At 64.3% G+C, this 57,671-nt stretch carries 52 protein-coding genes (2 of these 52 only partly in view); 26 read left to right on the top strand and 26 right to left on the bottom strand.

The genetic code is table 11. From position 1 onward, the window contains the following. On the bottom strand, positions 1–290 hold the 5' end (the start) of the coding sequence (locus LB566_RS07460; protein ID WP_224623913.1) for a DUF1217 domain-containing protein. It extends 832 nt beyond the left edge of the window; only the first 290 of its 1,122 coding nucleotides appear in the window; it begins with the start codon at positions 288–290; its stop codon lies off the left edge, out of view. A 157-nt stretch (positions 291–447) separates the two neighbouring features. On the opposite strand from LB566_RS07460, the gene motA reads away from it, so the two are divergent. The 6 genes from motA to LB566_RS07430 are packed head-to-tail and all read left to right on the top strand — an operon-like array spanning position 448 to position 5,287. Beyond that, positions 448–1,323 carry a flagellar motor stator protein MotA gene (motA, locus tag LB566_RS07455; RefSeq protein ID WP_140496207.1) on the top strand — a complete coding sequence of 292 codons (876 nt, stop codon included), beginning with the start codon at positions 448–450 and terminating at the stop codon, positions 1,321–1,323. A gap of 32 nt (positions 1,324–1,355) precedes the next feature. Then, positions 1,356–2,303: a FliM/FliN family flagellar motor switch protein gene (locus tag LB566_RS07450; RefSeq protein ID WP_224623912.1), complete on the top strand. Its 948-nt coding sequence runs from the start codon at positions 1,356–1,358 to the stop codon at positions 2,301–2,303. Positions 2,304–2,320: 17 nt separating this feature from the next. Then, positions 2,321–2,707 (top strand): flagellar motor switch protein FliN, encoded by a 387-nt coding sequence (gene fliN / locus LB566_RS07445; RefSeq protein WP_140496205.1) that lies wholly within the window; start codon positions 2,321–2,323, stop codon positions 2,705–2,707. A gap of 43 nt (positions 2,708–2,750) precedes the next feature. Beyond that, positions 2,751–3,764, top strand: coding sequence for a flagellar motor switch protein FliG (locus LB566_RS07440; protein WP_263495789.1), 1,014 nt, complete (start codon positions 2,751–2,753; stop codon positions 3,762–3,764). 9 nt (positions 3,765–3,773) lie between these two features. Continuing rightward, positions 3,774–4,856 (top strand): flagellar biosynthesis protein FlhB, encoded by a 1,083-nt coding sequence (gene flhB / locus LB566_RS07435; RefSeq protein WP_140549680.1) that lies wholly within the window; start codon positions 3,774–3,776, stop codon positions 4,854–4,856. Further along, the gene (locus LB566_RS07430; RefSeq protein WP_140496202.1) at positions 4,853–5,287 is read left to right on the top strand and encodes a hypothetical protein; all 435 of its coding nucleotides are present in this window, start codon (positions 4,853–4,855) and stop codon (positions 5,285–5,287) included. The genes flhB and LB566_RS07430 overlap by 4 nt, the downstream gene beginning before the upstream one ends. On the opposite strand, the gene LB566_RS07425 is transcribed toward LB566_RS07430, so the two are convergent. The 4 genes from LB566_RS07425 to LB566_RS07410 form a co-directional block, all read right to left on the bottom strand. After that, a complete protein-coding gene (locus LB566_RS07425; RefSeq protein ID WP_224623910.1) occupies positions 5,288–6,058 on the bottom strand; it encodes a helix-turn-helix transcriptional regulator in 771 nt (256 codons plus the stop codon). After that, on the bottom strand, positions 6,055–6,765 hold the full coding sequence (locus LB566_RS07420; protein ID WP_224623909.1) for a helix-turn-helix transcriptional regulator: 711 nt from the start codon (positions 6,763–6,765) through the stop codon (positions 6,055–6,057). The genes LB566_RS07425 and LB566_RS07420 overlap by 4 nt, the downstream gene beginning before the upstream one ends. 488 nt (positions 6,766–7,253) lie before the next feature. Continuing rightward, positions 7,254–8,285, bottom strand: coding sequence for a histone deacetylase family protein (locus tag LB566_RS07415; RefSeq protein ID WP_224623908.1), 1,032 nt, complete (start codon positions 8,283–8,285; stop codon positions 7,254–7,256). Between the two features lie 22 nt (positions 8,286–8,307). After that, entirely contained in the window at positions 8,308–8,961 is a 654-nt protein-coding gene (locus LB566_RS07410; protein WP_140549684.1) for a TetR/AcrR family transcriptional regulator, read from the bottom strand. Positions 8,962–9,209: 248 nt separating this feature from the next. Between LB566_RS07410 and LB566_RS07405 the strand changes: the two genes are divergently transcribed. From LB566_RS07405 to LB566_RS07370, 8 genes are all read left to right on the top strand, one after another. After that, complete coding sequence (locus LB566_RS07405) at positions 9,210–10,889, top strand: amidohydrolase (protein WP_224623907.1); 1,680 nt, start codon at positions 9,210–9,212, stop codon at positions 10,887–10,889. Between the two features lie 179 nt (positions 10,890–11,068). Beyond that, a complete protein-coding gene (locus LB566_RS07400) occupies positions 11,069–12,163 on the top strand; it encodes an ABC transporter ATP-binding protein (RefSeq protein ID WP_224623906.1) in 1,095 nt (364 codons plus the stop codon). Then, positions 12,163–13,083: an ABC transporter permease gene (locus LB566_RS07395; RefSeq protein ID WP_224623905.1), complete on the top strand. Its 921-nt coding sequence runs from the start codon at positions 12,163–12,165 to the stop codon at positions 13,081–13,083. Before LB566_RS07400 ends, LB566_RS07395 begins: the two co-directional genes overlap by 1 nt. Continuing rightward, entirely contained in the window at positions 13,076–13,876 is an 801-nt protein-coding gene (locus LB566_RS07390; RefSeq protein WP_140549688.1) for an ABC transporter permease, read from the top strand. The genes LB566_RS07395 and LB566_RS07390 overlap by 8 nt, the downstream gene beginning before the upstream one ends. Positions 13,877–13,899: 23 nt before the next feature. Beyond that, entirely contained in the window at positions 13,900–14,934 is a 1,035-nt protein-coding gene (locus LB566_RS07385; protein WP_224623904.1) for an extracellular solute-binding protein, read from the top strand. A 64-nt stretch (positions 14,935–14,998) separates the two neighbouring features. Continuing rightward, complete coding sequence (locus tag LB566_RS07380; RefSeq protein ID WP_224623903.1) at positions 14,999–16,195, top strand: serine hydrolase domain-containing protein; 1,197 nt, start codon at positions 14,999–15,001, stop codon at positions 16,193–16,195. Between the two features lie 34 nt (positions 16,196–16,229). Further along, a complete protein-coding gene (locus LB566_RS07375; RefSeq protein WP_224623902.1) occupies positions 16,230–17,408 on the top strand; it encodes a serine hydrolase domain-containing protein in 1,179 nt (392 codons plus the stop codon). Positions 17,409–17,529: 121 nt separating this feature from the next. Continuing rightward, a complete protein-coding gene (locus LB566_RS07370; protein WP_224624120.1) occupies positions 17,530–19,851 on the top strand; it encodes a Tex family protein in 2,322 nt (773 codons plus the stop codon). Positions 19,852–19,854: 3 nt separating this feature from the next. Here LB566_RS07370 and LB566_RS07365 read toward each other — a convergent pair whose 3' ends face one another. Further along, positions 19,855–20,763 carry a LysR family transcriptional regulator gene (locus tag LB566_RS07365; RefSeq protein WP_224623901.1) on the bottom strand — a complete coding sequence of 303 codons (909 nt, stop codon included), beginning with the start codon at positions 20,761–20,763 and terminating at the stop codon, positions 19,855–19,857. Positions 20,764–20,866: 103 nt separating this feature from the next. On the opposite strand from LB566_RS07365, the gene LB566_RS07360 reads away from it, so the two are divergent. From LB566_RS07360 to LB566_RS07325, 8 genes are all read left to right on the top strand, one after another. After that, the gene (locus LB566_RS07360) at positions 20,867–22,063 is read left to right on the top strand and encodes an acyl-CoA dehydrogenase (protein WP_140549693.1); all 1,197 of its coding nucleotides are present in this window, start codon (positions 20,867–20,869) and stop codon (positions 22,061–22,063) included. Between the two features lie 104 nt (positions 22,064–22,167). Next, on the top strand, positions 22,168–25,527 hold the full coding sequence (locus LB566_RS07355; protein WP_224623900.1) for a DUF2126 domain-containing protein: 3,360 nt from the start codon (positions 22,168–22,170) through the stop codon (positions 25,525–25,527). A gap of 6 nt (positions 25,528–25,533) precedes the next feature. Beyond that, the gene (locus LB566_RS07350) at positions 25,534–27,945 is read left to right on the top strand and encodes a circularly permuted type 2 ATP-grasp protein (RefSeq protein ID WP_224623899.1); all 2,412 of its coding nucleotides are present in this window, start codon (positions 25,534–25,536) and stop codon (positions 27,943–27,945) included. Positions 27,946–27,959: 14 nt separating this feature from the next. Further along, positions 27,960–28,844 carry a transglutaminase domain-containing protein gene (locus LB566_RS07345; protein ID WP_140549696.1) on the top strand — a complete coding sequence of 295 codons (885 nt, stop codon included), beginning with the start codon at positions 27,960–27,962 and terminating at the stop codon, positions 28,842–28,844. 132 nt (positions 28,845–28,976) lie between these two features. After that, positions 28,977–30,080, top strand: a complete 1,104-nt coding sequence (locus LB566_RS07340; protein ID WP_140549697.1) for a DNA topoisomerase IB — start codon at positions 28,977–28,979, stop codon at positions 30,078–30,080. A gap of 84 nt (positions 30,081–30,164) precedes the next feature. Next, positions 30,165–30,539 carry a YciI family protein gene (locus tag LB566_RS07335; protein WP_140496184.1) on the top strand — a complete coding sequence of 125 codons (375 nt, stop codon included), beginning with the start codon at positions 30,165–30,167 and terminating at the stop codon, positions 30,537–30,539. Beyond that, a complete protein-coding gene (locus LB566_RS07330) occupies positions 30,536–31,798 on the top strand; it encodes an RNA polymerase sigma factor (protein WP_224623898.1) in 1,263 nt (420 codons plus the stop codon). Before LB566_RS07335 ends, LB566_RS07330 begins: the two co-directional genes overlap by 4 nt. A gap of 170 nt (positions 31,799–31,968) precedes the next feature. After that, positions 31,969–33,483: an aldehyde dehydrogenase family protein gene (locus LB566_RS07325; protein ID WP_224623897.1), complete on the top strand. Its 1,515-nt coding sequence runs from the start codon at positions 31,969–31,971 to the stop codon at positions 33,481–33,483. 192 nt (positions 33,484–33,675) lie between these two features. Here LB566_RS07325 and LB566_RS07320 read toward each other — a convergent pair whose 3' ends face one another. The 17 genes from LB566_RS07320 to LB566_RS07240 form a co-directional block, all read right to left on the bottom strand. Continuing rightward, on the bottom strand, positions 33,676–34,530 hold the full coding sequence (locus LB566_RS07320) for a hypothetical protein (protein ID WP_224623896.1): 855 nt from the start codon (positions 34,528–34,530) through the stop codon (positions 33,676–33,678). A gap of 233 nt (positions 34,531–34,763) precedes the next feature. Beyond that, positions 34,764–37,511 (bottom strand): nitrate reductase, encoded by a 2,748-nt coding sequence (locus LB566_RS07315; RefSeq protein ID WP_224623895.1) that lies wholly within the window; start codon positions 37,509–37,511, stop codon positions 34,764–34,766. 3 nt (positions 37,512–37,514) lie between these two features. Next, positions 37,515–37,844 (bottom strand): nitrite reductase small subunit NirD, encoded by a 330-nt coding sequence (gene nirD / locus LB566_RS07310; protein ID WP_140549702.1) that lies wholly within the window; start codon positions 37,842–37,844, stop codon positions 37,515–37,517. 4 nt (positions 37,845–37,848) lie between these two features. Then, complete coding sequence (gene nirB, locus LB566_RS07305; RefSeq protein WP_224623894.1) at positions 37,849–40,299, bottom strand: nitrite reductase large subunit NirB; 2,451 nt, start codon at positions 40,297–40,299, stop codon at positions 37,849–37,851. 19 nt (positions 40,300–40,318) lie between these two features. Then, entirely contained in the window at positions 40,319–41,620 is a 1,302-nt protein-coding gene (locus LB566_RS07300) for an MFS transporter (protein WP_224623893.1), read from the bottom strand. 66 nt (positions 41,621–41,686) lie between these two features. Beyond that, complete coding sequence (locus tag LB566_RS07295; RefSeq protein WP_224623892.1) at positions 41,687–41,860, bottom strand: hypothetical protein; 174 nt, start codon at positions 41,858–41,860, stop codon at positions 41,687–41,689. Between the two features lie 359 nt (positions 41,861–42,219). Then, complete coding sequence (locus LB566_RS07290) at positions 42,220–43,446, bottom strand: CmpA/NrtA family ABC transporter substrate-binding protein (protein ID WP_224624119.1); 1,227 nt, start codon at positions 43,444–43,446, stop codon at positions 42,220–42,222. Between the two features lie 2 nt (positions 43,447–43,448). Then, positions 43,449–44,051 carry an ANTAR domain-containing response regulator gene (locus LB566_RS07285; RefSeq protein WP_224623891.1) on the bottom strand — a complete coding sequence of 201 codons (603 nt, stop codon included), beginning with the start codon at positions 44,049–44,051 and terminating at the stop codon, positions 43,449–43,451. A 127-nt stretch (positions 44,052–44,178) separates the two neighbouring features. Then, positions 44,179–44,505, bottom strand: a complete 327-nt coding sequence (locus tag LB566_RS07280) for a hypothetical protein (RefSeq protein WP_224623890.1) — start codon at positions 44,503–44,505, stop codon at positions 44,179–44,181. A gap of 112 nt (positions 44,506–44,617) precedes the next feature. After that, positions 44,618–45,418: an endonuclease/exonuclease/phosphatase family protein gene (locus LB566_RS07275; RefSeq protein WP_140549708.1), complete on the bottom strand. Its 801-nt coding sequence runs from the start codon at positions 45,416–45,418 to the stop codon at positions 44,618–44,620. Positions 45,419–45,525: 107 nt separating this feature from the next. After that, the gene (locus LB566_RS07270; RefSeq protein ID WP_224623889.1) at positions 45,526–46,989 is read right to left on the bottom strand and encodes a phospholipase D-like domain-containing protein; all 1,464 of its coding nucleotides are present in this window, start codon (positions 46,987–46,989) and stop codon (positions 45,526–45,528) included. Between the two features lie 95 nt (positions 46,990–47,084). Further along, positions 47,085–48,110 carry an ABC transporter ATP-binding protein gene (locus tag LB566_RS07265; protein ID WP_140549710.1) on the bottom strand — a complete coding sequence of 342 codons (1,026 nt, stop codon included), beginning with the start codon at positions 48,108–48,110 and terminating at the stop codon, positions 47,085–47,087. 8 nt (positions 48,111–48,118) lie between these two features. Next, positions 48,119–48,961, bottom strand: a complete 843-nt coding sequence (locus LB566_RS07260) for a carbohydrate ABC transporter permease (protein WP_224623888.1) — start codon at positions 48,959–48,961, stop codon at positions 48,119–48,121. Next, entirely contained in the window at positions 48,958–49,878 is a 921-nt protein-coding gene (locus LB566_RS07255) for a sugar ABC transporter permease (protein ID WP_318012831.1), read from the bottom strand. The genes LB566_RS07260 and LB566_RS07255 overlap by 4 nt, the downstream gene beginning before the upstream one ends. A gap of 23 nt (positions 49,879–49,901) precedes the next feature. Further along, entirely contained in the window at positions 49,902–51,146 is a 1,245-nt protein-coding gene (locus LB566_RS07250; protein ID WP_224623886.1) for an ABC transporter substrate-binding protein, read from the bottom strand. 72 nt (positions 51,147–51,218) lie between these two features. Then, a complete protein-coding gene (locus tag LB566_RS07245) occupies positions 51,219–52,007 on the bottom strand; it encodes an SDR family NAD(P)-dependent oxidoreductase (RefSeq protein WP_140549713.1) in 789 nt (262 codons plus the stop codon). Next, a complete protein-coding gene (locus LB566_RS07240) occupies positions 52,004–52,762 on the bottom strand; it encodes a FadR/GntR family transcriptional regulator (RefSeq protein WP_140549714.1) in 759 nt (252 codons plus the stop codon). The genes LB566_RS07245 and LB566_RS07240 overlap by 4 nt, the downstream gene beginning before the upstream one ends. Before the next feature lie 133 nt (positions 52,763–52,895). Between LB566_RS07240 and LB566_RS07235 the strand changes: the two genes are divergently transcribed. From LB566_RS07235 to LB566_RS07220, 4 genes are all read left to right on the top strand, one after another. Further along, on the top strand, positions 52,896–54,035 hold the full coding sequence (locus LB566_RS07235; RefSeq protein ID WP_224623885.1) for a mandelate racemase/muconate lactonizing enzyme family protein: 1,140 nt from the start codon (positions 52,896–52,898) through the stop codon (positions 54,033–54,035). A gap of 52 nt (positions 54,036–54,087) precedes the next feature. After that, positions 54,088–54,960 carry a DUF6772 family protein gene (locus tag LB566_RS07230; RefSeq protein ID WP_224624118.1) on the top strand — a complete coding sequence of 291 codons (873 nt, stop codon included), beginning with the start codon at positions 54,088–54,090 and terminating at the stop codon, positions 54,958–54,960. Further along, entirely contained in the window at positions 54,960–55,295 is a 336-nt protein-coding gene (locus tag LB566_RS07225) for a hypothetical protein (protein ID WP_224623884.1), read from the top strand. Before LB566_RS07230 ends, LB566_RS07225 begins: the two co-directional genes overlap by 1 nt. Positions 55,296–55,430: 135 nt before the next feature. Then, positions 55,431–56,138 (top strand): SDR family NAD(P)-dependent oxidoreductase, encoded by a 708-nt coding sequence (locus tag LB566_RS07220; protein WP_411910462.1) that lies wholly within the window; start codon positions 55,431–55,433, stop codon positions 56,136–56,138. 124 nt (positions 56,139–56,262) lie between these two features. Here LB566_RS07220 and LB566_RS07215 read toward each other — a convergent pair whose 3' ends face one another. The 3 genes from LB566_RS07215 to LB566_RS07205 form a co-directional block, all read right to left on the bottom strand. After that, positions 56,263–56,565 carry a DUF982 domain-containing protein gene (locus LB566_RS07215; RefSeq protein ID WP_224623882.1) on the bottom strand — a complete coding sequence of 101 codons (303 nt, stop codon included), beginning with the start codon at positions 56,563–56,565 and terminating at the stop codon, positions 56,263–56,265. A 152-nt stretch (positions 56,566–56,717) separates the two neighbouring features. Further along, positions 56,718–57,185 (bottom strand): hypothetical protein, encoded by a 468-nt coding sequence (locus LB566_RS07210; RefSeq protein ID WP_224623881.1) that lies wholly within the window; start codon positions 57,183–57,185, stop codon positions 56,718–56,720. Positions 57,186–57,251: 66 nt separating this feature from the next. Then, positions 57,252–57,671: the 3' portion of an Hsp20 family protein gene (locus tag LB566_RS07205; protein ID WP_140549720.1), read on the bottom strand. The gene runs 45 nt beyond the window's last position; 420 of the gene's 465 nt are visible here — the last part of the coding sequence; its start codon lies off the right edge, out of view — the gene reads right to left on this strand; its stop codon occupies positions 57,252–57,254.

The following is a 57,671-nucleotide window of genomic DNA, read 5'->3' as shown; positions in this document are numbered from 1 at the left end:
TAGCGCTTGTCGGTCAGCTTGTTGGCGAAACTGTTGGGGTCGGAAACGCCTTCCTTGAGCGCCTTGACCATGAACGCCTTGGCGTAAGCCATGTCCTCCAGGCCATAGGCCTTCATGGCATATTTGAACAAACGGTCATTGTTGACGAAATCGTCGATCGATTTCACCTTGGTGATGTTGTCCAGATAATATTTGGTGTCGCGATCGACCGTCGGCTGCTTTTCGATGCGGTCGATCGACTTGTCGATGTCCCTGGTGATCAACTGGTAGCTGGTATAGGTACTGAGCAAGGACGCGCCTCCGGCCGAAGCTATGCCAGCACAATAAACCCACTTCCTTGCGCGAAACTGAATCGCGCCGATCGGCTCGATACCGCTCCGATTCAAGCCTCACACAAGGCACGGGGACTATCCCTTGCAGCTGACTTAAAATGCGGAAGGACCTCTCGTGGGCATCCTGATTGGACTGGTGGTGACGCTCGGCTGCGTCCTTGGCGGCTTCATGGCCATGGGCGGGCATCTGCATGTGCTGATGCAGCCCTGGGAAGCGGTGGTCATCTGCGGCGCCGCACTCGGCACCTTCCTCGTCGCCAATCCGATGAAAACGGTCAAGGACACCGGCAGGGGCATCCTCGAAGCCTTCAAGCAGGCCGTGCCGAAGGAGCAGGATTATCTGGAAACGCTCGGCGTGCTGCACAGCCTGATGCGTGAACTGCGTTCGAAGTCGCGCAGCGAGGTCGAGGCGCATATCGACAATCCCGAAGAATCGGCGATCTTCCAGGCATTCCCCACCGTGCTGAAGAACCACGACCTGACGCATTTCATCTGCGACTATTGCCGCATCATCATCATCGGCAACGCCCGTTCGCACGAGATCGAGGCGCTGATGGATGAGGAAATCCAGACCATCAAGTCCGACAAGATGAAAGCCTACCACGCGCTGGTGGCGGTCGGCGACGGCCTGCCGGCGCTCGGCATCGTCGCCGCCGTGCTCGGCGTGGTCAAGGCGATGGGCGCGCTCGACCAGTCGCCGGAAATCCTTGGCGGCCTGATCGGCGCGGCGCTTGTCGGCACCTTCCTCGGCATCTTCCTGTCTTACGCGGTGGTCGGGCCCGTCGCCACCAAGATCAAGACGGTGCGCGAGAAGAAGAACCGCCTCTACATCATCGTCAAGCAGACGTTGCTCGCCTACATGAACGGCGCCCTGCCGCAGGTGGCGATCGAGTTCGGCCGCAAGACCATATCGTCCTATGAGCGGCCGACCATCGACGCCGTCGAGCAGAGCACGATGAACACCGGCTCTGCCGAGAAAAGGGCCGCCTGAGCGATGCGCGACAGATCGGTGCCGACATTGTCATGACCAGTCCCGGCAGTCCCTCACAAGCGCGCTCGCTGATCATCGAGCGCCTGGTCGGCGACAGCGGCGAGGCCGCCCAGGTCATCGGCACCGGCCGGGGCATGGCAGAGCGCGCTGCGCCGCTGCTGCAGAAGAGCCTGACCAGTGAGCTTGGAGTTCCGGTCACCGTCGATCTCAGGGGCGTCGAGGTCAGCCGCGTCGCGGAGGCCCGCTCCCGTGCCGGCGATACGTTTGCCATGACCATCGTTGCGTCAGCCACGTCCTCCGATGCCATGACCCTGGTGATCGATGCGCCGGCGATCGCGGTCACGCTTTGCACGCTGTTCGGCGGCGACCCGGAGATGCCGGCATCTCCGATAGAGCGTGATCTGTCGCAGATCGAGGTCGATGTTTCGACCATGGTGTTCCAGCAGGTCGCGCAGGCACTGAACGGATCGGGACGACGATCGCTCGACCTGCGCCTGCCAGTGCCGCGGGCGATGTCAGGCACCGAAGCCAAACGGCACGTGTTGCGCGATGGCGCTGCAATCCGCATCGTCTTCGGCATCTCGACGCCGGCCGACAGCGGCACCGTGACGGTGACGATGCCGCAGCGTGTCGTGCTGGCCAGCCGGGACAGCGCTGCCGCCGGCGGCGAGAACGATCAGGGCGCCAACTGGCGCGCGCGCTTTTCGGAAGAAGTGATGCGCTCCACGGTGGCGCTCGAGGCGACCATGCCGCTGGCCCGACTGACGCTCGGCGATCTTGCCGATTTCGAAATTGGCCAGATCATCGAATTCGAGGAAACGGCGCAGTCGCAAGCGCGTCTCGGCGCGCGCGGCCAGACGCTGTTCGTATGCGAGTTTGGCAAGCTGGGACAGAATTACACCGTCCGGATCAAGCATCCCTATGATGCCGGACAGGATTTTATCGACGGGCTCATGCCGGCTGGTGCCGGGCACGCCTGAGCTTTTGGAGACGATGCATGGCCAAGACCAAGGCAGAAGCCGAAATCGACCAGCCGGACGAGCAGCTCGACCGCGCCATCGAGGAATTGCGCGGGGTTCTGCATGAAGAGGAACAGCGCCCCGATATCGCGTTCAAAGCCGCGTCCGCGGCCAATTCAAGCGTCATCATGAACATCCCAGTCGACGTCCAGATCATTCTCGGCAGCACCGAGATGCCGGTGTCTGATCTAATGGCGCTGCAGAAGGGCTCCACGGTCGCACTCAATCGCCGCATCGGCGAACCGGTCGACGTGGTGGTCAACGGCCGCAGAATAGCGCGCGGCGAGATTACCGTGCTCGAAAGCGACCCGTCGCGCTTCGGCATCAGGCTGACCGAAATCATCGCCGGCACGAAGGGCGCGTGAAGATGCATCGCGGGTCTTGCGGGCGGCAGCGGGAGCGAAAGGCATGACAACGTCCCTTTCCCTGACGCGTCCGCAGAAGGCGGCCGCCATACTGGTGGCGATGGGCAAGCCGTCGGCCAGCCGCCTCTTGAAATTCTTCAAGCAGGAGGAATTGAAGGCGCTGATCGAGGGCGCCCGGCTGCTCAGGACCATTCCGCAAGGCGATCTCGAGCGCATCGTCGCCGAGTTCGAAGCGGAGTTCACCGAAGGCGCGGGACTGCTCGATTCCGCCGACAGGATGGACACCATCCTCAACGAATCGCTCTCGCCCGAGGAGATGAGCGCGATCATGGGCGACAAGAAATTCGAGGTTGCGCCGGAAGGTCCGCCGCCGATCTGGCCCGAGCTCGAGAAGCTCGAGCCGGTGCGGCTCGGTACTTTCCTGGCCGGTGAACATCCGCAGACTGCGGCCATGGTGCTGTCGAAGCTGGCGCCGCAGGCGGCGGCGAGCGTGCTGTTGACGTTGAGCAAGCCGACGCGCGGCGAGATCATCAAGCGCATGGTGACGATGGCCAATGTTCCCGACGCCGCCAGCAGGATCGTCGAAAACCGGCTGCGCACCAGCGTGCTGGCGGAAACCGCGACCAAGGATACATCGGCCGGACAGGCGCGCGTCGCCAGCGTTCTCAACGAATTGGACAAGCCGCTGCTCGAGGAGGTCATGCAGGATCTGGAGGCCGCCGGCACGCCCGATCTCGACGGCGTCCGGGCTCGGCTGTTCTCCTTCGACGATTTGCCGCTGCTTACCCAGAAAGCGCGCGTGCTTCTATTCGACGGCCTGTCGACCGAACTGGTCACGCTGGCGCTGCGCGGCACTTCGGCGATCCTTGCCGAAGCCGCGCTGTCGGCGATCGGCGCGCGCTCGCGGCGCATGATCGAAGCCGAACTCGGAGAAGGATCCGAAGGGGTTCCCCTCGCCGACATCATGGCGGCGCGCAAGACGATCGTGACGACGACAATCCGGCTGGCGCGCGAAGGCGCGTTCGAACTTCCCGCGACCCAGAACGCCGCCGCCTAAGGCCGGATCATGGCAGAGGCGGTCGACAAGGATTCCAAAACCGAAGAAGCGACGGAAAAGAAGATCCGCGACACCATCGAACAGGGCAAGCTGCCCCATTCGAGGGAGACCGCGCTCCTGGCCTCCTTCGTCGCCATACTGGTGTTCACCGTCTTCTACGCCAAGGATGCCATTGTCGATCTCGGCATGTTCCTGTCGATGTTCCTGGAGAAGCCGGAAGCATGGCCGATGGACACCGAGACCGACGTCATCGCGCTCTACAAGATCGTCATGCTGGAGGTGGGCCGTGCCATCCTCAGCCTGCTGGTGCTCCTGACCATCGCCGGCGTCGGCGCCTCGGTGTTCCAGAACATGCCGCAATTCGTCGGCGAACGCATCAGGCCGCAGCTGTCGCGCATCTCGATCGTCAAGGGCTGGAACAGGCTGTTCGGAGTGCAGGGCTGGGTCGAGTTCCTGAAGGCGCTCGGCAAGGTCGGCTTCGCCATCGTCGTGCTCGCCTTCACCCTGTCCGAGGATCACCGCAAGCTGCTCGCCGGCATGATCACCAATCCCGTCGCCTTCGGCCTCGTCATCCGCGGCATTGCGGTCGACATATTGGTGGCGATCGTCTTCGTCATGGGCCTGATCGCGGCGATCGACATTGTCTGGTCGCGCTTCCACTGGAAGCAGGACCTGCGCATGAGCAAGCAGGAGGTCAAGGACGAGTTCAAGCAGTCCGAGGGCGACCCGATCGTGAAGTCGCGGCTGCGCTCGCTGGCGCGCGACCGCGCTCGCAAGCGGATGATGACGGCGGTGCCGCGCGCGACGCTGATCATCGCCAACCCGACGCATTTCTCGATCGCGCTGAAATATGTGCGCGACGAGGATTCGGCACCGCTGGTGCTGGCCAAGGGGCAGGATCTGGTGGCGCTCAAGATCCGCGAAATCGCGCGCGAGCACAACATCCCGATCTTCGAGGACGTGGCGCTCGCCCGCTCCATGTACAAGCAAGTTTCGGTCGATAGTGTGATCCCGTCGCAATTCTACCAGGCCGTCGCCGAACTGGTGCGGATCGTCTACTCGAAAAAGGCTGGGCGCAGACAGATTTCATGAACCGCCAACCGCACGCCAACTCCCGCGAGATCATCGTCGCCAGCGCCATCGAGCAAGTCGTGGCGGAGCTCAGGCTGATCGATGTCGCCGATTATATCGCCTTCATCCGGCTGGAGCATTTCGCCTGCCTGTCGGATCTGGTCGATTCGGCGGCGGAGCTGTTCTTCAAGCCGGGCACGCTGAGGCTCGGCCATGGCGGCGAAGCGCATGTCGACTGGAGCGGCAGCCCGCGCATCGTGCTTGATCTCGAGCTTCGGCCGCCGGGTGTCACCGTCTATTTCCAGCTGACGCTGAGCGAAAAAGGCGCCTCGGTCGCGGTCAACTACGTGTCGTTCGAAAAGCCCGGCGAGGACCCCGAGCACAACACCGCCCTGCTCGAGGCGGTGGTCGAACAGGCGCGGATCCGCAAGGTCGAGCCGCTGGCGTTCTAACTATTCGATCAGGCCGAGCCGCAGCGCCTTGGCGACCGCCTGGTTGCGGTTGACGGCATTGAGCTTCTGGGTCGACTGGGTGAGATACTGGTTGGCGGTATGCACTGACAGTTTCAGGAGCCGCGCGATCTCCTCGCTGGTGTTGCCGTTGGCGGTCAGTTTCAGGCATTCGAGTTCGCGCTTGGAGATCGCGCGCGTCTTGCCGACATCGCCCGGACGCATGCGGGCGACGGCGGCGAACAGCGAAAAGCAACGGGCGTGGATTTCATAGAGCGCGTCCTGCGGCAGGGCGATCTCCGAGCCCAGGAAGACGACGAGGCCGCACTGGCCGCGGTCGGCGTGGACGGGAAAGGCGATGCCGCTGCTGCCGGGCGCCAGCGGCGCCATCTGCTCGGTCCAGGCAAGGCCGCCGAACATCTCGCTCATGGTCGCCACACCGTCATCCGTCCACCAGCGTGGTTCGGTCGAGATCCTGCTATGGCGCACGATCTCCTCGCCATTGGCGCCCGAGATGAACTTGGTCGCCACCGATATGCCGGGATAGTCGGAATCGAAGCACGGCACCAGCCGCGCCCGCTCGAGCGACGGGCTGACGAAGAACAGGCCGAAGGCGGAGGCATTGATGTCGACGGCGATCCAGCGGCAGCGCCGGACAGCATCGGGAATGGTCACGGCGTGATGCGTTTCGGAGCCGAGCGAGAAGGCGCCGAACGGACTGCGCTGGTCGTTGAAAAGGGCCTCGGCGGCCTGCTTGACGTCGGCCTGTTTCAAATGATGCCGCTCCTGATCGCCGTGGCGATGGCCATCGCGCGGTTGCTGGCCGCGAATTTCTGAATGGCGTGGGTGATGTAGCTGTTGACGGTGTTGGAGGACACGCCAAGGATGACGGCAACCTCGTCCGTGGTCTTGCCTTCCGAGACCCAGAACAGGCATTCGCGCTCGCGGTCCGACAGCGGATCCTGCATGGCGGCGGCGGCGATCAGTTGCGGAATATGCGAGAGCGCGTAGCAGCACTTCAACTGCGCCTTCATCAGTGCCTGCTGATCGATCCGGCCGGCGGCTGCCGCCGAGAACAGCGCGAACAGGCGTTGGCGGCCGACATTCAGCCTGAGCGAATAGATCTCGGCATGGCCGAGCACGTCGAGCAGACGTGCCTCTTCGCCGGAGACCAGCCCCTCGGCCTGTGGTGCCTGCGCCGACACCAGCGGCCTTGGACGCATGCCCGGCGCAACGGTGAGCGCGCCCTGGGCGAGGCCAGCGATCAGCCGCTTGCCGATCAGTTCGATGGCGTCGAAAATCCAGTTGGACGAGACGATGCGCGCGTCATTGCGGTCCTGATCGTGGACGATGGCGACCAGCATATAGCTGTCGGCACCGATCTCGGCGGTCAACTCCATGAAAAAGCTGGTGAGATCGCCGCGCGACGTCAGGCGCGAGCCCAATGTGTCGGATTGAAGAAGCGCGGCGGGACTGCTCATTTGCTGTTTTTGGCCGGAATCGATGCTGATGTCCGGATGCTGGAGAGCCAGCCGCCGAACCTGAAAACGCGTTACATTTACGAGACACACACAAGCGCGGGGTCGCGCCCGATCAGACGGAATCCATTCAGGGAACGCGAAGCCGTCCGCGTCTGGCGCCAGAAATTCCGGCACTTGAGACTTTGGGTGGTCGCCGCGCCCCCCGAGGACCGGCTGATTCGGGTCTAATCTACCCGTAGATGAATCTGACATCAAACGCGATTTGACAAAATCGAATCGAGTCGACTCAAGTCGCGACTCAGGCGCCGATTTTCGCGCGTTTCGGTGCGTGAAAATGTTCGAGCCGTGCAAGCCGGCCATCTCGGCCGGGGCTGTTTCGGTCGCGCCTGCCAAGGGCCGGAAGATGTCGCTGGAGGATGCCAAAGAGCGGCTGACGCCGCCCTTTTTCGTGGTTTTCCTGAGAGCTGCCGCGCTTCGGGCAGCCTGTTCTACCGGTCCTCGAAGCCGGTCAGCACGCCGACGGCGTTGATGCCGATTTCCTCGACGGCGTAGCCGCCTTCCATGACGAACAGCGTCGGCAGGCCGAGCCTGGCGATGCGGCGGCCGATCTTGGGATAGTCCGACGACTTCAGCTTGAACTGGCTGATCGGATCCTTCTCGAACGTGTCGACGCCGAGCGAGACGATGACGATGTCTGGCGCGTAGGCGGCGAGCCTGGTGCAGGCGTCTTCCAGCGAGGCGCTCCACGCGTCCCAGCCGGTGCCGAACGGCATCGGGTAATTGATGTTGAAACCTTCGCCCGCGCCCGCGCCGCGCTCGTCGGCATGGCCGAGGAAGAACGGATATTCGACCATCGGGTCGCCGTGCAGGTTGAGGACCTGCACGTCGGCACGGTCGTAGAAGATCTCCTGTGTGCCGTTGCCGTGATGATAGTCGACATCGAGGATCGAGACGCGGCTGGCTCCCTGGTCGCGGAACCATTGCGCGGCAACGGCCGCGTTGTTGATGTAGCAATAGCCGCCCATGAAGCCGGCCCCGGCATGGTGGCCCGGCGGACGGCAGAGCGCGAAGGCCGACCTTTCGCCGGCCTTGACCAGGCCGGCTGCCGTCAGCGCGACATCGTAGGACGATTTGATCGCGGCCCATGTGCCTTCGACGAAGGTGGCGCCGCCGTCGAAGGAATAATAGCCGAGCAGGGCATCGATGCGCTTGGGCGGCACGTCGCCGCGCAGGCCGCGCGTCGGCCAGGTGAAGGGCATGGCTGTGCCTGTGTGGCCCTCGGCGATCCATTGCGGCCAGACCGTCGGCAGGAAATCGACGTAGTCGGCCCTATGGATGCGCTTGGCGGCGGCAAGATCATGCTCGGCCGGCGCGATGATCGGCCCGAGATTCTCGCTCTCGACCCGCGCCTTGATGAATTCGGCTCGCGAGGGCTTTTCGAACCCCGGCACGATCGCCGATGTGACCAGTTCCATCTGGCCGGCATGGCCGGCATGAAGCGGCGAATAGACAGTCTTCATGAAATTCCTCTCGAATGGGAAATCAGTCAAGGTTGAGATAAGGGGTGACCAGAGCGAGCCACATGCTTTCGACATCGTCCTCGATGAGGTCGTATGTCCGGCGATCCTTTTTCAGGCCGACAAGACGGCAAGCGTGCCCGACCTCCATCATCAGCAGGCCGAGCCGGCTGGCGACCTTGTCTTCGAGAGCCGGGTTCACATGCCGCAGCCATGCCGCGTAGAGGGCGACGATCTGGTCGTCATACTCGTTCTGGATCGGTCTCAGGTCGGCGTTACCTGAAATCGCCTCGATCACAGGCATCAGGCTGGCATTGTCGAGATAAAGCCTGGAAGTGTCCGTGAAGAGCTTGCGGACCTCCCGCCGAAACTCCTCGCGGTTGGTGGGCGGGTCGACCCTGATGCGTCTCGCGATCACTTCGGGAAAGGATGACAACCAGCGCCGGGCGAGGTCCAGGAGAATGGCTTCCTTGTTGGGAAAGTATTGATAGACCGAACCGACCGACAAGCCCGCGCGCTGCGCTATGGCGAGCGTCGTCGGCGTCCTGGTTCCTTGTTCGCGTGTCAAGGTCAGCGCCGCGTCGAGGATCCGGTCCACCACCTTGCTCGACCGTTGTTGTCGCGGCTGCTTGCGCGGTTCGAGCGCTATCCTGGTTTTGCGATCAAGACTGCGCTTCACGGCTTGATGTCCTCGTTCCCGCCCGGTCCCAACATCGGGGCGGGGTTGTCCACAATACATTGCAAATTCCGCATGTTGACAAACGCGAATGATTAGTCGCATTCTTTTATCCACGCTGCCTTGGGGATAACAAGGGGAATTTCCAAGACAGCGCTGCGACATCATTTTTTTCCCAGTGCCGCTCCCGCGGAGCGGCGGTCGTGGGCACAGGGGTGTCGGTCTCAGCCAGTCAAAGGCGCGGAGTCGCGATGTCTGTAACGGGTGCGGGTCACAAGGCGGATCTGATCGTCATCAACGGTCGTGTGTTGACCATGGACGATGACAATCCGGCCACCGACGCCGTTGCCGTCAAGAACGGCGCCATCTTCGCCCTCGGCAGCTGTGCCTCCATCGAAGAGTTCAAGGGCCCGGCCACCAGGGTCATCGACGCCAGGGGCGGTTCGGTGCTCCCGGGTTTCATCGAAGCCCACATGCATCTGTTTTCAGGCGCGGCCGAGCTTGCCCATCTCCAATTGTCGGGCGTCCACGGTTTTGAGGCGCTGCAAAGGGCGATCCGCGACTACGCATCGACGCACCCCGATGCCAAGATGCTGGTGGGACAGGGCGTCGACTACACCGTGCTCGATGACGAGCGAGTGACGCGCCATCATCTCGATGCGATCCTGCCGGACCGGCCCTTCGTCATGGCCGCGCCCGATCACCATACGATGTGGGCCAACACCAGGGCGCTGGACATGGCAGGCATCCTGAGTGGGCGCACGCTTGGCCCGGGCAACGAGATCGTCATGGGTGACGACGGCCTGGCCAATGGCGAACTGCGCGAGGGCGAGGCTTTCGGCCCGGTGCTCGATCTTGCCGGGGAGGGCCGGGTGCGGCTCGGGCTGGCGACAGGCGGCGAGCCAGACCCGATGCCGTCAGCGGAAGAACGCGCCGCCGACCGCGACATCATGCGGCGCGGGCTCGCCTGGTGCGCGCGCCACGGCATCACCTCGATCCAGAACATGGACGGCAATCTTTACCAGCTCGAACTGCTGGCCGAGATCGAGACCGAGGAGGGGCTACCCTGCCGTGTGCAGATACCCTTCCACTACAAGAATTTCATGACGCTCGACATGCTCGACAAGGCGTCCGCGATGGCTGAACGCTACAACAGCGAATGGCTGTCGTCAGGCATGGTCAAGGTGTTCTACGACGGCGTGCTCGATTCCTGGACGGCTGTCATGATCGAGCCCTACGCCGATCGTCCCGACTGGGTGGGCGAACCCCTGTTCACGCCTCGGCAATTCATCGATCTCGCCGTCGCCGTCGACAGGCGTGGGCTGCAGATCGCGGTGCACTCGATCGGCGACGGCGCTGTGCGCGCCGTGCTCGACGGCTACGAGGCGGCGCAAAAGGCCAATGGCAAGCGCGATAGCCGGCATCGTGTCGAACATATCGAGGTCATCGCCGCATCTGATGTGCCGCGTTTCGCCGAACTCGGCGTCATCGCCTCCATGCAGCCGCCGCATCCGCCCGGCGCCATGGATTTTCCGCTGGAGCCGACCGTGTCGCGCATCGGACCGGCCCGGTGGCCGCTGAGCTACGCCTGGCGCACCTTGAAGAGCGCCGGCGCGCATGTCGTGTTCGCGTCGGACTGGCCGGTGTCGCCGATCGATCCGATCCTGGGCATCCAGGCGGCAGTGATGCGCAAACCATGGGCATCAAGCGATCCGGACCAGAGCTTCTCGCTGCGTGAATCGCTTGCCGCCTACACGGTCGAGGGCGCCTATGCCGAATTCGCCGAGCACCGCAAGGGCACGCTGAAGCCGGGCTATATGGCCGATCTGGTGGTTTTGTCGGCCGACATCGAAAAGACGGCGCCGACTGACCTGCACAAGGTGCGCCCGATAACAACGATCTGCGGCGGCAAAGTCACCTACCAAGCCTGACATGGCATGCGGCTTGCCTGCTGAAATGGCGGACTGAAATGACAGACTGAAATGACAGACTGAAATGACAGACTGAACTGTGATTCAATGCCGGACTTGCCAACCCACCGGCCGTGTGGTCACATCCAACAGGGGAAAAGCTCCGCCAGCAAGAGCGGGGTCAACAGTGAGGCGTAATCGTGCCGGACAAACCGGATCGGAATGCGATTGAAGTAGTAAACGTCAGCAAAATTTTCGGATCGGGTGAGGGCCAGGTCGCTGCTCTCGACACAGTCTCGGTATCCATCCGCGAGAACGAATTCTTCACACTGCTGGGACCATCCGGCTGCGGCAAGACCACCTTGCTGCGGCTGATCGCCGGCTTCGACTTCCCAACCGCCGGCGAAATCCTGCTTTACGGCCAGGACATCGCGCCATTGCCGCCCTTCAAGCGGCCGGTCAACACCGTCTTCCAGTCCTATGCGCTGTTCCCGCACATGACGGTGGCAGATAATATCGGCTTCGGCCTGGAGATGCTGGGCAAGCCCAAGGCGCAGATCAAGGCGCGCGTTGCGGAGATGCTGAAGCTGGTCAAGATGGAGGCGCTGGCGGGCCGGCGCACCGGCCAGATTTCCGGCGGCCAGCAGCAGCGCGTGGCGCTGGCCCGGGCGCTCGCGCCGCAGCCGAAGGTGCTGCTGCTCGACGAGCCGCTCTCGGCGCTCGACTACAAGCTGCGCAAGGAGATGCAGATCGAGTTGAAACGGCTGCAGCACGAGACCGGCATCACCTTCATCTTCGTCACTCATGACCAGGAAGAGGCGCTGACGATGTCGGACCGCATCGCGGTGATGTCGTTGGGCAAGATCCTGCAAGTCGGCTCGCCCTGGGACATCTACGACAAGCCTGCCGAACGCTTCGTCGCCGATTTCATCGGCGAGACCAACTTTCTCACCGCGGCCATATCGGGCACCGGCAACGGCAAGGCGCGCGCGACGCTCAAATCCGGCACGACCATCGAGGCGACCGTCGCCGAAGGCTTCCAACCGAAGGACAATGCCACCGTGGTGGTGAGGCCGGAGCATGCCAAGCTGACCAAGAGCAAGGGCGACCTGTCGGGCACGGTCGACAACATCGTCTATTTCGGCACCGACACGCATATCCATGTCCAGCTCGACAGCGGCGAAGCCTTCACCGTGCGCCAGCAGAACACGCGCAGCGCAGGCTGCGGTTTCGAGCGCGGAGACAAGGTCGGCATCCTGATCGGCAACGACGCCGCGCAAGTGCTGAGGGACTGATGGCCACCGCCGAAGAAGTCGCCAAGGCAGCGGAGCGGCGCGACGTCCGCGACCGCTGGCTGCTGTCAGCGCCGGCCTTGCTGGTCATTTTTCTCGCCGCGACCGGCCCGTTGCTGATCGTGCTCGTCTATTCGTTCCTGACGCCCGGCGCCTATGGCGACGTGAAGTGGCAATTTTCGCCGGAAGCCTGGGTGTCGGTGTTCATGGAACGCGATATTTTCGACGACACGCTGTCGCTCGCGGCCGCCCACGTCACCATCTTCCTGCGCTCGATCAAGCTCGCGGTGGTGACGACGCTGGCGACTTTGGCGCTCGGCTTCCCGACCGCCTATTTCATGGCGACGCGCAGCGAAAAGACCAGGGATCTCTGGCTGTTCCTGATCACCATTCCATTCTGGACCAACCTCCTGATCCGCACCTTCGCGGTGCTGCAGATCATCCGCAACGAAGGCATCGTCAACACCATCCTTCTGAAGCTCGGCATCATCTCGGCGCCAATCCAGATACTCTACACCGACACGGCGATCCTGATCGGCATGGCCTATGTCTACCTGCCGCTGATGGTGCTGCCGATCTATGCCAGCATGGAAAAACTCGATTTCCGGCTGGTCGAGGCCGGCTACGATCTCTACGCGACACGCTTCAAGGTGCTGCGCAAGATCATTTTTCCGCTGGTCAAACCCGGGGTCATCGCCGGTTCCATCCTGGTCTTCATTCCGGCCCTTGGCGCCTATGTGACGCCGAGCGTGCTTGGCGGCGGCAAGAACATGATGCTGTCCAACCTGATCGAATTGCAGTTCGGACAGGGCCGCAACTGGCCGCTTGGCTCGGCGCTGTCGATCACGGTGATGATCATCGTCATGGTGGCGCTGCTGGCCTATGTGCGCAACGCCGGCAAGTCGGGGGTGCGTCATGGCTAGCAACTTCTCCATCAAGCACCAGCCTGGCTTCACCGCGATCGCGGCAACCTGTTTCGTCGTGCTCTATTTGCCGATCATCGTGCTGGTCGTCTACGCCTTCAACGCCGCGAGCTCGACCTCGGAATGGGGCGGGTTTTCGCTCAAATGGTTCCAGTCGGCCTGGCAGAACACGCAGGTAATCGATGCGACGCTGCGTTCCTTCCAGATCGCCGCCATAGCGGCGGCCCTTGCCACCATCTTTGCCACGATGGCCGCGCTCGCCACCACGCGCACTCCGCCCTATCCCGGGCTGACATTCAAATACGCAGCCATCAACCAGCCGCTGATGGTGCCCGAAATCGTCACCGGCGTTGCGCTGCTGATCTTCTTCTCGCGCATCAAGATCTTCACCGGCTATTCCGGCCTTGGCTACCTGATCGCCGCGCATACGGCGTTCTGCATCCCGTTTGCCTACCTGCCGATCCGGGCGCGGCTGGAGAATATGGACCTGACGCTGGAACGCGCCGCCGCCGACCTCTATGCGACGCCGTGGAAGACCTTCCGCCGCATCACCCTGCCGCTTTTGTGGCCCGGCATCCTCGCCGGCCTGATGCTGGCTTTCGTCATCTCGCTCGATGACGTCGTCATCACCGAATTCGTCAAGTCGGGCGGCCAGGACACGCTGCCCACCTACATGCTCGGCCAGATCCGCCGCGGCATCACGCCCGAGATCAACGCGATATCGACCGCCTTCCTGCTGCTTTCGGTCGCGATCGTCACGTTGTTTTTCTTTGTCAGCAGGAAACGAGACTGAAACCGATAATGGGAGCTAAAACGATGAACAGGAAGACAACAGCGTCCGCCATGGGGTTGGCGTTGCTCGCTTCGACGGGCCTTGCCCGCGCCGACGGCGTGCTCAACATCTACAATTGGGGCAACTACACCAGCCCCGACGTGATCAAGAAGTTCGAAGCCAAATACAACGTCAAGGTGACCATCACCGACTACGATTCCAACGACACCGCGCTTGCCAAGGTGCGCCAGGGCGGAACCGGTTTCGACATTGCTGTGCCTTCGCAGACCTATGTACCGATCTGGATCAAGGAAGGCCTCGTCCAGGAAACCGATCCGGGCAAGATGGAGAATTTCAAGAACGTGGCGCCGGAATGGGCCAATCCCGACTTCGATCCGGGCCGCAAATACACGGTTCCGTGGGCCTGGGGCACGATCGGCGTCGTCGTCAACACCGACGCCTACAAGGGCCCGGCCAACACGTGGGGCATCATCTTCAACACCCCGGACGAGCTGAAGGGCAAGGTCAACGTCGTTCCGGAGATGGGCGACGTAATGTTCGCCGCGATCAAATATGTCGGGGGCCAGCAGTGCACCGACGACAAGGCGGTCCTGAAGAAGGTGCGCGACCTCCTGGTGGCGGCGAAGCCGAACTGGATCGCGATGGAATACAACACCATCGAGAAGATGGGCGCCGGCGACTTCAAGGCAACCAGCGACTGGAACGGCTCGGCTTTGCGCCAGCGGCTCGCCAACCCGGCCATTCACTACAATTATCCGAAGGAAGGCTTTGGCCTGTGGAGCGACAACGTCGTCGTCCTGAAAGAGGCCAAGAACGTCGAGAACGCCAAGCTGTTCCAGAACTTCATCATGGATCCGGAAAACGCGGCCGGCCTCTCGGCCTTCCACCGTTACGCCAATGCCATCGCCGGTTCGGACAAGTATATGCCTGCCGACATGAAGGACGCGCCGGAAGTCGTCATTCCGGCCGACGCCAAGCCGCTTGGCGAACTGCAGCAGATGTGCGCACCAGAGACGCAGGAACTTTACACCAAGATCTGGACCGAACTGCAGAAGTAGTCGCTGCATGACGGACCCGGCGGCACATGCTGCCGGGTCTTTTCCGTTTCCGGGAATGGCTTTCATGGACTCCTATCGCAACAGCGATCCGCGGCCGCCGATCATGCAGGGCTCGCCGCCCGCCATGGTGCCACCAAGGCTCGACTGGGACAGGCCGCCCTGGAACCGTTGGGCCTTCCAGCACATCAGGCAAATTCTGCCGACCGTCGAAGTCTGGCGCGGCAGCGGCCATCGTCGCCGCCTCGAACGCGCCGAGGTCGATCTCGACGGTCTGCCGGTCGAGGACAGCACGGGACGGAAGACGACGCTCGCGGGCCTGCTCGACGAGACCTATACGGATGGCTTCCTGGTGCTCAAGGACGGCAAGATCGCCTATGAGCGCTACTTCAACGGCATGGACGAGCGCACGCTGCATCTGTCGCAGTCGATGGCCAAGTCGGTCACCGGCTCGGTGTTCGGCATACTGGCCTGGCGCGGGCTGGTCGATCCGGCAAAGCCGGTTACCGACTACCTGCCGGAGCTGAAGGCAACCGCATGGGCCGGCGCCAACGTCCAGCACGTGCTCGACATGACGAGCGGGGTGCGTTTTTCCGAAGAGTACACCGATCGCTATTCCGATATCGGCCAGGTCGATGTCGCCACCGGCTGGAAGCCGGTGCCGCCAGGCAGCGATCCGGACTTTCGCTGGCCCGCGCACATGTTCGAGCTGATCCTGGGCTTGAAGGACATTGTCCGGCCACATGGGGCGGCATTCGAGTACCGCTCGGTCGAGACCGATGTGCTGGCCTTCATCATGGAGCGCGTCACCGGCAAGCGGCTGGCGCAGTTGGTTTCGGAAGAACTCTGGCAAAAGCTCGGCGCCGATGAAAGCGCCTGCTTCACCGTCGACAGCGCCGGCTACGCGCTGGCCGATGGCGGCTTCAACGCGACGCTGCGCGATTATGCCCGCTTCGGCCAGTTGATCCTCGACGATGGCGGCGGCGTGATACCGGCCGACTGGATCGAGGCGACGCGCAGCGGCAGCCACGGGCCGGGCTTCAGTCCGAGCCTGCCGGAGGGCAGCTATCGCAACCAGTTCTGGATCGAGAATCCGCATTCGCGGGCGCTGATGTGCCGGGGCGTGTTCGGGCAGATGATCCACATCGATTGGAATACTCGGATGGTCGTGGTCAAGCTTTCGAGCTGGCCGGATTTCAGCAATGTTGCCTATTCCATGGCGACGCTGAAGGCCGTGCATGCCATCGCCGCCGCGCTGAGCTGAATTCCCCACAAGGAATGACCCGGAAGGAAATGCCATGACCGGCAAGACCGCGTTCGAGACCCGTTACGGCTTCCGCCGCAACCAGGTGCTGCTCGCCAACTGGCGCGAGAACCCGTTCAACCGATGGTCGTTCCAGAATGTCGGCGAGCTGGTGCCTAGCGCGCGCGTCGCCGCCCTGCGGGTCAACGAGGCGCCGGCGGAGGATTTCGGCGGATTGCTCGACGAAAAGGTTGCGCTGGCGAGCACGCCGGAAACCGTCGCGGCTTTTCTCACCCGCTCGCACACGGACGCGATGACCGTCATGAAAGGCGGCAGGATCGTCGGCGACTGGTTTGCGCCGCAGATGGATTTCGGCGCCCGCCACATCATCTTTTCGATCAGCAAGTCGGTGACGGCGATCGTCGCCGGCATATTGGAAGGCGAGGGCGTGTTCGATCCGGAAGCGCCGGTGACGGCCTACATGCCGGAAGCCGGCGATTCGGCCTATGGCGAGGCTACCGTGCGGCATGTGCTCGATATGAGTGTCAGCCTCGATTTCGAAGAAGCCTATCTCGATCCCGAAAGCGCCTTTGCTCGTTACCGTCGGGCCACCTTGTGGAACCCCGGTGGCGGCACGGAAAGCCTGCGTGAATTCCTCCTGACCTTGCAACGCCTCGCCGAGCCGCACGGCCAGACCTTCCGATACCGGTCGCCCAATTCCGACCTGCTTGGCCTGCTGCTCGAACGGGCGTCCGGCCAGCGCTTCGCCGACCTGATGCGCGAGAAACTGTGGCTGCCGCTGAGTGCTGCCGGCGAAGCTTCGGTGGCGGTCGACATGGAGGGCACGGCGCGCACCGCCGGCGGCATCTCGGTGACGCCGCGCGATCTGGCGCGCGTCGGCGAGATGATGCGGCAAGGAGGCACTGCGAATGGCCGCCGCATCGTGCCCGAGGCTTGGGTGCGCGACACCACGGTAACCGGCGGCAGTGCTGAAGCCTGGCAGCGCGGCGCCATGCTGCCGCTGTTTCCCAAGGGCCGCTACCGCAACAAATGGTACCAGACAGGACATGAGAACGGCGCCTATTGCGGCATCGGGATCCATGGCCAGTGGCTCTATGTCGATCCTCGGACGGAAGTGGTGATCGCCAAGATGTCGTCGCAGCCCGAGCCGGTCGACGATCCGCTCGATCTCGAGATCGTCGCGTTCTTCGAGGCGCTGAGCCGGATGGTCTGAGCGGCCGCAACATTAGTGCGCGCTTTCCTGTGGACCTCTGTCGCCGGTGAAACCGTGAAGGTTGGCGGACCGGATATCTGCGCCTATGGTCGCCGCTCTTTTCGAGAAGAGCAGGAACGGCATGGCATCCGACATCAAGCGCATCGCAGCCATTATCGCGACCGAGATCACGGCGCGGCCCGAACAGGCCGCCGCTGCCATCGGGCTGCTCGATGAAGGCGCGACCGTGCCGTTCGTGGCGCGCTACCGCAAGGAGGTGACGGGCGGGCTCGACGACACGCAACTGCGCCTGCTGTCGGAGCGCCTTGCCTATCTGCGCGAGCTCGATGCGCGGCGTGACACCATCCTTGGCTCGATACGGGAGCAGGGCAAGCTGACCGCCGAGCTTGAATCCAAGCTCGCCGCCGCCGTCACCAAGGCCGAGCTCGAAGACATCTACCTGCCCTACAAGCCCAAGCGCCGCACCAAGGCGGAGATCGCCCGGGGGCGTGGGCTGGGACCGCTGGCGGAAGCCATCCTGGCCGACCGCTCGCTGGTGCCGGCGGAACTCGCACTGGCCTATCTGACCGAGGACGTGGCCGACGCCAAGGCGGCACTTGAGGGCGCGCGCGACATACTGTCGGAACAGTTCGCCGAGAATGCCGACCTGGTCGGCAAGCTGCGAAGCTACATGAAGGAACGCGCCTTCATGCGCGCCAGGGTGGTCGACGGCAAACAGGAGGCGGGTGCGAAATTCTCCGACTATTTCGACCATGTCGAGCGCTGGGCCACCGTGCCGAGTCACCGCGCGCTGGCGATGCTGCGCGGCCGCAACGAGGAGGTGCTGTCGCTCGATATCGAGGTCGATGCCGACGACTCGTCGCCGGTGAAGCCGGTCGAGCGGATGATCGCCAATGCCTACGCGATCGGCGGCAGCCTGCCGGGCGACCGCTGGCTGATGGAGGTTGCGGGCTGGACCTGGCGCATAAAACTGTCGCTGCACCTGACACTCGATCTGATGCGCGATCTGCGCGAACGGGCCGAGGAAGAGGCGATCCACGTCTTCGCCCGCAATTTGAAGGATCTGCTGCTCGCCGCCCCCGCCGGGTCGCGGCCGACGATGGGGCTCGACCCCGGCATCCGCACCGGCGTCAAGGTCGCGGTGGTCGACGGCACCGGCAAGCTGGTGGCGACGACAACGGTCTATCCGTTCCCGCCCAGGAACGATGTGCGCGGCACGCAGGCGGAGCTCGCCAAGCTCGTTCGCCTGCACAAGGTCGAGCTGATCTCGATCGGCAATGGCACCGGCAGCCGCGAAACCGAGAAGCTGGTGGCCGACATGCTGTCCGACATGCCTTCCGACGGCGGGCCGAAGCCGCTCAAGGTGATCGTCAGCGAGGCCGGCGCCTCGGTCTATTCGGCTTCGGCGACAGCGGCGGCGGAATTCCCCGGCCTCGACGTGTCGTTGCGCGGTGCCGTGTCGATCGCGCGCCGCCTGCAGGATCCGCTGGCCGAACTGGTCAAGATCGAACCGAAATCGATCGGCGTCGGCCAGTACCAGCACGATGTCGACCAGTACCGGCTTGGCCGCTCGCTGGAGGCGGTGGTCGAGGACGCCGTCAACGCGGTTGGCGTCGATCTCAACACGGCTTCGGCGCCGCTCCTGGCGCGGGTTTCAGGGCTCGGGGCGTCGCTCGCAGACGCCATCGTCGCGCATCGTGATGCCGCAGGCCCGTTCGCCAGCCGCAAGGATTTGCTCAAGGTCTCCCGCCTCGGGCCGCGTGCGTTCGAGCAATGCGCCGGCTTCCTGCGCATCCCGAACGGCTCCGAGCCGCTCGACGCCTCGGCGGTGCATCCGGAAGCGTATGGCGTGGCCAAAAAGATCGTCGCCGCCTGCGGGCGCGACGTGCGTTCGCTGATGGGCGACAGTGCGGCGCTGAAGGCGCTCGATCCGCGCGTTTTCGTCGACGAGCGGTTCGGCCTGCCGACGGTGCGCGACATTCTGGCCGAGCTGGAAAAGCCCGGCCGCGATCCGCGCCCCGGCTTCAAGACGGCAACCTTCGCCGATGGCATCGACGACATCAAGGATCTGAAGCCCGGCATGCTGCTGGAAGGCACCGTCACCAATGTCGCCGCCTTCGGCGCCTTCGTCGACATCGGCGTCCACCAGGACGGGCTGGTGCACGTTTCGCAACTGGCCGACCGTTTCATCAAGGACGCGCATGAGGTGGTCAAGGCCGGCGACGTGGTCAAGGTGCGGGTCGTCGATGTCGACATCAAGCGCAAGCGTATTGCGCTTTCCATGCGCAGGGATGGCGGCGAGGGCGGCGCATCGAGAGGCCCGCGCGACAATGGCGGCGGCAGGCCGACGCCACGCTCGCCCGCGCCGCAGCGCCAGCCCGAGCGGCCGGCGCAGCAAGGCGCGTTCGGCGCGGCACTCGCGGATGCGTTTAAGCGGAAGTAGCTACTACGCCAGAACAGCCGGGTCCTTTTCAACCTGGCCCATCAGCCAATCTCGAAAACTCGCGACTGGCGGATGGCCGCGCTTGTCGTGCGGGACGACGAGATAATAGGCGCTGCGGCTGTGCATAGGCTGGCCGGGCGCAGGCACCAGCTGGCCGCGCTGCAACTCGCCTGAGATGAGGACTTGCGGCAGCAGAGCCACGCCCAGACCCGCCATGCAGGCCTGGGCGGCGGTGCCGAACTGTTCGAACTGCATACCCGGTCCGGTCGGCGCGCTCAGGCCCTGATGCTCAAACCATGCTGTCCAGGCGCCAGGCCGCGTTGCCATGTGCAGCAGCGGCAGACGGCCGATGTCGGCGGGCGTCGCGATGGCGCGCTCGGCGAGGAATTCGGGCGACACCACCGGCGCCACCACCTCGCGCACCAGCAGCGTCGAGTCTGCCTCGGGCCAGTCCGGCAGGCCATAATGAATAGCCGCGTCCAGCCGCTCCCTCGCGAAGTCGAAGCGGCCGATGCGGGTGACGAAGTTGATGGTGATGTCGGGATTGTTGTCGACGAAATTTGGGATCATCGGCATCAGCCAGCGCGTGCCGAAGGTCGGCAGGATTGCGAGATTCAGGATGCCGCTATGCCGATTGCTCATCAATCCAAGCGCTGCGTCGCGCAATTGGCCAAGCGCCGAACGCACCGCTTCGGCGTATGTTTCGCCCGCCGCCGACAACCGGACATTGCGGCTGTCGCGCTCGAACAGGCGGCGGCCGAACTGGTCCTCAAGCAGCCTGATCTGCCGACTGACGGCGCCTTGGGTCAAATCCAGCTCCTGGGCTGCGGCGGTGAAACTGCCAAGCCGGGCCACCGCCTCGAAGGCGGCAAGCGCGCTGATGTTGGGCAAAAGGCGGCGTTGGACACTCATGATCCATTCCTAACGCTCATTGATCGGTGAAGCAATTTCGTTTGATTTTTCCAAGCCGCGGGCCGATAAGCCGGGCTTCACCCGTTTTTGAGGATCGAGAGCCATGGCCGCCGACAAGAATGCATTCGTCTGGGAAGACCCGTTCCTGATCGAGGACCAGCTTTCGGAAGACGAGCGCATGGTGCGGGACGGGGCGGCGGCCTTCGCCGCCGACAAGCTCGCGCCGCGCATCGAGGAGGCCTATCTCAACGAAACCTTCGACACGGCGATTTTTCGTGAGATGGGCGAGGCCGGCCTGCTCGGCATCAACATTCCGGAAGAATTCGGCGGCCTCGGCGCCAACTATGTCACCTACGGCCTGGTCGCCCGCGAAGTGGAGCGCGTCGATTCCGGCTATCGTTCGATGATGTCGGTGCAGTCGTCGCTGGTCATGTATCCGATCCATGCCTACGGCTCGAACGAACAGCGCAGGAAATACCTGCCCAAGCTCGCCAGCGGCGAGTGGATCGGCTGTTTCGGCCTGACCGAGCCGGATGCCGGCTCCGACCCAGGCGGCATGAAGACGCGCGCCGAGAAGACCGCCAACGGCTACAAGCTCACGGGCTCCAAGATGTGGATCTCCAATGCGCCCGTCGCCGACGTCTTCGTCGTGTGGGCGAAGCTGAAAGGCGAGAGCGGCAAGGACGAGATTCGTGGCTTCGTTCTGGAAAAGGGCATGAAGGGGCTGTCGGCGCCGAAGATCGCGGGCAAGCTGTCGCTGCGGGCGTCGATCACCGGCGAGGTGGTTATGGAAGGCGTCGAGGTCGGCGAGGATGCGCTGCTGCCCAACGTGTCGGGACTGAAGGGGCCGTTCGGCTGCCTCAACCGGGCCCGCTACGGCATTTCCTGGGGTTCGATGGGCGCGGCCGAAGATTGCTGGCATCGCGCGCGCCAGTATGGCCTCGACCGCAAGCAGTTCGGCAAGCCGCTGGCGGGCACGCAGCTCTACCAGAAGAAGCTCGCCGACATGCAGACCGAGATCGCACTTGGGCTGCAGGCCTCGTTGCGCGTCGGGCGGCTGCTCGACGAAGGCAAGATGGCGCCGGAGATGATCTCGATCGTCAAGCGCAACAATTGCGGCAAGGCGCTCGACATCGCGCGCCAGGCGCGCGACATGCATGGCGGCAACGGCATCCAGATCGGCTATCACGTGATGCGCCACGCGCAGAATCTGGAGACGGTCAACACCTATGAGGGCACGCATGACGTGCACGCCCTAATCCTGGGACGGGCGCAGACTGGGATCCAGGCGTTTTTCTGAGGGTTGGGTAGCCGTTTAAGTTAGGTGCAGCGCAACATCCGCTTGGAGAATGACGGCCAGATGTGTCAGGGTTCGGCCAGCTAAACGCCGATCTCCGGGGCTCCATGGCAATTCTGGCCGCCGTCTATCACCTGACCCATTACAAATACGACCGGCCGGTGGTGCTTGGTCCGCAGGTGATCAGGTTGCAGCCGGCGCCGCATTCGCGCACCAAGGTGCTCAGCCATTCGTTGAAGGTCGAGCCGGCGAACCACTTCGTCAATCTCCAGCAGGACCCTTACGGCAACTTCCTTGCCCGTTTCGTTTTTCCCGAGCCGGTGAGTGAACTGAAGATCGAGGTCGACCTCGTCGCCGACATGACGGTCTATAATCCGTTCGATTTCTTCGTCGAGGAGACGGCGGAAAATTTCCCGTTCGAATATCCGGAAGAGACACGCGACGACCTCGCCATCTATCGCACACCGGAAGCGGCGGGCCCGCTGCTCTCGGCATTCCTGAAAACCATCGATACCAGCCCGAAAAACACGGTCAACTTTCTCGTCGACCTCAATGCCCGGCTGCAGCGCGAGATCACGTATATCGTGCGCATGGAGACCGGCGTGTTCTCGCCGGAGGAAACGCTGGCAGCGGCCAAGGGCTCGTGCCGCGATTCGAGCTGGCTCTTGGTGCAGATCCTGAGGCATCTCGGCATCGCCGCACGCTTCGTCTCGGGCTATCTGATCCAGCTTAAGCCCGACCTCGTCGCGCTCGATGGGCCGGCCGGTACATCAGTGGACTTCACCGACCTGCATGCGTGGTGCGAGGTCTATCTTCCCGGCGCAGGCTGGGTCGGTTTCGACCCGACTTCGGGCCTGCTCACCGGCGAGAGCCATGTGCCGCTTGCCGCCACGCCGCATTTCCGCAACGCGGCGCCCATTTCCGGCATGGCGAGCTTCGCCAATGTCGAGTTCGGCTTCGAGATGCGGGTCGACCGCATCGCGGAGCATCCGCGCATTACCAAGCCGTTCTCGGATGAAAGCTGGCAGGCGCTCGATGCGCTGGGCAAAAACGTCGACGCCGCGCTCGATGCCGGCGACGTACGGCTGACCATGGGCGGCGAACCGACATTCGTGTCGATCGACGATTTCGAGTCCGCCGAGTGGAACACCGCCGCCGTCGGCCCGACCAAACGCGAAAAGGCCGATGCGCTGATCCGGAGATTGCGCGAGCGCTTCGCGCCCGGTGGCTTCCTCTACTATGGTCAAGGCAAATGGTACCCCGGCGAGAGCCTGCCGCGCTGGACGTTTTCGCTCTACTGGCGCGCCGACGGCCAGCCGATGTGGAGCGATCCGTCGCTGATCGCGCGCGAAAAGACCGAGGCCGATATCGATGCCAGGCACGCCGAGAGCCTGCTGACCGCGATCGCCGGCGAACTCGGCATCGACACGTCGATGGTCAGCGAAGCCTATGAGGATCCGGCCGAATGGCTACTCAAGGAAGGCAAGCTGCCGGAGAATGTCGATCCGACTAATTCGAAGCTGGAGGATCCCGAAGAACGCAGCCGCATGGCGAAAGTGTTCGAACGCGGGCTGACCAAGCCGTCGGGCTATGTGCTGCCGGTGCAGCGCTGGAACAGCCAGGCGTCGGGCCAGCGTTGGCGCTCGGAAAAATGGACGACACGGCGCGGGCGGCTGTTCCTGGTGCCGGGCGATTCACCGGTCGGCTATCGCTTGCCGCTGGGAACGCTGCCTCACGTGCCGCCGGAGCAGTATCCCTATGTCGTGCCGGTCGATCCGTCGCAGCCGCGCGGTGAGTTGCCCGCGCGAGAGGCGATCTTGCCTGGCCCGGCCCCGGCCGAACGCGAGGGCGCCGATGAAATGGCTCGCCGCCAGCAGGCGGCCTCGTTCACGGCCGCGACCGCCCAGCAGGACCGGGTCGAGCAGGAGCTCACCGAGATCGGCGGCGCGGTGCGCACCGCACTTTCGGTCGAGCCGCGCGACGGACGGCTTTGCGTGTTCATGCCGCCGGTCGAGGCGCTGGAGGATTATCTTGAGCTGGTGGCGGCAGCCGAGAACGCGGCCAAGGCGATCGGGTTGCCAGTGCATATCGAGGGCTACGGCCCGCCGCACGATCCGCGCCTCAACGTCATCCGCGTTGCGCCGGACCCCGGCGTCATAGAGGTCAACATCCACCCCGCTTCCAACTGGCAGGATTGCGTGGCCACGACCACGGCGATCTACGAGGAGGCGCGGCAAACGCGGCTTGGCGCGGATAAATTCATGATCGACGGCCGCCACACCGGCACCGGCGGCGGCAACCATGTGGTGGTCGGCGGCGCGACGCCCAATGACAGCCCGTTCCTGCGCCGCCCCGACCTGTTGAAGAGCCTGGTGCTGCAATGGCAGCGGCATCCCTCGCTGTCCTATCTGTTCTCCGGCCTGTTCATCGGTCCGACCAGCCAGGCGCCGCGCTTCGACGAGGCGCGCCACGATACGCTCTACGAGCTCGAAATCGCCATGGCGCAGGTGCCACATCCCGACAAGGGCGAAGCGCCCTTGCCGTGGCTGGTCGACCGGCTGTTTCGCAATTTGTTGACCGATGTCACCGGGAATACACATCGCTCGGAAATCTGCATCGACAAGCTGTTTTCGCCTGATGGTCCGACCGGCCGGCTGGGGCTGGTCGAGTTCCGCGGCTTCGAGATGCCGCCCAATGCGCGCATGAGCCTGGCGCAGCAACTGCTGGTCAGGGCGATCATCGCGCGCGCCTGGAAGAACCCGCTCGACGGCCGCTTCGTGCGCTGGGGCACCTCGCTGCACGACCGCTTCATGCTGCCGCATCATGTCTGGGTCGATTTTATCGACGTGCTCGACGACCTCAAGCTCAACGGCTTCGCGTTCCGACCCGAATGGTTCGACGCCCAGCTCGAGTTCCGCTTTCCCTTCTACGGCGAAGTCCGATATGCGGGCGTCAAGCTGGAACTGCGGCAGGCGCTGGAGCCGTGGCATGTCATGGGCGAGCAGGGGGCCATCGGGGGCACCGTGCGCTTCGTCGATTCCTCGGTCGAAAGGTTGCAGGTCAAGACCGAAGGGCTGAACCCTGAGCGCCATGCCGTCGTCTGCAACGGCCGCATCGTGCCGATGAAGGTGACCGACAACAGGGAGATCGCCGTGGCGGGTGTGCGCTTCAAGGCCTGGCAGCCGGCTTCGGGCCTGCATCCGGCGCTGCCGGTCAACACGCCGCTGGTGTTCGATATCTATGACCGCTGGTCGGGCAGGGCGGTCGGCGGCTGCGTCTACCATGTCGCGCATCCAGGCGGACGCAGCTACGACACGTTCCCCGTCAACGGCAACGAGGCGGAGGCGCGGCGGCTCGCCCGCTTCGAGCCGCGTGGCCATACGCCATCCAGCTATGTGCCGCGCGAGGAACAAGCTGCGGAAGATTTCCCGATGACGCTTGACCTTCGGCGTCCGCCAAGATTCTGATCAGCAATGGCAAAGGGGACTCACAAGCGGGTACGCGGCAAGGCGCAGATCCATCGCCTGCTGGAGCACTACCAGCCGATCGACGGCGTCGTCGACGAAATGGTCGACGCGTCGGGCAATCCCCGTCCGGCCTGGAAGCATTTCATCGAGGCGCTCGACGATCTCGGCGCCGAAGAGCTCACCCAGCGCTTTGCCCGCGCCGACCAGTATCTGCGCGACGCCGGCGTCTATTACCGCGTCTACGACAAGGCCGGCGCCAACGAGCGAGAATGGCCGCTGGCGCATGTGCCAATGCTCATCGAGGACGGCGAGTGGGAGACGATCAGCGCCGGTCTCGTGCAACGCGCCGAACTGTTCGAGGACATCATCGCCGATATTCATGGGCCAAATCGGTTGGTCGAAAGGGGCGTCCTGCCGGCGGGTCTGATCGCAGCGAGCCCGGAATATTTGCGGCCCGTGATCGGCACCAGGCCGGCCGGCGGCCACTTCCTGCATTTCTGCGCCTTCGAGCTCGGTCGCGGGCCCGACGGGCGCTGGTGGGTGCTGGGCGACCGCACTCAGGCACCATCCGGCGCCGGCTTCGCGCTGGAGAACCGCGTCGCCACCACACGCGCCCTTTCCGATATCTATGGCGAAATGCATGTGCACCGGCTCGCCGGCTTCTTTCGCCGTTTCAGGGACGCGCTGATCGGCATGGCCAAGGAAGCCGACGGCCGCGTCGCCATATTGACGCCGGGGCCGCTCAACGAAACCTATTACGAACACGCCTACATTGCCCGTTATCTCGGCATCATGCTGCTCGAAGGCGAGGACCTGACCGTTTCCGGGGGACGGCTGATGGTGCGCACGGTTTCGGGCCTGATGCCGGTCAGTGTGCTATGGCGGCGGCTCGATGCCGCTTTCGCCGATCCGCTCGAACTGCGCTCGGATTCGCAGATCGGCACGCCGGGGCTGGTCGAGGCGATCCGGCAAGGCAGCGTCTCCACGGTCAACGCGCTCGGTTCGGGCCTGATGGAGACGCGCGCACTTCTTGCCTTCCTGCCCAGGATCGCGCGCGAATTGCGGGGCGAGGAATTGAAGCTGCCCACGGTCGCGACATGGTGGTGCGGGCAAGCGAGTGAACGCGCCCATGTGCTGGCCAATATCGACCGTATGATGATCGGTCCGGCCTTGTCGACGAGGCTGGCATTCGAGGACGATGACCAGACCAGGCTTGGCTCGGCGCTGTCGGCCGGGGAGCGGGCGGAACTGGTGGCGCGCATCGAACGCGACGGCGACGCTTTCGTCGGCCAGGAAGCGGTGACGCTTTCGACGACGCCCGTCTATGTCGACGGTCGACTGGAGCCGCGGCCGGCGAGCCTGCGCGTCTATCTGGCGCGCACGCCCGAGGGCTGGACGGTGATGCCGGGCGGGTTCGCCCGCGTCGGCCTGTCGCTCGATCCGACGGCGATCGCCATGCAGCGCGGCGGCCAGGCGGCCGACGTCTGGGTGGTCAGCGAGCGGCCGGTGGAGCGCGAGACGCTGCTGCCGCAAGAGGGCGACAGCTTCAGCCGCACCAGGCCGGGCAGCCTGCCCAGCCGCGCGGCGGAAAACCTGACCTGGCTCGGCCGCTACATCGAACGCTCGGAAGACACGGTGCGCATCCTCCGCGCCTATCATGTGCGGCTGGCTGAGACCTCCGATCCCGATATGCCGTTGCTGGCCGACATCAGGGATCATCTCGAACCGTTCGGCATCGATGTCGAAACAGCGATCCCATCGGGGCTGATCGGCACGCTGGACAGCGCCGTCTACAGCGCCGGCCAGATCCGCGACCGTTTCTCGCCGGATGGCTGGCTGGCGCTCAAGGACCTGTCGAAGACCATTCATCAGTTCGCGACGACGGTGGCGCCGGGGGATGATGCGACACGGGCCATGACCGTCATCCTGCGCAAGCTCGCCGGTTTTTCCGGCCTGCTGCACGAGAACATGTACCGCTTCGCGGGCTGGCGCTTCCTTGAGATCGGCCGGCGGCTGGAGCGCGGCATACAGATCGCCAGCACGCTCGCCCGGCTGACCAACGACAAGGCGCCGGACGGCTCGCTCGACATGATGCTGGAGATCGGCGACAGCGTCATGACGCACCGGCGGCAGTACCCTGTGCAAGCCGGCCGCCGCACGGTGATCGACCTTCTGGCGCTCGATCCGCTCAATCCGCGTTCCATCCTGTTCCAGCTCGAACGGCTGAAGGCCGAGATCGGGCTGCTGCCGCCGATCGGCGGCGAAGGGCACATGTCGCCTGCGGCCAAGGAGATCCTGCAGCTCAACACGGCCATCGCCATCAAGGAGCCAGCGGACATGACTGTGAAGGCGCTGAACGATCTCGCCGGCGAGATAGGCGGGCTCTACAGCAGCCTCGCCAAGGCCTATTTCGGTTAAGGCGGCGCTCCGGCATGCTCTACGACATCAGGCTTCACCTTCACTACGATTACGCCGCCGTCGCCGGCGGCGGCCGTCACCAGGTGCGCGTGCTGCCGCCGACCATCGACGGCGTGCAGCGCGTCGTCGCCGCGTCGCTGTCCTTCGCGCCTGCGCCAAACGAACGCTCGGATTTTTCCGATTTCTTCGGCAACAACGTCACCTCGATCGCCTTCCGCGATGCGCATGACGCACTCGACATCAGGATGAGCGCGCGCGTGGCGGTGTCGCGGCCCGAGCCCGGGCTCGACGTGTCGCCCGACCTTAGCCGGCTGCGTCAGGAGCTCGCCGCCGTGCGCTCGCTGGCGCCCGATACACCGCATCATTTCCTGGCCGCCAGCGGTCACGCCGGCATCGATGCGGCGATTACCGCCTATGCGCGCGACAGCGTCGGCGGCTCGGCCGCCGGTACGGCGATGAACCTCTGCAATCGCATCCACCGCGATTTCACCTATGACAACGAGGCGACCACCGTCCGCACCAGGGCAGGCGATGCCTTCCGGCTGAAGCGCGGCGTGTGTCAGGATTTCTCGCATATCATGATCGCCGGCCTGCGCGGGCTCGGCATACCGGCCGGCTACGTCAGCGGCTTCCTGCGCACCATTCCGCCCAAGGGCAAGCCCAGGTTGGAGGGTGCCGACGCCATGCATGCATGGGTTAAGGTGTGGTGCGGGCGCGATGCCGGCTGGCAGGAGTTCGACCCGACCAACGGCATGCGGGCCTCCAACGATCACATCACCGTTGGCTATGGCCGCGACTATTCGGATGTCGCGCCGATCGTCGGCGTTCTCAAGACCACCGGCGGACAGGTCGGCGAGCAAGCCGTCGACGTCATCCCGGTGGTGCTCGAGAAGGCCTGACGTCAGGCCTGCTTTGCGCAACGCGCAGTGCAGGGTTCCGCCGCCGGCGTGGGTGGCCGCCGACTTTTCGGACAGGAGTGGAACCAGTGCTCGGCCTAGAGGCTTATCTACGGGTGTTTCCGTGGGGCCAGCATGCTGCAGAAATCCGGATTGACTATCGACGGCGACGCCGCACCAAAGAACGGTGCTCAGATTTCTGCCGAGCACGCCGCACTGATCTATGTCAGCGATACCGAGCCCGGTATCCGCCGGCTGAAATCGGGCAAGGGATTTTCCTACAGGGGACCTCATGGCGGGCCGGTCTCGGATGCCACGCGAGCGCGCATCGAGGCGATCGTGATCCCGCCGGCCTGGACGGATGTTTGGATCTCGCCCGAGGCGGACGGACATATCCAGGCGACCGGCAGGGACCAGCGGGGGCGCAAGCAATATCGCTATCATCCGCATTGGGCCGAGGAACGCGACAGCGCCAAATATTCGAGCCTTGTCGCCTTCGCCGAAAGCCTGCCGGAGCTTCGGCACAGGATCGACAGCGACCTGCGCCGCCACGGCCTGCCGCTCGAACGCGTCGTCGCCGCGATCGTCTGGCTGCTCGACAACACCATGATCCGCGTCGGCAACGCCGCTTACGCCCGCGACAACAAGAGCTTCGGCCTGACGACATTGCGGGACCGCCATGTCGACATCAAGGGATCGAGTCTGCGGTTCGCCTTCAAGGGCAAATCGGGCAAGGAATGGAAATTGAAGCTGGTCGATCGCCGCATCGCGCGAATCGTGCGAGGCGCGCAGGACCTGCCGGGCCAAAAGCTGTTCCAGTATCTCGACGAGGACGGCACCAGACACCCGGTGCGCTCCGAGGACGTCAACCGCTACATCAGGGAGGCCATCGGCGATGCATTCAGCTCGAAACATTTCCGTACATGGGGCGGCACCATCCACGCCGCGTCGCTGTTTGCGCAAACGGTGCTGCCTGACAGCCAGGCACAGCAGAAACGGGCGATGAACAGCGTCATCGACAGGGTCGCCGAGCGGCTGGGCAACACGCGCGCCGTCTGCCGCCAATGCTACATCCATCCGCAAGTCTTCGAAGCCTGGCTGCAGGGACGGCTGCTTGCCGAAATGGCGGAAGCCAACAAACGCAAACGATCGATAGACGGTCTCGATGATGAGGAAGCGCTCGTGCTGCGATGGCTGAAGACGCACGAAAGCGGACCCGCGGCAACCACCGGCCGCTGAATCCGCAGCGCCTCGATTTTTTTATCGACGTCGTGTCGGGATCGGTCCTAGTGTTTCGTCCTTTGACACAGAAGAGGACAAACCATGCTCTACGCGATCTTGTGCTATGCTTCCGAAGACGTCGTCTGCTCCTGGAGCAAGGAGCAGGACGACAAGGTCATGGCCAACATTCTCGATGTCCAGCAGAAATATGCGGACGCCGGCCGGCTTGGCCCGGTGGCGCGGCTTTTGCCGACGACGGCGGCGACGACGCTGAGGAAGGTCAAGGGCGAATCGATCGTCATCGACGGGCCGTTCGCCGAGACCAAGGAACAGTTCCTCGGCTTCTACACGCTCGAATGCGCCGATCTCGACGAGGCGGTGGAGTTCGCGCGCGAACTTTCCGAGGTCAATCCGAGCGGCGGCTCCTACGAAATCCGGCCGGTATCCATCTTCAATCCCACCAGGGTAGCCGTATGACCGAACTTGCCTGGATCAGCTCCGCGATCAGCGCCGCCCGCCCGCAGGCGATGGGTGCGCTGCTGCGCTATTTCCGCGACCTCGACACGGCGGAGGAAGCTTTCCAGGACGCTTGCCTCAGGGCGCTGAAGAACTGGCCGCAGAACGGTCCGCCGCGCGATCCGGCGGCCTGGCTGATCTTCGTCGGACGCAACAGCGGCATCGACGCGGTGCGCAAGCGCGCCAAGCAGGCGCCGATGCCGGAAGAGGACCAGATCTCCGATCTCGAGGACGCAGAGAGCGACATCGCCGAGCGGCTCGATGGCGCGCACTACCGCGACGACATATTGCGGCTGCTATTCATCTGCTGCCATCCCGACCTGCCGGCAACGCAGCAGATCGCGGTGGCGCTGCGCATCGTCTCGGGCCTCACGGTCAAGCAGATCGCACGCGCCTTCCTGGTCGGCGAAAGCGCCATGGAGCAGCGCATCACCCGCGCCAAGGCACGTATCGCCGACGCCGGCGTGCCGTTCGAGACGCCGGGCGCGGTGGAGCGCTCGGAGCGGCTCGCCGCGGTCGCGGCCATGGTCTACCTGATCTTCAACGAGGGCTATTCGACCAACAGCGGCGAGGCGCCGGCCCGCGCGCCGCTGTGCGAGGAGGCGATCCGGCTGGCCCGGCTGCTGCTCAGGCTCTTCCAGACCGAGCCGGAGATCATGGGGCTGACGGCGCTGTTGCTGCTCCAGCATGCGCGCGCACCGGCCCGCTTCGATGGGGACGGCGAGATCGTTCTGCTCGAGGATCAGGACCGCAGCCTATGGAGCCGCAAGATGATCGACGAGGGGCTGGCGCTGGTCGACAAGGCGCTGCGCCACCGTAAGCCAGGCCCTTACCAGGTGCAGGCGGCGATTGCCGCGCTGCATGCGCGGGCCGAGAAGGCCGAGGACACGGACTGGGTCGAGATCGACCTGCTCTACGGCCTGCTCGAACAGATGCAGCCGTCGCCAGTCGTCACCCTCAACCGTGCCGTCGCGGTCTCCAAGGTGCGTGGCCCGGAGGCGGCACTTGCCATGATCGAGCCGCTGGAGCAGAGGCTTTCCGGCTATTTTCATTTCTTCGGCCTCAAGGGCGGGCTTTTGATGCAGCTTGACCGGGGCGAGGAGGCGCGGGTCGCCTTCGACCGCGCCATCGCGCTTGCCAACACGGCGGCGGAAGCGGCCCATATACGCATGCATATCGACCGGCTGATGAAGGACGGCGCCGCGCGGACGGCAAGCTGACCCTGGTTCAATGGTCTGGCCCGGGCTTGGACCATGCCGGGGTGGCGATTTTTTCGTGAAACCGCTATTGGCACGCCAGACAGCGCCTCCTTGCGCCTGACGGCATAGGGAACGCATGGCGCAATGCTTTGACCACGCCACATGAATGGCGGGATCTGAAAGGGACAGACATGACGATAGCGAAGGAAACCGCCGAGCTTCTGGCGAAACTGGGTGTTGCCAAGGAGGCGCTTGCCGGCGGCGACCTGATCGTGCGCAGCCCGGTGACGGGCGAGCAGATCGCGGCGTTGAGCACGATCTCGCCTGCCGACGCGGCCAGGACCATCGATGCCGCGCACAAGGCGTTCCAGGTCTGGCGCCTGGTACCGGGGCCGAAGCGCGGCGAGTTGGTGCGGCTGCTCGGCGAAGAATTGCGCGCGCACAAGGCCGAACTTGGCCGGCTGGTGTCGATCGAGGTCGGCAAGATCCCCTCGGAAGGGCTCGGCGAAGTGCAGGAGATGATCGACATTTGCGACTTCGCCGTCGGTCTTTCCAGGCAATTGTACGGGCTGACCATCGCCACCGAGCGTCCGGGACACCGCATGATGGAAACCTGGCATCCGCTCGGCGTGGTCGGCGTCATCTCCGCCTTCAACTTCCCGGTCGCGGTGTGGTCGTGGAATGCGGCACTTGCACTGGTTTGCGGCGACGCGGTGGTGTGGAAACCTTCCGAAAAAACCCCGCTGACGGCGCTTGCCTGCGAGGCGATCTTCAAGCGCGCCGTCAAGCGCTTCGGCACTGATGCGCCGGAAGGGCTCGCGTCGGTGCTGATCGGCGACCGCGCCGTCGGCGAGATACTGGTCGATCATCCGAAGGTGCCGCTGGTCTCCGCCACCGGCTCGACCCGCATGGGTCGCGACGTCGGGCCGCGCCTGGCCAAGCGTTTTGCACGCGCGGTGCTGGAGCTCGGCGGCAACAATGCCGGCATCGTCTGCCCGACCGCCGATCTCGACATGGCGTTGCGCGCAATTGCCTTTGGTGCGATGGGCACGGCGGGCCAGCGCTGCACGACGCTGCGGCGCCTGTTCGTGCATGACAGCGTCTACGACGCCTTGATACCGCGGCTGAAGAAGGCCTATCAGAGCGTCTCTGTCGGCAATCCGCTGGAGACGTCGGCCCTCGTTGGGCCGCTGATCGACAAGGCAGCCTACGAGGCCATGCAGAAAGCGCTGAAGGAGGCTGCCGCCCACGGCGGCAAGGTGACCGGCGGCACGCGGGTCGAGAATGGCCATCCGGACGCCTATTACGTGCATCCGGCGCTGGTCGAAATGCCCAGCCAAGTCTCGCCAGTGACCGAAGAGACCTTCGCGCCGATCCTCTATGTGATGAAATATACCGATTTCGACGCCGTGCTCGACGAGCACAATGCGGTGGGAGCGGGGCTGTCGTCGTCGATCTTCACCCGCGACCTGCAGGAATCCGAGCGCTTCCTCGGCGTCGACGGATCGGACTGCGGCATCGCCAACGTCAATATCGGCACGTCGGGCGCCGAGATCGGCGGCGCCTTCGGTGGTGAAAAGGAAACCGGCGGCGGCCGCGAGAGCGGTTCCGATGCGTGGAAGGCCTACATGCGCCGCGCCACCAACACGGTGAACTATTCCAAGGCGCTGCCGCTCGCCCAGGGCGTCTCATTCGACATCGAGTGAGACTTCGGGTTCCGGCTCGGATGACGTTGCGCACCCGGGCCGTTCTGCGACCTGAGGTTCACTGCTGAGGGCAGTTATGCTGTCATTCTTCGTATGGTGCTGACGACCCGCCGCCGAGGCGGCTTTTTGTTTCGAAGGATACGCAGCGGCTCGGACCGCCTTCATTGCCCGGGGCAGCGGCGAGTCTCTCTCTCAGTGGTCGGTGGAAAAGCACGCTGCGAAGGCGGCATCCACGATCGCCAGCTTGGCGGCCTGGACGGTCATGTATTCCTGAAAGAAGCGGTGCGAGACCCACATCACGGAATTGCCGCGCTGGCCCAGCCAGCCGATGCTGCCGAGCGCCTCGGCATCGCGTAGTTTTCGGGCGAGGTGGGTGCGCGACAGTTTGAGCCAACTGGCGAATTCCGCCACCGAGACCACGCTGGTCGGAATCCGATCTAGGCCGGCATGGTCGGGGTCGATGCCGGACATGAGCCGATCCATGACGATGCCGCCATTGTTGAGCCAGATGAACAGGGAAAAGGTCTGGTTGGGTTCGCGCACCGGTTTGGACGAAAGCAGGCCGTCCGCCACGAGGGGCTGCAGGGCGGCGAGCATATCGGGCCGCTCCAGGTATCTCGCCAGCCGGTCCGCGCCGTCGAGTCGGTCAAGGGTCCGTAGATGTGCGTGCACCCATCCTGTGAATGTCCGCACCGTGTCCGCTGTCGGCTGCAACGGGTGGGTGCGCCCGTCTCCGCCCGCTACGTATTCGGCGATGCGGTAGTGCAGCATCTCCTTGATGAAAGCGTCAGCGGTGTTGCGGCTGGCGACCTTGTGCTGATGCACGAATTCGATGAAGCGCGACACCGTCAACGCGCTGCGGCGGTCGTCCGGGTCGCGCCTGAAGTGCATGGCAAGGCCGACATGGCCCATCAGCCAGCGCTGCTGCGTGGCGAATATGGAAGCAAGCCGCGGGCTGGCTTCGTAGATGTGGATCAGCGCCAGCGACTGTTCCCTGACGTGGCGGTGCAGATCCGGATGAGCCGCTATGTCCTCGATGTCCAGCATCCGCCTCCTTCTGGTTCGCCACATTGTGCGCTCCAGGACATTTTCAGCCTTGCGCATTGGTGTCCAGACGAGACGGCTCGAACTATAGTCCAGTTCCATAGGGTCGAAGACGGTGACGAGACGCCGGCGGCTATGCTGGCGGCGGTAAGCACGGTCCGTTCAGCGGCGATCCGGGCAACCGCAGCTACGAGCGTCGTGCCGCTCGGCTATGACGGCTGAAGCGGGGTCGCCGCCTACTCGGCCGCCTGGATCCGGCGGGCCTCGATGATCGCTCGGATCTCGGAGCGGCAGGAGCCGCAATTGGTGCCAGCCTTCAGCGCGGCACCGATGGCTTCCAGATTCGTGCAGCCGGAAGCCACCGCCGCCGTGATCTGGTTGACCCCGATGTTGAAACAGGAGCAGACGGTCGCGCCGGCATCGGGCCGTTCGGCACCGGCGCGGCCGGCGACGATGCGGAAGCGTTGGCGTTGGCTGGCGTGGGCCTCTTCGAGCTGCTGCGTCGCCCAGCCGCGCGACACGGCCACCGGGCCGGGCGCGACGAACAGGGCACCGGCAAGGCGCTCGCCGTCGAAGGCGCCGATACGGTGCTGGCCGTAGTCGCGATCGTGATAGGCAAGTACTTCGGCATCCGCGGTGCCGAAGAGTGAGACGGCGAAGGCAGCCCAGTCGATCTCGTCATTGGCAAAGGCAAGCTCGACCCGCCAGCCGCCCCGGCACCGGGCAACCGCCCAGTAGTCGGCGGCAATCGTCGCGGGCTTCCGGCGCGTCACGGCAAAACCGAACGCCCTGGCGGCGAATTTCTCGATGCGGGCCGCGACGTGCTTCAGTGCCGGCTGGCCGGAAACCGGGTCGGTGAGCGGCGCGGTCAGCGTGTCGAGCCGGCCCTTGGCGGTGAACTGGTCCGTCCAGTGCATCGGCGCGAAGATGCTGCCCCGGCGCTGGCGGGACGTGACCAGCGCGCGCACGAGCACGGCGCCGCGCGGGCTGGAAACGCGCACGATGTCGGCGTCGCCAATGCCGTATCGCGCGGCGTCGTCGGGGTGGATTTCGACGAAGGGTTCGGCGATGTGCTGCGACAGACGCGGGCTTTTGCCGGTGCGCGTCATGGTGTGCCAATGGTCGCGGACACGACCGGTGTTGAGGATGAGCGGGAAGTCGGGCGAGGTGTGGGATACGATTGTGGGACGGACGGCGATGAAGCGCGCCTTGCGGTCGGGGGTGTAGAAGTTGCCGTCGGCGAAGAAGCGGGTGGTTTGGCTTCCAGCCGTGCTGTCCCCCTCTGACCGGCGTCGAGCTTGAGCGCCCCCCTCTGGCCTGCCGGCGCCGGCAGGCCAGAGGGGGACGCCTGGGCTCGGCGCTGGCCATTGGAATGGCCTCAACGCCTCATATCGCTCGGCATCGATATCGGCATACGCTCCAATATCGAAATCCCGTTCCCCGTCATTCTCGAAACCCGACAGCGCGGCATGCTCGGCGAAAACCTCCGCCGGCGCGTCATAGGAAAACGCCTCGCCAAAACCCATCCGCCGCGCCACCTCGGCGACGATCCACCAGTCGGGCCGCGCCTCGCCGGGTGCTGCCAGGAACGGGCGCTGGCGCGAGATGCGGCGCTCGGAATTGGTGACGGTGCCGTTCTTCTCACCCCAGGCGGCGGCCGGCAGCCGGACATGGGCATGGCGGACAGTATCGGTCTCGGCCAGCACGTCCGACACCACCACAAACGGACAGGCCTTGATCGCCGCTTCGACGCCATCGGCATCCGGCATCGAATCGACCGGATTGGTGGCCATGATCCACAACGCCTTGATACGCCCGTCGGCGACCGCCTGGAACATATCGACCGCTTTCAGGCCGGGCTTTTGCGCGATGTCAGGTGCATTCCAGAAGCGCTTCACGCGTTCGCGATGCCCGGGGTTTTCGATCTCCATATGGGCGGCCAGCATGTTGGCCATGCCGCCGACCTCGCGTCCGCCCATGGCGTTGGGCTGGCCGGTGACCGAGAACGGCCCGGCGCCGGGCCTGCCGATACGACCGGTGGCAAGATAGCAGTTGATGATGGCGTTGACCTTGTCGGTGCCCGAGGACGACTGGTTGACGCCCTGACTGTAGACGGTCACGGTCTTTTCGGTCCTGGCAAACAGGCTGTAGAAGCGGCCGAGCTCGTCCTCGCTCAGGCCCGTGGCGGCAGCGATGCCGGCAAGGTCGAGCGCCGAGGCGGCGAAGAGGGCTTGTCCGAAGCCGGTCGTGTGCGCCGTGATGTAGGCGCGGTCGAGCGCATTGTGTTCACCCAAGTAAGCGAGCAGGCCGGTAAACAGGGCGGCGTCGCCATCCGGTGCGATCGCCAGATGCATGTCGGCGATGTCGGATGTCATGGTGCGGCGCGGGTCCACCAGCACGATTTTCATCTCCGGGCGCTTCTCACGTGCGGCAGCTATGCGCTGGTAGAGCACGGGATGGCACCAGGCGAGGTTGGAGCCGACCAGCACGATCAAGTCGGCAAGCTCCAGATCCTCGTAGGTTCCGGGCACCGTGTCGGAGCCGAAGGCGCGGCGGTGGCCGGCGACGGAGGACGCCATGCAGAGGCGCGAATTGGTGTCGATGTTGGCCGAGCCGAGAAACCCCTTCATCAGCTTGTTGGCGAGGTAATAATCCTCGGTCAGCAATTGGCCCGAGACATAGAAGGCGACGGCATCCGGCCCGTGCTCGGCGACGGTCTGTGTCAAGGTCGACGCGACGAGATCGAGTGCCTCGTCCCAGGAGGCGCGGCGGCCGTGGATCTCGGGATGGAGCAGCCGGCCGTCGAGCTCGATGGTCTCGGCCAGCGCCGATCCCTTGGAGCAGAGCCGGCCGAAATTGGCGGGATGATCGGGGTCGCCGCGGACCGACACCTGCCCGTCCGCGGCGACCTTCGCCAGCACGCCGCAACCCACCCCGCAATAGGGGCAAGTGGTCCTCACCTCGCGTGCTTCGCCAATCTGCATGGGTCAGGCCGCGCGGCTGGCCAGCGCTTCGAGCGCGATGAACAGACGCTCGCCCTCTATCTTGACCGGAATGGTGCGCACCGCGCCCTCGTCGGCGCCGAGCGCCTTGCCGGTTTCGAGCGAGATCACCCAATTGTGCAGGGGACAGGTGACCGCCGCACCATGCACGATGCCCTGGCTCAGCGGGCCGCCCTTGTGCGGGCAATGGTCGTCGATGGCGAAGACCTGGTCGTCAGCGGTGCGGAAGACGGCGATCTTGCCTTGCGGCGTGGCGACGCAACGTGCGCCGCGGCGGGGGATGTCGGAGAGGGTGCCGATGGGTGTCCAAGTCATTGTCTCACTCCGCCGCCTGCGCGAACCCGACCGAGGCCATTGGCCGGAACTCGTGCTTGTCCTTGCCCGACACGCGTTCCGACCACGGGTCGACCTGGGCGAATTTCTGGGAGAAGACGAAGCGCTCGTAGAAGGCCTTGCGCTTGTCCGCGTCGTCCATGATCTGGCGCTTGATCTCGGCGATGCCGACGCGCTTGGCCCATTTGTAGATACGCTCGAGATAGCGGGCCTGTTCGCGGTACATCTGCGTCAACGCCACGATATGCTCCAGCGCTTCGTCCTCGGTCCTGACCAGGCCGAGCACTTCGGTACCCTTGATGTCGAGGCCGGCCGCACCGGCGAAATGGATCTCGTAGCCACTGTCGACGCAGATCACGCCGACATCCTTGCAGGTCGCCTCGGCGCAGTTTCGCGGGCAGCCCGACACCGCCATCTTGACCTTGGCCGGCGTCCACGAGCCCCACATGAATTTTTCAATGCGGACACCGAGGCCGGTGGAATCCTGCGTGCCGAAGCGGCACCAGTCGGAGCCGACGCAGGTCTTCACCGTGCGCAGGCCCTTGGCATAGGCATGGCCGGAGACGAAGCCGGCCTGGCCGAGATCGGCCCATACCGCCGGCAGGTCCTCCTTGCGGATGCCGAGCATATCGATGCGCTGGCCGCCGGTGACCTTGACCATCGGGATCTCGAACTTGTCGACGACATCGGCGATGGCGCGCAGCTCGGCGGCATTGGTCACCCCGCCCCACATGCGCGGCACCACCGAATAGGTGCCGTCCTTCTGGATGTTGGCGTGGACGCGTTCGTTGATGAAGCGCGACTGGTAGTCGTCGGCGTATTCATCCGGCCAGTCGCAGACGAGATAGTAGTTCAGCGCCGGCCGGCATTTGGCGCAGCCGCAGGAGGTCTTCCATTCCAGTTCCTGCATGATCGCGGGAATGGTCTTCAGCGCCTTGGCCTTGATCAGCCGGCGCACCTCGTCATGGCCGAGCGTGGTGCAGGAGCACATGGGCTGCACGGCGGCGGGGTTGTACTTGTCGCCGATGGTCAGCACCATCAGCTTTTCGACCAGGCCGGTGCAAGAACCGCAGGAGGCGGATGCCTTGGTGTGGGCACGCACGTCGTCGAGCGAGGTCAGGCCCCCGGCCGTGATCGCGCCCGTGATCTTGCCCTTGCAGACGCCGTTGCAGCCGCAGATTTCCGCATCATCCGGCAAGGCTGCAACGGCCGCCATAGGGTCCAGCGGGGCACCCCCCTGGTAGGACTGGCCGAAGATCAACGTATCGCGCATCTGCGAGATATCGGTCTGCTTCTTCTTGAGGTCGTTGAACCAGGCGCCGTCCGATGTCTCGCCGTAGAGCACGGTGCCAATGATGCGGTCGTCCTTCAGCACCAGGCGCTTGTAGACGCCGGCGGCGGCATCGCGCAGCACGATCTCCTGGCGGTCCTCGCCATCGGCGAAGTCGCCGAGCGAGAAGAGGTCGATGCCGGTGACCTTGAGCTTGGTGGGCGTATCCGAATGCACGAAGGCGGCAGTCTCGTCGCCGGCAAGCTGGCTGGCAGTGACGCGCGCCATCTCGTAGAGGGGGGCGACCAGCCCATAGACCTGGCCGTTCACCTCGGCGCATTCGCCGAGCGCATAGATGTCCGGATCGTTGCTGCGCATGCCCGGGTCGACGGCGATGCCTCTGTTGACGACGATGCCGGCATCTTTGGCCAGCGCCGCGTTCGGCCGGATGCCGACCGCCATCACCACCAGCGTCGCCGGGATGATTGTGCCGTCGGCGAGTTCCACCCGCTCGACCCTGCCGTTGCCCGTGATCGCCTGGGTGTTGGCCTTGGTGATGACCTTGATGCCGCGCTGCTCGACTGCGCGCCGCAGCAGGTAGCCTGCGGCCGGATCTAGCTGGCGCTCCATCAAAGTCGGCATCACATGCAGCACGGTGACGTCCATGCCTTGCGCGTTGAGGCCCGCCGCCGCCTCCAGCCCGAGCAGGCCGCCGCCGATCACCACCGCCTTGGCGCGCGACTGGGCGGCGAGCATCATCGCCTGGACGTCGTCGAGGTCGCGATAGGTGAGAACGCCGGGCAGGTTGTGGCCGGGGACCGGAATGATGAATGGCACCGAGCCGGTGGCGATGACCAGCTTGTCGTAGGGCTCGGTGACGCCGTGGTCGGAGGTGACGGTCTTCGCCTGCCGGTCGATGGCGACGATCTTGTGGCCCTTATAGAGGGTGATGCCGTGCTTGATGTACCAGCCGTCGCCATGGATGATGATTTCTTCGTAGGCCTTCTCGCCCGAGAGAACCGGCGACAGCATGATGCGGTCGTAATTGACCCTTGGCTCGGCGTTGAAGATGGTGACCTGGAAACGGCCGGGCGCCTTCTCCAGCAGGTGTTCCAGCATGCGCCCGGGAGCCATGCCGTTGCCGATGATGACGAGTTTTTCGGTCATGCCCTGATCCGCTCCGGTGTCATTCTGCAGCATAAGAAAGGGTCGGCGCCTTGGTTGATGCGGCGCGCTCCATGCGCCTGACGCTGACATGCATCCAGGCAAAGCAGGCGGCGACGATGACAAAGAGCAGCATGAAGCAACTCGACCAGATGCCGGTGAGGTCGTTCAGCGCTCCAAAGGCGATCGGCAGGATGAAGCCGCCGAGGCCGCCGATCATGCCCACGACGCCGCCAACGGCACCGACGCTCCGCGGATAGTAGGCGGGGATGTGCTTGTAGACGGCGGCCTTGCCGAGGCTCATGAAGAAGCCGAGCACGCTGGCGACGGCGATAAAGGCGAGCGGGCCGATCTCGAAATGGAAGGAGATCGGCCCGCTGATGCCGCGCACGACATAGTCTGCCGAGGGGAGAGACAGCACCAAGGTCGCGACGGCACAAACCGAGAAGGTCCAATAGAGCACGGCGCGGGCGCCGACGCGGTCGGACAGAACGCCGCCATAGGCGCGGAAGATGCTCGCGGGAATTGAATAGGCAGCGCCGATCATGCCGGCGGTCGCCAGCCCGAAGCCGTAGACGCCGATCAGGTAGCGCGGCAGCCACAGCGACAGCGCCACGAACGCACCGAAGGCGAAGAAGTAATAGAACGCGAAGCGCCAGACCTGCAGGTTCTTCAGCGGCGCGAATTCCTGCCAGAAGCTCCTCACAGGCATGGTCTTGCCGGCACGGCGCTCGCGGATGACCGGATCGTCGGCGGTCGTGAGCCAGAAGATGGCGGCCATGATGACAAGTGCCGCCGCCCAGATCAGCGCGACCGACTGCCAGCCCCAGGCGAGAAGCACGAAAGGCGCCAGGAATTTGGTGACGGCGGCGCCGACATTGCCGACGCCGAAGATGCCGAGCGCCGTGCCCTGCCGGCCGGCCGGGAAGAAGCGTGAGACATAGGCGACGCCAACGGCGAAGGAGCCGCCGGCAAGCCCGACGCCGAGCGCAGCGATCAGCATCTGCGCGTAAGTGTGCGCAAAAGCGAGCAGGAAGGTCGCGACCGCCGCGGTGAGCATGGTGGCGGTGTAGACCAGCCGTCCGCCATAGCGATCGGTCCAGACGCCGAGTACCATGCGCACGAGGGAGCCGGTGAGGATCGGCGTGCCGACGAGCAGGCCGAATTCCGTCTCGTTCAGCCCAAGTTCCTGCTTTATGCGCACGCCGATGATGGAAAAGATCGTCCACACCGCAAAGCAGACGGTGAAGGCGATGGTGGACATCACGAGCGCTTGCCGGGGCGCGCTATCCTGGCTGGGCGCGGCTTGGAGATTTGCGGTCATGTCAGGCTCCGGTTTGCGGTAGGAGGCACCGCGCGTGTTTCTTGATCGATGTTTGGCGGTCTGGCGTCAGCGCGGCGAGTCTGGCGCGTTCACTTCGGGCCCTTTGCCTTCGGCCACGGCGCGGGCGGGGAACAGCATCTTTGCAGCGATGAACAGCGCCGCCGTCAGCGCGCTGCTGGCGACAAAATCGCGGCGCGTGAAATCCTTCAGGTTTGTTCCAGTTCCGATCCGTTTCCTCATCGTCGTCTCCGGTTGGGCGCTGCCTGGGACCAGCGCCTTCGATTGCGTGTTCGGCCAAAACAAAAAAGCCGCCGGCCAAGTCCGCGCGACCCGTACATCCGGGATCGTGTCGTGACCTGAGCGGCAGCTTTGCCTGTGGCGCCCGCCATTGGACGCCTATTCGGTGACCCGCGAAGGGCCTGGTTATTTCAAAGCAGGAACCGTGCCAGTCTCGCTTCAGAAAAGAATTTCGAATGAAATCAGCTGAATAACCGAATCATGGGTAGATCCGGCCGACTGTTAACAAGGCCAAACATTGGTCAGCTATCCGATCAGTGCGCATAAATTTTGTGCAATGCACAAGAATGGCGCGTAAATGATCACGCCGGCTTTTGCGCGCCGATATAGGCGTCGATCTGGTCCGGGTCGAAGATACGCCCGTCGAAGAAGCCGTCGGGGCCGAGCACTAAGCTTGCCCCCGCCGAGCCGACCGGCGTTGCGATCTTCAACGCCCCCTCGACCTTGGCATTGGCGCCAGGCAGCGCCACGCCGAGCGGCTTCAGCGCCGCCCGATACAGGTCGGGCCGGTAGCAGTCTCGGGCGATGGTGAGGTTTTCAGGCGTGTGCGTGATGTCGCCCCAGCGCACCATCTGGGTGTAGAACCACAGCGCATGGCTCTTCCAGGGAAAGTTCGCCGCCTTGTCGAAGGGAACGAAGAAGTCCTCGACGTTCCGCTCGGCGCCGCTGCCGAGGCGGAGATGTCCGGTCAGGACCGGCATCTGGATTTCGCCTGACTGGCCAAGGAAGCCGGGCTGCGCCATCAGCGCCGCCAGTTCGCCTCGATTGGCCGGATCCTGGCACCAGCGGGCGGAGTGGTGCAGTGCCCTGAGCAGCGCTGCCAGCGCCTCCGGCTGCTCTTCGGCCCAGGCCTTGCGCGCGCCGATGACCTTTTCGGGGCTGTTCCGCCACAAAAGCGCCTTGACGGTGACGATGTGGCCGGTGCCGGCCGCGACGGAGGCGCTGTTCCAGGGCTCGCCGACGCAATAGCCGTCGATGCGGCCGGCGGCCAGCGCGTCGGCCATGAAGGGCGGCGGTACGATGACGATCTCGATCTCACTGTCGGGGTCGATGCCGCAGGCGGAGAGCCAGTAACGCAGTTCGAAATTGTGCCCGGAATGCGGATGCACGACGGCGAAGCGCAGCGGGTCACGGCCGGCCGCCGCGCGTTCGCGGATAAACGCGCCAAGCGCCGCGCCGGCGCGGGCCGGATCGAGATCCGATACGGCGCCATGCGCCGCCATGCCTTCCCAGACGGCGTTGGAGACGGTGACGCAATTGCCGCCGAGGCCGAGCGAAAAGGGCACGATCGTCTCGGACGCCAGGGGCGTGAGCCCAAGGTTGCAGGCGAGCGGCATCGGCCCAAGCATGTGGGCAAGGTCGAAATGGCCAATGGCGATGCGGTCGCGAATGTTGGCCCAGGAAGTCTCGCGGTGCAGGACGAGATCGACGCCTTCGCGCGCGGCAAAGCCCATTTCGCCGGCCGCGACCAGCACGGCGCTGTCGAACAAGGGCATGAAGCCGGCGATAATCTGATGCGCAGCAGTCATGCTCATTCGTCCTCCAGCGGTCCGAGCAGCCCGGCTGTCGTCACCAGGCTGTGGGCAATGTCGCTGATCTTGCGGTTCTGGTTCATCGCTGTCTTGCGCAGCAGCGTGTAGGCCGCGTCTTCGCTCAGACCCCGCGATTTCATCAATATGCCTTTGGCGCGGTCGATGACCTTGCGGTTCTCGAGCTCGCTGCGCGCTTCTTCCAGTTCGCGCGCCATGCGCGAAAAGGCGTTGAAGCGGCTGACGGCCATATCGAGGATTGGCTTGACGCGTTCCTGCCTGAGACCGTCGACGACATAGGCGGACACGCCGGCATCGACCGCGGCCTCGATCGAGGCCTGGTCGGAGCGGTCGACGAACATCGCAATCGGCCGCTTCACCGCGCGCGACAGCTGGAACATGTTCTCCAGCATGTCGCGGTTGGGGTTCTCGAGGTCGATGACGATGACGTCGGGCTCGATCTCGGCGATGCGGCGCGCAATGCCCGCCACGTCGTGGACGACGGTCACCCGTTGATGGCCGGCCTCGCGCAGTCCCGCCTCGATGATCGAGGCGCGGATGCGGTTTTCGTCGATCACCAGGACGGCTAGGGAAGATCGGACCATGCCCCGCATTGTGGGCAAGGTCGCGGAATTGTGCAATGCGGCATAGCCAGTGCAGCGGAAAGGGTGTGGCCGCAGCTTACCGCATTGCAATCAGGCCACGCAGATGCGCCTCAGCGCGATCCGCGGGTCAGGTGCAGACACGAACCTCTTCGACCACCCTATGGTGGTGTCGCCAATGTTTGACCAGCTCGATGTGGCAGCGGTGATGCCTGTGATAGCGGCGGTATTCGCGGTCGCTGTAACGAACATCGCTGTCGTCGTTATAGCGATTGTCGATATAACGCTGGCGATCGTGATGGCGGCGCACGACGACCTCGCCATTATCATAGTCGTCGTCAGGCGAATATTGGGGCTCGTCGCCGGACTGGATGGTGACGCTCGCAGCCTGCGTCGGCGCAATGACGGAAGCCGAAGCGGCCAGCGCCATCATCGAGGCCAGGAAAAAGCTTCTCATGTCTCGTCCTCCTGTTGTTCAAGCCCTATCAACTCGCAAGAAGAGCCGCCGTTCCGACTCGGCCCTACACGCTTTCCAACGCGGTCGACATCAAGGCGTTATCGGTGTGCGGCTACAGGCGGACAAAGGCGGTCAGCGGCAGATGGTCGGAGGCGACCCGCGACAGCGGCGTGTCATGCGCTTCGACGGCCGCGATCATTCCGTGCCGGTTGGCCATGATGCGGTCGAGCGCCAGCAGGGGCAGGTTCGAGGGGAAGGTAGGAACAGCCGGCGGCAGCGGTCCAAACGTCAGATGCAGCGTGTTAAGCGCGGAGCGGTTTCCGAGGCGCCATTCGTTGAGATCGCCGAGCAGCAGCGTCGGCTTCTCGTCGGGGCTGTTCATGATATCCAGCACAACCTGTGCCTGCTGCGACCGCGAACGGCGCAGCAGGCCCAAATGCGCCGCGATGACGCGCAGGGACTGGCTTCCGTCGAGGTCAATTTCCGCCACCAGTGCGCCACGCGGTTCCAGCCCGGGAAGCCTGATCTGATGCACGTCGCGCACGACGCCCTTCTTGAAAAGCAAGACATTGCCGTGCCAGCCATGGCCCTTGCCGGTCGCCGAAATCGGCACCGGCACCAGGCCGGTTTCCAGTTCGAGCCGGGACAGGTCGAGAAGTCCGGTCCGGTCGCCGAAACGATTGTCCGCTTCCTGCAGGGCGATGACATCCGGGTCGATCTCGCGGATGACGCGGCTGGTGCGCTCGGGATCGAACTTGCGGTCGACGCCGATGCATTTGTGAACATTGTAGGAGGCGACCAGCGTTCCGGTGGCGTCCGCCTTGTTCGTCGACGTGGCATTGGCCTTGCGCATCCGCTTGTCGCGAATGGACAAAAGCATGCTTGCCGGCAGGCTGCGCCCGTTCACCCGCATCGTTTGCCCGCCATTCCTGCTGCTGTCACCGTGCACCTCAAAAGATAGAACCTTTCGGCATCTGTTCCACCGTTCACGTCAAGCTATCTGGCAAACACGTCCTTTTGTTAAAGATAGGGCGAGCCCAGCCACAGGATGCGATCGAACAGACGGATGACGAATGGCCGCGCCCTTAATGCTTCCAGCGTGACGGGGACGGCCGTCTCGATCGCCGCCGCGATCCGCTTTTCGACCTCGCTGGCGAAGCCGGCGTCGAGTACCTCCAGGTCGATCTCGAAATTGAGCCGCAGCGACCTGGCGTCCAGGTTGGAAGACCCGACATAGGCCCATGCGCCATCGATCGAAAGCAGCTTCGAATGATCGAAAGGTCCTTCCGTGCGCCAGACGCGGCAATAGTGCTTCAGAACCTGGTCGAACTGCGCCGTCATCGCACGGTCGACGAGGAAAAGATTGTTCACCGCCGGTACCACGATGTCGATTTCGACACCGCGTCTTGCGGCGGTCGTCAGGGCGCTGATCAGTTCGCGGTCCGGCAGGAAATAGGGCGACATGAGGCGGATCGATTTGCGCGCGACGGAGAAGGCGCCGATCAGCAGCTTGTGATTGGTCTCGACGCTGGCGTCCGGGCCGGACGCGACCGCCCGCACCAGCATGGGCGTGGCGGGCGCCGGCGACAGCGGGGCAATTCGCCAGGCATCGCCCTTCAGCGCCTCGTTGCTGGCGAAACGCCAATCTTCGGCGGCAACCGAAAAGAGGTCGGCTACCACTGGACCGGTCACGCGAAAATGCGTGTCCCTGGAACTGTTGGAGCCGGCAAACTCGGCGGAAAAGCCCTTGCGAATGTTCATGCCGCCGGTAAAGGCAACCGTGCCGTCGACCACCAGGATCTTCCGATGGGTCCTCAGATTGGCATAGGGCAGGTGCAGGCCCATGACGATGTTGCCGTTGAAGAGCCCGGCGGTGATGTCGGCGCCGCGCAGGTGGCCCAATATGCTTGGCACGGAATAGCGGGCGCCCACGGCGTCGATCAACACGCGCACGCTGACGCCGCGCCGGACGGCCCGGGCAAGGGATTCCACGAAGAGCAGGCCGACTGGGTCATTGTCGAAAATATAGGTTTCGAGGAGGACGCTGCGTTCGGCGCCGTCGATGGCCGCGCACATGGCGGTATAGGCTTCGTCACCTGTTTCCAGGACAGTGATCGCGTTTCCCGGATGGAGCGCGCGCCGCGCCACCCTGTCGCCCAGCGTCCTGAGGCCGATGAAGCGCAGCCCGTACCGTTCGACGATCAGGGCATCCTCGGCGGCAATGTCGCGGTCGTGCCTGGCGGACGCCAGATCGCCGGCAAGCGAGCGCTGCGCGCTGATCGAGGCGCGACGGATGCGGTTGATACCGGCCACGGCATAGATCAGCACGCCGAGGATCGGCGACAGCACCATCACGCCCACCCAGCCAGTAGCGGCCCGCACGTCCTCCTTGGTCATGACGGCATGGGCAATGCCAACGCTCGCGATCACCACCGAGATGATCGCCAGGATTTGAGGCCAGTGAGTCGCCAGGCTCTGCAGCATGGCCGGAACTATCCAGCGAGCGGATACAGAAGGCAATGCGGACGATCATTCGCCGCGTTCCCATGCGCCACGCGCTGCGGCCATTCATGATCGCGTCAGACCGCGCGGCCCTCGCCGTCGAAGAAGTGCAGGTGCGCGGGGGCTGCGTTCAGGCCGATCTCGACGCCGATCTCGGGCGCCGTCCCTTGATTGTGGATGACAAGGCAAGTCTGGCCTGCCTCCAATTCCACGTGGATGAGCGTGACGGCGCCGGTGTATTCGGCAAGCTTTACCTTGCCGCGCAGCGTGGCGGACGAAGGCTGGGCCAGCGACAGGTGCTCGGGCCGAATGCCGACCGAGACGGCCGTCGGGGGCACGGACGCCCCGTGGGTGATTGGCCGCCCATCGGCGAGCGGCAGGATGTTCATCTTCGGGCTTCCGATGAACTGGGCGACGAAAATGGTTCGGGGGCTGTCGTAGAGTTCGCGCGGCGAGCCGACCTGCTCGATCCTTCCGTCGCGCAACACCACGATCTTGTCGGCAAGGGTCATGGCCTCGATCTGATCGTGGGTCACGTAGATCATTGTCGTCGACAGGCGCTGGTGGAGTGCTGCGATCTCGGAGCGCATGTGCACGCGCAATTCGGCGTCGAGGTTCGAAAGCGGCTCGTCGAAGAGGAAGACGTCGGGGTTGCCGACGATGGCGCGGCCGATGGCGACGCGCTGGCGCTGTCCGCCCGACAACTGACGCGGGAAACGGTCGAGCAACGGCTCGAGCTTCAGCGTCGCGGCGGCTTCCGAGACGCGCCGGGCGCGCTCGCCGGCCGGCACTTTGCGGACCTTGAGGCCAAAACCCATATTGTCGCGGACAGTCAGGTGGGGGTAGAGCGCATAGGACTGGAACACCATCGCCACGCCGCGCCTGGCCGCCGGAACCTCGTTGACCAGCCGCCCGCCAATGTGGAGTTCGCCCTCGCTGATGTGCTCCAGGCCGGAGATCAGCCGCAACAGCGTTGACTTCCCGCACCCCGACGGGCCGACGAAGACCACGAACTCGCCATCTTCGATCTCGAGATCGACGCCACGGATGACCTCGACCGTTCCGAACCGCTTGCGGATGTCCTTGAGCAGAAGCTTTGTCATGACTCCCCTTATCCCTTGACGCCGGAGAGGGCGAAGCTCTCGATGATCTGGCGCTGGGCGATCAGATAGATGATGAGGATGGGAACCACGGCCAGGCTGGTCGCCGCCAACTGCAGGTTCCACAAGGGCAGGCCGTAGCTGTCGTTGAAGTTGGACAGCGCCAGCGGCAGCGTGAATTTTTCGAGCGAACTGAGGAAGATCAGCGGCTCGAGGAAGAGGTTCCACGAATGTAGGAAGGTGATGATCGCAACCGCGGCAAGCGCCGGCCGCGCCATGGGCAGGGCGATCTTCAACCAGACGCCGAACCGCGAAAGGCCATCCATCTTGCCGGCTTCTTCGAGTTCCCTGGGCAGCGCCAGAAAGAACTGACGCATCAGGAACGTCGCCACCACGCCCTGCGAGCCGAAGACCGGCAAAAGGATGAGCGGCCAGTGCGTGTCGATCAGGCCCATGGCGCGGATCAGGAAGAAGTTAGGGATGATGGTGACCTCTTCCGGCACCATCAGCGCCATCACCAGGAACAGCATCAACAGCCCGGCGCCGGCAAAGCGGATGCGCGCCAGCGCGTAGCCCGCGAGCGAGGCAATGAACAGGGTCAGCACCGTCACCGTTGCGGCGATATAGAGCGAGTTGAAATACTGCCGCGCGAAGGGCTGATAGGTGAACACTTCCGCGAAGTTCTCGAAGCGCCAGACGCGGGGAATGAGGGTCGGCGCGCCGAATATCTCGGTGGTGCTCTTGAAGCCGCCGGAAATCATCCACAGGAACGGGAACACGAAGGGCACGGCCAAAAGCAGCAGCGCCATGGTCCAGCAGATGCGATAGAGAATCTCGATCCGACGCGGGGTCACTCCATCTCCTTCCGCCGCAACATCACCTGCACGAGGGTGAGCGCCATCACGATGGCGAACATGATCAGAGCGAGCGCGGCCGCGTAGCCGACGTTGAAGAATTTGAAGCCTTGCTGATAGATGTAGAAGGCCAGCACCAGGGTGCCGTTTTCCGGGCCGCCGCCGGTCATCTGGTAGATGTGGTCGAACACCTTGAACGAGCCGATCGTCGTCAGCACCATGATGACCAGCGTCGTCGGCGCGAGCAGCGGCCAGGTGATCATGCGAAAGATCTGCCAGCGCGAGGCACCTTCCAGCGCGGCTGCCTCCTCGTAGTCGCGCGGTATCGACTGGAGCGCGGCGATGTAGAGGATCATATTGAGGCCGACCATCTTGATGACGCGGGTGACGATGACGGCCGCCATCGCCCAGTTGGGCTCGCGCAACCAGTTCGGGCCATCGATGCCGATCCAGGCGAGCATCTGGTTCACGGCGCCGCCTTCGCCCTGCAGCATGAATTTCCACACGATGGCCCAGGCGATCGCCGATGTGACCACCGGCGCGAAGAAAACCGTGCGGAAAAAGACGACGCCGAAGAACGGCCGCGAAAGCGCCAGCGCAAGCGAGAGCGCCAGCGCCATGTTCAGGGGAACGAGCCCCAGCGCGAAGATCACGGAATTGCGCACGACATGCCAGAAGTCGGGGTTTTCCAGCAGCGCATTCTGGAAATTGCGAAGCCCGACGAAGGTCGCCTGCTGGCTGAGCAGGTTCCACTCGGTCGTCGAATAATAAAAGATGGCGACCAGCGGCCCAAGGAAGAAGACCAGGAAGCCGATCAAGGTCGGGCTGACGAACAGCCACGCCTCCAGCATCTCCCTGGCTTTCAAGCTCAGCCACGGCGCGCTGGCAGGGCGCGCCGCATTGTCTCGGGATACCATGCCGGCCATGAACCGAAAACCTGTCAGAGCAATGGCTGAATGGCGGCGCAGACGCCCTTCAGCGCCTCCTCGACATTGGCGTCGGCCCGCCACAGCGCGTCGACGCGCGGCGCCATCGCGGCGAATATCTGCGGCACATGCTCATGCGAAGGGTGAACGCGGCCGTTGACGATCGCTGCGGCGACGCTTTTCATCTGCTGCGGTGGGATCAGCTTGTTGGAGTTGACGAAGGCGTCGCTCTCCAGGACGCTCTTGCGGGCCGGCGGAAAGAATTGGGCCATGATGGCTACATTGTCCTTGCTGGTCATGTCGGCCACCAGTTGCGCGGCAAGCTCCTTGTTCTTGCCGGATGCAAAGACGGTCAACGCGGCCTGGCCGATGACCGGAGCCTCGCCGGCGGGTCCCGAAGGCAAGGGGGCGATGCCCCATTTGAAGCCCGCCTCAGGCATCTTCGAGGCTCGCGAGATCTGGTTCACGGTCATCGCCGAATTGCCGGAGAAATAGTCGCCCTGCTCTCCCGGCGGCACGATCGACTTGTCCTTGAACACCATGTCGTGGAGTTGCTTGATGGCGGCTACCGCCTCCGGCTTGTCGAGGCCGCACTGGCCGTCGGCCCACAGATCGCCGCCGTAAGCGCGAACGGGCGGCAGCAAGGCATGCGTCATGCGCGATGCGTAACCTTCGCCATCCTTGAACTCGAAGCCCCATTTGCCTGGATTGGCCTCGGTGATCTTCTTGGCGACTTCCTGGAATTTCTGCATGTTCCACTCGCCTTTCGCGGCAAGCTGGTTGGGGTCTTCGACACCCGCTTTGTCGAACATGTCCTTGTTGTAGTAGATCAGGAACGGCGAGGTGGAGAAGGGCACGCCGTAGACCTTGCCGTCCTTCTGCCAGAGCGCCATGGCCGGCTCGGAGAAATCGTCGAAATCATATCCCTGCGTCGCCTTGAGAGGCGGGCCGATGTCCATCAGCAGCCCGGCGTTCTCGAAGGCGGGTGCGGCATCCTCCATCATCCAGGCGATGTCGGGGGCGTTGCCGCCGGCGACCTGGAAGGTGAGCTTCTGCGTGTAGTCGGCGACCGGAACGGTCTCGAATTTCACCGTCACACCCGGATGCTTGGCGATGAAGCCCCCGGCGATGCCGTTCAGCATCTTGAGATGGGCTTCACTGCCGGTCCACACGGTCACCCGCAGTTCCTGGGCCAGTGACTGCGCCGACAGGGTGCACAGCGCCAGGGCCGATATTGCAAGCTTCATTGCGGTCTTCATGGTTTCCTCCCGAAACGCTGATGGTCCAATCAACAACTGCGGTGCGCTACGAACGGCCCGACAGGCGGCTTGTCATGCTGTTGTCCCCGGCAGCGCGCCGGGCGCGTCGCCGATCGTCCAGCCGCCGTCGACGGGCAGGTCGGCCCCGGTGATGTAGCGGGCGGCGTCGCTGCACAGAAAAACGAAGGCGCCGACGAGGTCGTCGGCCTGGCCGTGGCGGCCGGCGGGAATCTTCGCCGCGACCGCCTGGCGAAAGGCGACGTCCCGGTAGCGCTCGGCCGTTGCCTCCGTCTCAATGGCGCCGGGCGATACCACATTCATGGTGACGCCATGCGACGCGACATCGCGCGCCATGGCGCGCATCGCCGTCAGTTGCGCCGCCTTCAGCGAGGCATAGACGATCGTCTCGGCGCGCGGACGCCTCGCCATCACGCTGCCGGTCGCGACCACGCGTCCCCATCCGCGCTTGGCCATGGCGGGAACGAGCCGCGTGGCCAAGGTGAGCAGGGCCGTGAAGTTTGCCGCCACATGGGCCTGGATATGGGCCTCGTCGACCTCGTTCCATGCACGGCGCCGCTCGATCGCCGCGTTCGCGACGAGAATGTCGATGGGGCCGGCGCCGGCGGCTTCATCGGTAAAAGCCGACATTGACTTGCTATCGGTGAAATCGGCCTCGAGAACCACGGTGCCCGGGCCGATGACCGCCGCCGTGTCGCGCGCGCCGACGGCGTCGCCGAAGTGATGCAGCGCGACGCTGGCGCCATGCTGCGCCAGGGCAATCGCAACCGCGCGCCCGATGCCGGAGTTGGCGCCGGTCACCAGCGCCCGCCGTCCGGCAAGGGAAAAACGGTCCTTGCTCACGGCGACGGCTCCCCGAGCTTGCCGGCCACCTCGAACGAGGCGATGTCGGCCGCGTCGAAATGCTCGTGAATGCGCCGGTCCGCGAGATCGGTGTCGCCCGCCACGATCGCGTCGTAGATCGCCTGGTGCCGTTCGACGGTGGCCCGCCAATCCGCTTCCGTGCGGTTGGAGCGCTGGGAGAACAGTTCCGAAACCTCGCGTTGGACCGACCGCATCCCTTCCATCTGGATGCGGATCATGGAGTTGCCCGTGGCCGTCGCGAGGCCGAGGTGGAACAGAATGTCGGCTTGCGTGAAATCGCCGGGCCTGCCGATGCCGGCATGCATGTCGAGCACGGCCTGGCGCATCATTTCCAGGCCGCGCGGATCGCGGCGCTCGGCAGCCAGCCTGGCTATGCCAACCTCGATGACGCGGCGCATCTCGTTGGCTTCCTGAAGCCGCGTCAGGCTTGAACGGACCGCATAGGCGTAGATGCGCTCCATCGGCTCGCCGCTGAGCGCCTTGGCGCGGGCCACCTTTCCTTGCTGCGTCGAAACGAGGCCCGCGCTGGTCAACTGGCGCAACGCCTCGCGGGCGATGGGCTTGGAGACGCCGAATTCCCTGGCGATCTCGCCTTCCGGCGGCAGCGCTTCACCAGGCGCGATGCGTCCGTCGAACAACGCCGCGGCGATCGCGTCCGAAACGCCGTCCGCGAGGCGGGAAGGGCTCGCGAGTTTCGCGGCGAAAATCGGCTTTCGTGCTGCGTCCAGGGGCATTCGGGATCCTTTCCGCGGATCACTAGCACGGTTTCCTCAAACATAGCAACTAAGTTTTTTGGTTGCTAAGTTTACAAGTGAGAGCTATGAGGGCGGTGCGAGAGGACAAGGGAGAAATCTGGAGCCGATGCACGTGAGCGATCCAATCGCGGCGGGGCCGCTGAAGATTGCCGAGGTGATTGCCCATCCCCTCAGCCAGACATTGCCCCGGCCCACGGTCACGTCCTGGGGCGTCTATGAAAAGGTCTCGCTGGTCCTGGTCGAAGTGCGCACGAGCGAGGGCATTGTCGGCGTCGGCGAAACCTTGGCGCGGTTCTCGCCCAAGGCTTATGTCGAGCTGATCGAAAGCTCGCTCAAGCCGCGCTTGCTCGGCCAGGACGCGCGCAACATCGGCGCCCTGTGGCAGTCCATGCGCCGCGCGCTGTCGGGCAGGGCAGGCGGCATGCTGATCGAGGCCATCGCCGGCGTGGACATCGCGCTCTGGGACATACTGGGCAAGGCGACTGGACAGCCGGTCGCGAAGCTTCTCGGCGGTGTCGGACGCGACCGCATCGACGTCTACGCCGCCGCGGTCAACTGGGTCGATGACGATGCCGCCGATGCTGAACTCGATCGTTATGTCGGCGAGGGCTTTACGCGCATCAAGGTGAAGATGGCGCGGCCTGTGCGCGACGCCTGCAAACGGATCGAGCGCATCCGCAAGCGCGCCGGCGATGCGATCGGGCTCTGCGTCGATGCGAACTGGGCCTACAATCTGGACGAGGCGGTCGAGGTGGGCCGTGTGCTTTCGGCAAACGGCTATTTCTGGTTCGAGGAGCCGCTGCAACCGGAAAACGAGCAGGGCTATGAGGAACTGCGCCGGCGCTGCGACGTGCCGCTGGCTGCGGGCGAGAGCAATTTCACATTGGACCAGGCGCAGCGCCTGATCGCCAACCGGACGCTGTCCGTGCTGCAGCCCGACGTGGCGCGCGCGGGCGGCATCTCCGAGACGCGTCGCATGGCCGACTACGCCGCCGCGCATGACGTCCGCTATGCGCCGCATATCGGCATGTCGGGCATTGTCTGCGAGACCGCAAGCGTCCATCTGGCAGCCGCGATGCCGAACTTCGGCGTCATGGAGTGCGAGTGCGACGCCAGCCCGTTCAAGACCAGTCTGGCCGATCTCGCGCCCGGTTGCGTCAGGCAGAAGAACGGCACGCTCGACGTCCCGCAGAAACCGGGGCTGGGCATCGAGATCGACTGGGACGCCGTCAAGAAACTGAAAGCCGGATGAGGCCGAGATGAAGAACCAGGCTCCAAACCAGGGCGCTGACCTCGCCGAGGCGATGCGGCTGGCGTTGTTGCGCGCGGACCCCGCGCTCAGCCGCTTCGACCCGCTGCCGCGGATATTGTCGTTCGACAATTTCGCGCGCGGTCATTGCGGCTGGTCGCAGCTTGTCGGCAACTACGAGGACGATCTCGACACGATGCTGCCGGGCTACGCGCAGCACACCAGCGCCATGCTCTCGACGCTGGCGCACTGGGACGCCGGCTCGCATGGCGGGATGGATTCATCCTATGCCCTGAAGATCGCGACACGCCCGGTGGCGGGGGCCCGCAACGTCGCCATCAAACGCCACACATTCAGGAAGCGCGGGCCGATCCGTTTCGAAATGTATTTCACCTTCAAGCCCGAAGCCAACACGTTGAAGCTGTCCGAAACCGATGTGCGCTCCGTCGGCTTCCTGTTCGACCTGCAAGGCGGAGACCAGGACGGCAACAGCGGCAACGATCGCGTCATGCCGCATCTGCGCTTTCTTAACGCGCTCGACGGCCAGCATCTGCAGAAATGGCAGTACAAGCGCGAGACCGAAAGGATCGTCCCGATCGGCACCGACGACAAAACGATCAGCCACTATCATCTGTCGCCGGAGGGCTGGCTCGATCTTCCCGGCGGATCGCAGCGCCTGTGCTACAACGAGATCCCCACCAAGGTGAATTGGACTTATCTGTGCTTCGATTTCGATCTGGAATCGATGACGGCGCTCGGGCTGCGCTGCAACGATCGCAGCTTCGACCTCTCGGGATTTGATTCGATCCGCATTCCGGCGATGAAGAACCTGTGGTGCATGCTCAATTTCGGCCTCTTCGCTGAAACCGACGTTGCCAAACGGGCCTTTCTCTATGTCGACTCCATCTGCATTTCCGGAGACTTCTGATGCTGCCCGAGAACATCACCGCGGTCGTCTCGCGCAACGAGCGCTGGCGCGGCGAGGCCGCCAGCGAGCCTTATGAGGCAGGATGGGCGCGCGAGGCGATCTTCTTCGTGCGCGCGTTGAAGCAACCTGTCGGCCCTGCGGCAACGGCGTGGGTCGAGATCTCGCCGGATGGAATGCACTGGCTGCGCGAAGGCACCGAGTTTGTCATGCCGGCCGAGCGCGACGGCGTGGCAATGGCGCGGCTTAGCCATTTCGGCAACTGGCTACGCGTCGCGGCGCGTTTCGACAGCGGCGCGGAGTGCAGCGTGCTCGTGACGCTGCACCTGAAGGCCTGAACACGCCGCGCCGGAAACCTCGCCGCCGGCCACCTCTTATCGGTTCACGGAGACATCATGATCGACCCATACGCCACATTTTCCCAGGACAGCTTCGCTGGCAAGACCGTGCTGGTGACCGGCGCCGCGAGCGGAATGGGTTTCGAGACCGCCCGTGCCTTTCTCTCCAAGGGCGCCGAGGTGGTGATGTGCGACCGCGATGCGGAGGGGCTGGCCAAGCGCCATGACGAACTGAGCGGAATGGCCGGGACGCGGCACAAGGTGGTGGCCGACATGGGTGACCCCGACAGCATCGGGCGCATGTTCGACTATTGCGACACCAGGCTGGCGCGGCTCGACAATGTCGTCACCTGCGCGGCGATCATCACGGCCAAGAGAATCGCGGAGCAGGATTGGGCGCACTGGCAGCGCGTCCTCGGTGTCAATCTGCTGGGCACGTTCTTCACCGTCCAGGGGGCGGTGCAGCGCATGCAAGGCAATGCCGGCGGGGGGAATATCGTGTGCGTGGCCTCAGACGCCGGCGTGCATGGCGGCGGCGGGCTCATCGCCGACACAGCCTATGCGGCGTCCAAGGCCGGCACGCTGTCGCTGGTGAAGTCGGTTGCGCGCGAGTTGGCGGGAAAGAAGGTGCGCATCAACGCCCTCAATCCGGGGCCGACCGATTCGCCGATGCATTCCCATATCGACCAGGCTCTCAAGGACCGCATCGCGGCCAATTTGCCGATGCGCCGCATGGGCCGGCCCGACGACATGGCCGCCGCGATCCTGTTCCTCTGCTCAGACGCCGCGAGTTTCGTCTATGGTGCGGCCCTCGACGTTGATGGGGGCTCGATGTTCCGTTGACCGGCACAGAGCCATGCCGACCGGCGTTGGCCACCGGTCACCGCGCCTGTGAAAGGGTAAACTGTCCTAAGCGCTCTCAGAACCTCACTTGCCTTGAAAACCGAAGGTCCGGCGAAGGTTCTCCTCAGGCGGAAACGCCGCCTCTGCCCGTCTTGACCCCCGCCATCCAGGGTATGGAGGTCGAGACGTCTTCAAGGATCCTGGCCGAGCGGGCAAAGCCGGCAAAGGCATCGCGCGCCAGCGAGACGGGGACATGGCCGTCATAGGCGCGTTGGCATGCGCGCAGGGCGGTTTCGAAAATCGGACCTCTGCGGTTCCGAGGCCAATTCTGCAGAAAGTCGAATGCATCTTCGAGGCACGCTACTTCCTCGATCATGAAGTCCCCGTTCTTCACCAGAACGGGCTGGTCGAACATCTTGTCGTTCATGAACCTCCTCCATTGGCTGGATGCTTTTTTGAGGGTTGGCGCCAACCCCTTCATTAGAGCAGTTCATCGTTTCACGAGACGCCGAACTGCTCTAACTGTTTGTTTCCACGTAATATCCAGGGAAAGCGGTATGCGCTTTTCCCTGCATTGCTCTAGGCTGCTTCAGGTTCCGGCAGGGAAAATGCCCCGCCACCGCCTGCCTTCGGCGGGATCGCCGCGCAGACCGGGCTAGGAGGTGGATCGTCATCATCGTCTTCACCTCGGATGCCCGCGATCCAGCGGGACCAACTCCCTCGACGGAAGCGGCCGAAAGAACGCCGCTGCGATGGAGACGCAGCCCTATGCGGCGGATTTCCTTGCTCGCGCTCATCCAGTGCCTTCAGCGCGCGAAGAATCTCATCCACATTCATGACCGAGCCATCATCCAGTCTGCGCAGCGACGGAGCGTCGTCAACCGCATGCCTGTCCGAGGCCCATGAGGCAAGCAAGGCACGCTTCGCCGCAAGGCTCATGGTTGAGCAGTTGAGGACGTCGCCGGGGTTTTTCGCCAACGACGAGACGTCGATGCGGGTCGGTCTTCTTGCGCCGGTTTGAAGAAAGATATCAGCTTCGCTTGTCATCTCCGTTCTCCGCAATCTTGGCTTCCCGGCGTTGCCGGGAGGCGGACCGCAGGTTGTTGCCACGTCCTACGCCGCCTTGCGCGGCATATCCTGGCGTATCGAGTTCGTTGTATTCTTGGGGTCGCGGACGCCAATCTCGATGCGACGCGGCTTGAGTTCGTCGGGAACCTCACGCACGAGGTCGATGGCGAGCAAACCGCAGTTCAGCGTCGCAGCCTCCACTCTCACGTGGTCGGCCAGCTTGAAGGCCTGTCTGAAATTGCCTATCGCAAGGCCTTGGTGGAGAACTTGCCGCTGCTCAGTATCGGGCTTCTTGCGTCCAGTGACATACAGTTCGGCGCCGTTCTGCACGAGTTCGATCTCGTCCAGGTCATAGCCTGCTACCGCCATGGTGATGCGGTAGTCGTTCTCACTCTTCTTTTCGATATTGTAGGGGGGCCAGTCCGAGCGAACGCTGCTGTCGAGCATGTCGAAGAGACGGTCGAA

This window comes from Mesorhizobium sp. CA13 (assembly GCF_020165235.1).
In the GTDB taxonomy this organism is placed as follows: domain Bacteria; phylum Pseudomonadota; class Alphaproteobacteria; order Rhizobiales; family Rhizobiaceae; genus Mesorhizobium.
Note: the sequence above shows the minus strand (reverse complement) of the source record. Positions and strands in the feature narration are given on the sequence as shown.

What these genes read in the sequence shown, in the direction of transcription:
- LB566_RS07450 (WP_224623912.1), top strand. Translation starts at nt 1,356, where the DNA reads ATGACCAGTCCCGGCAGTCCCTCACAAGCGCGCTCGCTGATCATCGAG.
- LB566_RS07350 (WP_224623899.1), top strand. Translation starts at nt 25,534, where the DNA reads ATGGCAAAGGGGACTCACAAGCGGGTACGCGGCAAGGCGCAGATCCAT.
- LB566_RS07290 (WP_224624119.1), bottom strand. Translation starts at nt 43,446, where the DNA reads ATGACTGCTGCGCATCAGATTATCGCCGGCTTCATGCCCTTGTTCGAC.
- LB566_RS07395 (WP_224623905.1), top strand. Translation starts at nt 12,163, where the DNA reads ATGGCCACCGCCGAAGAAGTCGCCAAGGCAGCGGAGCGGCGCGACGTC.
- LB566_RS07275 (WP_140549708.1), bottom strand. Translation starts at nt 45,418, where the DNA reads ATGCGGGTGAACGGGCGCAGCCTGCCGGCAAGCATGCTTTTGTCCATT.
- LB566_RS07315 (WP_224623895.1), bottom strand. Translation starts at nt 37,511, where the DNA reads ATGCAGATTGGCGAAGCACGCGAGGTGAGGACCACTTGCCCCTATTGC.
- LB566_RS07210 (WP_224623881.1), bottom strand. Translation starts at nt 57,185, where the DNA reads ATGACAAGCGAAGCTGATATCTTTCTTCAAACCGGCGCAAGAAGACCG.
- LB566_RS07325 (WP_224623897.1), top strand. Translation starts at nt 31,969, where the DNA reads ATGACGATAGCGAAGGAAACCGCCGAGCTTCTGGCGAAACTGGGTGTT.
- LB566_RS07360 (WP_140549693.1), top strand. Translation starts at nt 20,867, where the DNA reads ATGGCCGCCGACAAGAATGCATTCGTCTGGGAAGACCCGTTCCTGATC.
- LB566_RS07405 (WP_224623907.1), top strand. Translation starts at nt 9,210, where the DNA reads ATGTCTGTAACGGGTGCGGGTCACAAGGCGGATCTGATCGTCATCAAC.
- LB566_RS07380 (WP_224623903.1), top strand. Translation starts at nt 14,999, where the DNA reads ATGGACTCCTATCGCAACAGCGATCCGCGGCCGCCGATCATGCAGGGC.
- LB566_RS07390 (WP_140549688.1), top strand. Translation starts at nt 13,076, where the DNA reads ATGGCTAGCAACTTCTCCATCAAGCACCAGCCTGGCTTCACCGCGATC.
- LB566_RS07320 (WP_224623896.1), bottom strand. Translation starts at nt 34,530, where the DNA reads ATGCTGGACATCGAGGACATAGCGGCTCATCCGGATCTGCACCGCCAC.
- LB566_RS07355 (WP_224623900.1), top strand. Translation starts at nt 22,168, where the DNA reads ATGGCAATTCTGGCCGCCGTCTATCACCTGACCCATTACAAATACGAC.
- LB566_RS07295 (WP_224623892.1), bottom strand. Translation starts at nt 41,860, where the DNA reads ATGAGGAAACGGATCGGAACTGGAACAAACCTGAAGGATTTCACGCGC.
- LB566_RS07375 (WP_224623902.1), top strand. Translation starts at nt 16,230, where the DNA reads ATGACCGGCAAGACCGCGTTCGAGACCCGTTACGGCTTCCGCCGCAAC.
- LB566_RS07215 (WP_224623882.1), bottom strand. Translation starts at nt 56,565, where the DNA reads ATGAACGACAAGATGTTCGACCAGCCCGTTCTGGTGAAGAACGGGGAC.
- flhB (WP_140549680.1), top strand. Translation starts at nt 3,774, where the DNA reads ATGGCAGAGGCGGTCGACAAGGATTCCAAAACCGAAGAAGCGACGGAA.
- LB566_RS07340 (WP_140549697.1), top strand. Translation starts at nt 28,977, where the DNA reads ATGCTGCAGAAATCCGGATTGACTATCGACGGCGACGCCGCACCAAAG.
- LB566_RS07240 (WP_140549714.1), bottom strand. Translation starts at nt 52,762, where the DNA reads ATGCCCCTGGACGCAGCACGAAAGCCGATTTTCGCCGCGAAACTCGCG.
- LB566_RS07330 (WP_224623898.1), top strand. Translation starts at nt 30,536, where the DNA reads ATGACCGAACTTGCCTGGATCAGCTCCGCGATCAGCGCCGCCCGCCCG.
- LB566_RS07420 (WP_224623909.1), bottom strand. Translation starts at nt 6,765, where the DNA reads ATGAGCAGTCCCGCCGCGCTTCTTCAATCCGACACATTGGGCTCGCGC.
- fliN (WP_140496205.1), top strand. Translation starts at nt 2,321, where the DNA reads ATGGCCAAGACCAAGGCAGAAGCCGAAATCGACCAGCCGGACGAGCAG.
- LB566_RS07220 (WP_411910462.1), top strand. Translation starts at nt 55,431, where the DNA reads ATGGGTTTCGAGACCGCCCGTGCCTTTCTCTCCAAGGGCGCCGAGGTG.
- LB566_RS07415 (WP_224623908.1), bottom strand. Translation starts at nt 8,285, where the DNA reads ATGAAGACTGTCTATTCGCCGCTTCATGCCGGCCATGCCGGCCAGATG.
- LB566_RS07335 (WP_140496184.1), top strand. Translation starts at nt 30,165, where the DNA reads ATGCTCTACGCGATCTTGTGCTATGCTTCCGAAGACGTCGTCTGCTCC.
- LB566_RS07430 (WP_140496202.1), top strand. Translation starts at nt 4,853, where the DNA reads ATGAACCGCCAACCGCACGCCAACTCCCGCGAGATCATCGTCGCCAGC.
- LB566_RS07440 (WP_263495789.1), top strand. Translation starts at nt 2,751, where the DNA reads ATGACAACGTCCCTTTCCCTGACGCGTCCGCAGAAGGCGGCCGCCATA.
- LB566_RS07255 (WP_318012831.1), bottom strand. Translation starts at nt 49,878, where the DNA reads ATGGTATCCCGAGACAATGCGGCGCGCCCTGCCAGCGCGCCGTGGCTG.
- LB566_RS07250 (WP_224623886.1), bottom strand. Translation starts at nt 51,146, where the DNA reads ATGAAGACCGCAATGAAGCTTGCAATATCGGCCCTGGCGCTGTGCACC.
- LB566_RS07365 (WP_224623901.1), bottom strand. Translation starts at nt 20,763, where the DNA reads ATGAGTGTCCAACGCCGCCTTTTGCCCAACATCAGCGCGCTTGCCGCC.
- LB566_RS07230 (WP_224624118.1), top strand. Translation starts at nt 54,088, where the DNA reads ATGCGGCTGGCGTTGTTGCGCGCGGACCCCGCGCTCAGCCGCTTCGAC.
- LB566_RS07265 (WP_140549710.1), bottom strand. Translation starts at nt 48,110, where the DNA reads ATGACAAAGCTTCTGCTCAAGGACATCCGCAAGCGGTTCGGAACGGTC.
- LB566_RS07280 (WP_224623890.1), bottom strand. Translation starts at nt 44,505, where the DNA reads ATGAGAAGCTTTTTCCTGGCCTCGATGATGGCGCTGGCCGCTTCGGCT.
- LB566_RS07370 (WP_224624120.1), top strand. Translation starts at nt 17,530, where the DNA reads ATGGCATCCGACATCAAGCGCATCGCAGCCATTATCGCGACCGAGATC.
- LB566_RS07300 (WP_224623893.1), bottom strand. Translation starts at nt 41,620, where the DNA reads ATGACCGCAAATCTCCAAGCCGCGCCCAGCCAGGATAGCGCGCCCCGG.
- LB566_RS07385 (WP_224623904.1), top strand. Translation starts at nt 13,900, where the DNA reads ATGAACAGGAAGACAACAGCGTCCGCCATGGGGTTGGCGTTGCTCGCT.
- LB566_RS07345 (WP_140549696.1), top strand. Translation starts at nt 27,960, where the DNA reads ATGCTCTACGACATCAGGCTTCACCTTCACTACGATTACGCCGCCGTC.
- nirD (WP_140549702.1), bottom strand. Translation starts at nt 37,844, where the DNA reads ATGACTTGGACACCCATCGGCACCCTCTCCGACATCCCCCGCCGCGGC.
- LB566_RS07285 (WP_224623891.1), bottom strand. Translation starts at nt 44,051, where the DNA reads ATGGTCCGATCTTCCCTAGCCGTCCTGGTGATCGACGAAAACCGCATC.
- LB566_RS07270 (WP_224623889.1), bottom strand. Translation starts at nt 46,989, where the DNA reads ATGCTGCAGAGCCTGGCGACTCACTGGCCTCAAATCCTGGCGATCATC.
- LB566_RS07225 (WP_224623884.1), top strand. Translation starts at nt 54,960, where the DNA reads ATGCTGCCCGAGAACATCACCGCGGTCGTCTCGCGCAACGAGCGCTGG.
- nirB (WP_224623894.1), bottom strand. Translation starts at nt 40,299, where the DNA reads ATGACCGAAAAACTCGTCATCATCGGCAACGGCATGGCTCCCGGGCGC.